The following is a 55,788-nucleotide window of genomic DNA, read 5'->3' on the forward strand; positions in this document are numbered from 1 at the left end:
CGCCGCCGACATCTCCGACTACATCGTCGGCTTCTACAACAGCCGGCGCCTGCACTCAACCCTGGGTTATCTGCCTCCCAATGTCTATGAACGACAAATGGCCGAACGTGCCCTTATCGAGGTGTCCGAAATTACTTGACCAGCACAAAGTCCCGGTTTCAAGCACAGGCCGCGGCGCTCACCCCCGCCCTCTCCCAGAGGGAGAGGGGGTAAAACCTTATAGAAGCCCGCTTCTGGACATCCAGCAGCACCGGTCCCGGTTACTTCACGTTTGTGGGGTTCAGCGACGGCAGCGCCGGTGAAGCCCCGCGCGCCACGTCGGCCGCGGTACGCCTGGTGCGCGGCGGGAAGTAGGAACTACTCTTTCGCGACCTGCAGCACCAGCTTGCCGAAGTTCTCGCCGTTGAACAGCTTGAGCAGCGTTTCCGGGAAGGTGTCCAGGCCCACGACGATGTCTTCCTTGCTTTTCATGGTGCCGGCTTTCAGGTAGCCCGCCATCTCGGCCACGGCGACGTGGTAGCGGTCGGCGTAGTCGAAGACCACGATGCCCTCCATGCGGGCGCGGTTCACCAGCAGCGACAGGTAGTTGGCCGGGCCCTTCACGGGCGTGGTGTTGTTGTATTGGCTGATGGCGCCGCAGATGATGATGCGGGCGCCGCGCGCCAGGCGTGCCAGCACCATGTCCAGGATCTCGCCGCCCACGTTGTCGAAGTAGATGTCTATGCCCTTGGGGCAGTGCTCCTTCAGGCCGGCGCGCACGTCGCTGTTCTTGTAGTCGATGCAGGCGTCAAAGCCCAGTTCCTTGACGACCCAGTCGCACTTGGCCTGGCCGCCGGCGATGCCGACCACGCGACAGCCCTTGAGCTTGGCGATCTGGCCCACCGTCTGGCCCACCGCGCCGGCCGCGCCGGAGACCACCACGGTTTCGCCCGCCTTGGGCAGGCCCACTTCCAGCAAGCCGAAGTAACCCGTCATGCCCGGCAGGCCCAGCACGTTGAGCCACGAGGTCAGGCCCTGGCGCGGGTCTATCTTGAACATGCCGCTGCGCTTGACCTGGTCGGCCGCGATCAGGCAGTACTCCTGCACGTCGAGCGCGGCGTTCACATAGTCGCCCACGGCAAAGGCGGGGTTTTGCGAGGCGATCACCTTGCCCACGCCGCCGGCGCGCATCACGGCGCCGATTTCCACCGGCGGGATATAGCTTTTGGCGTCGTTCATCCAGCCGCGCATGGCCGGGTCCAGCGACAGGTACAAAGTCTTGACGAGCACACCGCCCGGGCCGGGTTCGGCGACGGGTTCGGTGGTGAAGTTCCAGTTGTCGCGCGTGGGCAGGCCGACGGGTCGGCTGGCCAGGCGAATCTGGTGGTTGCTCAGGCTGGTGATGGCGCTCATGGTTGTCTCCGCTGGATCTGTTGAGAAAGTGTCGCGGCCATGGTAGCGGCGGGATCGCCCGGCGTCAGTCGCGCAGGCGATTGCCCTGCCACAGGGGTCGCTTGAAGCCACACGGGAGGTATTCAACCGAGCCAGGGCCGCGGAACCGGCTTTGCCGGGCCGCAGGCGCAGCGGCCCCCTCGGGGGGCAGGGAGCGACACGAAGTGCGCGACCGTGGGGGCCATGGTTTATGCTTTAGAGATGAAACTCCACAACTATTTCCGCTCTTCCTCCTCGTTTCGCGTACGCATCGCGATGGAGCTCAAGGGCCTCAGCTACGACTACATTCCCGTGCACATCGCCAAAGGCGAGCACAAACAGCCGCCTTACGCCGCGCTGGCCGCCGACACCCTGGTGCCGCTGCTGGAAGTCGACGGCGAAAAACTTTCGCAGTCCATGGCCATCATCGAATACCTCGATGAAAAACACCCCGCGCCGGCCCTGCTGCCGGCCGACGCCCTGGGCCGCGCCAAGGTGCGCGCGCTGGCCCAGTCCATCGCCTGCGAAATCCACCCCATCAACAACCTGCGCGTCCTCAAGTACCTGGTGAAAGAACTCAAGCTCGACGAAGCCGCCAAAAACGCCTGGTACGTGCACTGGTGCCGCGAAGGGCTGGAAGCCTTTGAGCGCCAGCTGGCCCAGCTGCCGCCGTCGACCTTTTGCTACGGCGACACGCCCACGCTGGCCGACTGCTGCCTGGTGCCGCAGATCTTCAACGCCAAGCGTTTCAATGTGAGCTTTGACGGCCTGCCGCGCACCATGGCCGCCTATGACGCCTGCATGAAGCTGCCGGCTTTCCAGAAAGCCCAACCTTCCGCCTGCCCCGATAACGAAGCTTGAAAATGTGGCCCCCACGCTCCCCACTTCGTGTGGTTCGCTGCCCCTTCTTGATATGTTCCGGGGCTCGTTTCCTAGGGGCGGCCCGTCGGAAAATTGGGCTACCGATTCGGTCGATATGGACGCACGCTGGCTGATTCCCGACTGGCCGGCGCCCGCCGGCGTGCGGGCGGTGTTCACCACCCGCGCCGGTGGCCTGTCTGCCGCGCCCTATGACAGCATGAACCTGGGCGACCATGTCGGTGACCTGCCGGCCAGGGTCGCGGCCAACCGTGCCTTGCTGCGCCAGGCACTGGGCCGCCGCGCGGTCTTTCTGCAGCAGGTGCACGGCCGCGAGGTGCTGGCTGTGGATGCGGGCACTGACGACGGCCTGCAAGCCGATGCCTGTGTGACCATGGAAACCGGCGTGGCCTGCACCATCATGGTCGCCGACTGCCTTCCCGTTCTGCTCGCCACTGAAGACGGCGCGATGGTCGCTGCGGCGCATGCGGGCTGGCGCGGACTGGCCGGCGGCAAAGACGGAAAGGGCGTTCTGGAGTCGGTGCATGCCGCGATGAACACGGATGCCCGCACCATCGCCTGGCTGGGCCCCTGCATAGGGCCTTCGTCGTTTGAGGTCGGCCCTGAAGTCAAAGCGGCATTTGAAGCTGTTCAGCCCGAAGCTGCCAGCCTGTTCGTGCCCACCGGCGCCGGCAAATACCTGGCCGACCTGCCGGGCCTGGCGCGGCTGCGCCTGAAGGCCTTGGGTGTGACGCAGGTGTATGGCAACGACGGCAGCGATGCCTGGTGCACCGTGCGCAATCCCTCGCGGTTTTTCTCGCACAGGCACGATGCCGGGCCTGCCGGCAACGGCTTCGGCACCACCGGCCGGATGGCGGCCTGCATCTGGCGCGAATAAGGCAAGCCGGCTGCGGCCTCAGCGGCCCGGCAAGACCTCAAACATGGTGCGCAGGGTATTCGTAAAGCGCGGCCGTATGCGGCTGCTCCACTCGGTGCCGCGCACGGCCAGCCAGGGCGGCGAGCCCAGCGTCTCTTCACTCACCAGGTCGTAGCAGGCCAGCGACAGCGGGCCGTGGTCATGGTTCAGGAAACGGCTGGCGCGTATGCAGCCGCTGACCTTGGCCAAGCCCGGCATGTGCTCGGTGTCGTACCAGTCGGCCACCTGGGGCATCCAGCCCGCTTCGGGATCCATCTCCACGACGTAGTGAAATACCGGCGCCGCATTCGCGGAGGCGCCGGCCGTGTCGAACACACGTTCCAGCCTGGATATCCTGAGATCCTTCAGGCCGGGCCAGCGTTTCTGCAGGTCGGACTCCAGCGTGGTGGCGACCGCTTTGTCGAGCTCGCTGCGCGCATCCAGGAATACATAGGCGTAAAAAATCCCCTGTTCCTTGTTGAAAGCCGCATGGGCCGGCAGGGCCGTGGCTTTCGCGGCGCAACGCAAGCGCTCCAGCAGGTCCGCAAAATCGACGGCGTGGCGAACCGTAGCGCCGGCCTGCACCAGCAGGGCATCGGTGGGGTGGCCTGCGTCGCTCACCTCAATGCCCCACCTGGAGCGCCACCAGGAAGCGCGACACCATGTTGTAGGAGGCCACGGTGGCCACCAGGTCGACGCGCTGCTGTTCGTTGAAGAAAGGCTTGAGCGGGTCGAAGACGCTGTCGGGCACTTCGATGTCGCGCGTCATCGCATCGGTCAGCGCGATGACGTGGCGCTCCAGCTCCGAAAACATGGTGGCTTGCGTGCCCGCTTGCGGGTCGCGCAGTGCCTCGATTTTTTCCGATGGCATGCCGGCCGCCAGCGCGTGCGGCACGTGCGCGTCAAATTCATAAGGCGCGCGGTTCAGCACCGCCACCCGGAGGATGACCATTTCACGCAGCAGCGCGGGCACCGAGCTGCGGTTGCGCACGGCGGTCAGCAACTGTTCCCAGCCCTGCGCCAGCGGCGGGCTGTTGAGCAGCACCTGGTAGAGCGGCGAGACGCGGCCGCGTTCGGCCATGATGCCGGCCTCGATGGCGGCCAGTTCCGGCCGGCTGCCGGGGGTGACGGGTGTGATGCGCATGGGTGCGTTTGCCTTTACTCGGGTTTGATCTTCTTGGCGCGAATGACCTTGCCCCACTTGGCCGTGTCATTTTTGAGCAGCAGGGCCAGCTCCGCCGGGCTGGAGGCCGCGGGCTCCGCGCCCGAGGCCAGCAGCTTGCTGCGCACGCCCTCGTTGGCCAGCGCGCGCCTGACCGCCTCGTTGAGCCGCGCGATGTCGGCGGCCGGCGTGGCCTTGCCGGCGAACAGCGCGTACCAGTTGTCGGAATCGACGCCGGCCATGCCCATTTCCTGGAAGGTTTTCACCTCGGGCAGCAGCGGGTGGCGGCGGTTCGAAGCGATGCCTATGGGCTTGAGCTTGCCGGCCTTGATGAAACCGACCAGGCCGGGGATGTCGCCGAAAAAGCCGTCCACGTGACCGGCGATGACATCGGTGATGGCCGGTGCCGCGCCCTTGTAGGGCACGTGCACCAGCGGCGCCTTGGTGGCATCGGCCAGCAGTTCCATCGCCAGGTGCGGCACGCTGCCGGTGCCTGACGAGGCCATGGTCGCGCCGTCCTTGCGCAGCCTGGCGTTGGCGATGAACTCGGCGCCGGTGTTGGCCGGGTTGCCGGCGCCCACCACCAGCAGCTCCACGTTGTTGGCCACCAGGGAGACCGGCGCCAGGTCGCGCACCGGGTCGTAAGGCAGCTTTTCATAGAGCGGCGGGTTGATGGCCACCGCGCCCACGCTGGTCAGCCAGAGTGTGCTGCCGTCGGGCGTGGCGCGCGCCACGTATTCGGCCGCGATCGCGCCGTTGGCGCCGGCCCGGTTTTCAATGATCACCTGTGAGCCCAGCTCCTTGCCGAGTTGCTCACCGATGGTACGGGCCACGAAGTCGACCGGCCCACCGGGCGGGAAGGCCACCACGAGGCGGGTGATTTTGGCCTGCGCGTAAGCGGACGGCGCCGCAAAGCCCACGGCCAGGACTGCGGTCGTCAGCAGCAGGGCGGCCCTGCGGGGGATGTTTTTGCTTGTCATGATGTTTTCCTTTGTCTCCATGAATCTCAACTTCTCAATTTTTTAAATTCAATCGCAACGCACCGACATGCCGCCGTCCACCACGATCTCGGTGCCGGTGATGAAGCGGGCTTCGTCGGACGCCAGGAACAGCGCGGCATTCGCGGTGTCGCGGCCGTCGCCCATAAAGGGCAGCGGAATGCGCGACTGGCGCTGCTGCAGCAAGGCCGTCACGTCGCCGCCCGTGCGCTGTTTGGCCAGGCGCACGTCGACCATGGGGGTGTAGAGCTGGCCGGGCACCACGGTGTTCACGCGTATGCCGGCCTTGGCGTATTGCACCGCGACCACGCGCGAGAACTGGATCACCCCTGCCTTGGTGGAGGCATAAGCGACTTGGGCCGAGCCCGTCCAGCGCAGGCCCGAGGTCGAGGAAATGTTGACGATGGCGCCCGCCGCCTGCGCTTCCATCAGCGGCAGCACGTGCTTGCAGGTGAGGAACACGCTCTTGAGGTTGTGGTCCAGCTGGGCATCCCAGGTTTCCTCGGCCATCTCCACCGGCCCGCCGGCGGCCGAGCCGCCCACGTTGTTGACCAGCACGTCGATGCGGCCGAAGCGGGCGATGCAGGCAGCGACCACGCCGGCGATAGAGGCCGACTGCGTCACGTCGCACTGCGCGGTGGCGATCTCGCCGCCGGCTTCCTCGACCAGGCGCACGGTTTCCTGCATGCGCTCGGTGTCGCGGTCCACCGCAAAGATGCGGGCGCCTTCCTGCGCAAAACGCACGGCGATGGCGCGGCCGTTGCCCCAGCCGGGACCTACCGATCCAGCGCCGGTGACAAAAGCCACCTTGCCGGCAAGGCGGCCGGCGACGGGCGTCTGGGTGTTCAAAGTGGTGGCGTTCATGCGGGGAATTGGTAAAGGTGTTGCGGGTTCCGCACCAGCAGCTTGTCCTGCAGTTCGGGCGTGGGGGCGATGGTGGGCAGCAGGTCCACCAGCGCGCCGTCGTCCGGCACGTGCGTGTGGTTGGGGTGCGGCCAGTCCGTGCCCCAGAGGCAGCGGTCCGGGAAGGATTCGACCAGGCGGCGCGCCAGCGCGGCGCCGTGGGCATAGGTATGCGGCGGGCTGGCATCGATGCGGTCCGCGCCGCTGACCTTGACGTAGAACAGCGGGTCTTCCATCAGCCTGCAGAGCGCCCGGAAATCGGCGTGGTCGGGACCCAGCCGCGCATCGACACGGCCCATGTGGTCTATCACCACCGGCACGGCCGAGGTCTTGAGCACCGACGCCAGATCGTGGATCAGGCTGCTGTCGAAATGCACCTGCAGGTGCATGCCCAGCGGCGCCAGGCGATGGGTGAGGGTGACGGCCTGCTGCACCGTGGCGCCCTGGCCCAGGTGCTTCATGAAGTTGAAGCGCACGCCGCGAAAACCTGCGGCCATCAGGCGCCGCAGTTCCGCGTCGGGCACGTCGTGCGGCGCCAGCGCGATGCCGAGGTAACGCCCGCGGCCCGCGGAGATCGCGTCTTCCACCGCCGAGTTGTCAAAACCGTGAACGGCCGACTGCACGATCACGCAGCGCGAAATGCCCAGCTTGCGGTGCAGGCTGAACAGCGTGGCCGCCGGCGCGTCGGCCGGCGTGAAGTTGCGCGTGGCCGCGAAGGGGAAGCGCGCGGCCGGCCCGAAAACGTGGACGTGGCTGTCGCAGGCGCCTGGCGGCGGGCGGAAGGCCGGCTGCGAGGGTTCGGGCAGGTAGGTGAGGACGGGTTCTGTGTTCATGGTGCTGCCCTGTATTCTGGTGCCGCATGGCCCTGGCCGGACTGTCTTATTGCGGATACCAGTTATCGGAAATAGCAATAGCTTCTAGAATGGCTTGAAGCACTTTTTTGGGAGTCTGCCATCGACCTGCGCCGTCTTGAATACTTCGTGGCCGTTGCCGAAGCCGGCAGTTTCAGCAAGGCCGCCGCCGCGCTGGTGATGTCGCAGCCCGCGCTGAGCCAGCAGATCGCCACGCTGGAGCAGGAAACCGGCCACCGCCTGTTGACGCGCACAGGCCGCGGCGCCGAGCCCACCGCGGCGGGAACGGCCCTGCTGGAGCACGCGCGCGGCATTTTTGAACTCGCCGAGCGCGCCCGCGCCGACATGCGGGAGCGGCAGCTGGTTCCCAGCGGGCGCATCACCCTGGGCCTGCCGCCCCGCGTGGCGCATGCCATGACGGCTGACCTGGTGGAGCGCTTCCGCGCCGAATTCCCGGATGCGGCCATCAGCGTGGAAGAGGGCCTGAGCATCCGCCTGCGCGAAGGCCTTGTCGCGGGGCGGCTGGACGTGGCCGTGCTTTTCGACCCGCCGGCTTCGCCGCTGCTGGACATCGAAACGGTGGCGCGCGAATCGCTGGTGCTGATGTCTTCCTCGCCCTTGCCCGCGCGCATACGGCTGGCCGACGTCGCGGCCTTGCCCCTGGTGCTGCCCAGCAAACCCAATTCCCTGCGGCAGTTGCTGGAGAGCGAGGTCAAACCCCGGGGCTACCGGCTCCAGGTGGTGGCCGAGGTCGAGTCGATCAAAACCGTGCTCTCGCTGGTGGCGCGCGGCGTGGCGGCTACGGTGCTGCCGGCCAGCGCGGTGCATGAATGGACGGATGCGGCGCCGCCCTTCATGGCGGCCATCCATGCGCCGCAGATCCGCAACCGTTTGTGCATTGCCGTGCCCAAGGCGCGGCCGGCCACGCGCGTGAGCCGCTTTTTAGTGCAGCTGACGCGGCAATTGTGTCTGCAGCATTACGGCGAGGCGGCCAGGCCGCGCCAGCCCTGAGTTTTGTCAGCCCTTGGGCGGCTCCTGCGCGGCGGGCTGGTGCACCGCTTCGGTTTTTTCGCCGGCTGCGTTGGCTTCGGCATCTGCAGTTTGCTGCACAAGTTCCTGCGCGGCGCGTTTCTTGAGGGCTTTGCTGCGCGCGGGCGCGCCCATCAGGTAAACCACCAATGCCACCGGCGCCAGTCCATAGAGTACAAAGGTAAACAGTGCACCCAGGAGCGTGCCGTTGCTGTTCGTAGCTTCGGCAACGCTCATCATGAGCACGACGTAAATCCAGGCGATGACAACCAAATACATAAATACTTGAAACTCTGCGTGCGGTCGGGAATTTTGAAAGCAAATCCTACGATACTGATGGTGTGCTTAAAAGAGTCACCGAGACTCAACATGATCGGGGAGACAGATGAATTCTGACGCAAACCGGGCCCAGGCGGCCCGTCAGATGCAAGAGACCTTTGCCGCGGGCCTGCAACAAGCCATGGGCGCGATGGCAGGCGGCGTCATGCCGCCGGGCTTTGGGCCTGCCAACGGTGCTAATGGCGCCAACGGCATTCAAGGCCAGCCCCTGCTGCAGTTCGACCCAGCCAGGCTGCAGCAACTGCAGCAGCGCTACATCGCGGACGCTTCCGCGCTGTGGAACCAGGGCCTGCAGGAGGGCGCCGATACCCTGGTCGCCTCCGACCGCCGGTTTTCCAGCGAAGCCTGGAAGGCCAACCCGGTTTCCAGATTCTCCGCGTCCACCTACCTGCTGAACGCCCGCACCCTGATGGAACTCGCCGACGCCGTGCAGGCCGACGCCAAGACGCGCGCGCGCGTGCGCTTTGCCGTCGAGCAGTGGATGGCGGCCACCGCGCCCAGCAATTTCCTGGCGCTCAATGCCGAAGCCCAGCAAAAAGCCATCCAGAGCCAGGGCGAAAGCATTGCCCAGGGCCTGACCAATTTGCTGCACGACCTCAAGCAGGGCCATGTGTCCATGACCGACGAAAGCGTGTTCGAGGTCGGCAAGAACGTCGCCACCACCGAAGGCGCGGTGGTGTTTGAAAACGAATTCTTCCAGCTGCTCGAATACAAGCCGCTTACGGCCAAGGTCTATGAAAAGCCCTTCCTGCTGATCCCGCCCTGCATCAACAAGTTCTACATCCTGGATCTGCAGCCCGAGAACTCGCTGATCCGCTATGCCGTCAGCCAGGGCCACCGCACTTTTGTGGTCAGCTGGCGCAACCCCGACGAGTCCATGGCCGGCAAGACCTGGGACGACTACATCGAAAACGCCGCGATCAAGGCCATCGAGGTCGTGCAGGAAATCACCGGCGCCAAAACGCTGAACGCCCTGGGCTTTTGCGTGGGCGGCACCATCCTGGGCACGGCGCTGTCGGTACTGGCCGCGCGCGGCAAGAAGCCGGTGGCCAGCGCCACCTTGCTGACCTCCTTCCTGGACTTCACCGACACCGGCATCCTGGACATCTTCATCGACGAAACCTCGGTCAAGTACCGCGAGGCCGAGATGGGGCAGGGCGGTTTGCTCAAGGGCCAGGACCTGGCCTCCACCTTCAGCTTCCTGCGGCCCAACGACCTGGTCTGGAACTACGTGGTGGGCAATTACCTCAAGGGCGAAACCCCGCCGCCCTTTGACCTGCTCTACTGGAACAGCGACTCCACCAACCTGCCCGGGCCTTTTTACGCCTGGTACCTGCGCAACACCTATTTCGAGAACAACCTCATCAAGCCCGGCAAGGCCGTGGTCTGCGGGCAGAAGGTCGACCTCAGCAAGGTCGACATCCCGGTCTACCTCTACGGCTCGCGCGAAGACCACATCGTACCGATAGGCGGCGCCTACGCCTCCACCCAGCACCTGCCGGGCCCCAAGCGCTTCGTGATGGGGGCTTCGGGCCACATCGCCGGCGTGATCAATCCGCCGTCCAAGAAAAAACGCAGCTACTGGACGCGCGACAAGCTGCCCCAGGGCAAGTTTCCGGCCACCCAGGCGGAATGGCTCAAGGGCGCGACCGAGTACCCCGGCAGCTGGTGGACCGACTGGTCGGACTGGCTCAAAGGCCATGCCGGCAAGCAGGTCGCCGCGCCCAAGGCTTACGGCAGCCGCAAGCACACGGTCATAGAGCCCGCCCCGGGCCGCTACGTCAAGGCCAGGGCCTGAGCGCCCGCCGCGCGCAGGCCGCAATCATTTTTAAAAACCACTCCACAAACTTCACAAGGGAACACATCATGGAAGACATCGTTATCGTTGCAGCCGGCCGCACCGCGGTGGGAAAATTCGGCGGCTCACTGGCCAAGATCCCCGCGACCGAATTCGGCGCGGCCGTCATCAAGGGCGTGCTGGAGCGTTCCGGCCTCAGTGCCGACCTGCTCGGTGAAGTCATCATGGGCCAGGTGCTCGCGGCCGGCGTAGGCCAGAACCCGGCGCGCCAGTCGGTCATCAAGGCCGGCTTCCCGAACGGCATCCCCGGGCTCACCATCAACGCGGTCTGCGGCTCCGGCCTGAAGTCCGTGATGCTGGCGGCGCAGGCCGTGGTCACGGGCGACAGCGAAATCGTGATCGCCGGCGGCCAGGAAAACATGAGCGCCGCGCCGCACGTGCTCAACGGCTCGCGCGACGGCCAGCGCATGGGCGACTGGAAGATGGTCGACTCCATGATCGTCGACGGCCTGTGGGACGTCTACAACCAGTACCACATGGGCATCACCGCCGAGAACGTGGCCAAGAAGTACGGCATAGCACGCGAAGCCCAGGACGCGCTGGCCCTGGCCAGCCAGACCAAGGCCGCGGCGGCGCAGGACGCCGGCAGGTTCAAGGATGAAATCATCCCCATCACCATTCCCCAGAAGAAGGGCGACCCGGTGGTGTTCGCCGCCGACGAGTTCATCAACCGCAAAACCAGCGCCGAAGGCCTGGCCGGCCTGCGCCCGGCCTTCGACAAGGCCGGCGGCGTGACGGCCGGCAATGCCTCCGGCTTGAACGACGGCGCCGCCGCCGTGATGGTGATGACGGCCAAGAAGGCCGCGGCGCTGGGCCTGAAGCCGCTGGCGCGCATTGCCAGCTATGCCACCACCGGCCTGGACCCGGCCTACATGGGCATGGGCCCGGTGCCCGCGTCGACCAAGGCGCTACAGCGCGCCGGCTGGAAAGCCCAGGACCTGGACCTGCTCGAAATCAACGAAGCCTTCGCGGCCCAGGCCTGCGCGGTCAACCAGGAAATGGGCTGGGACACCAGCAAGGTCAACGTCAACGGCGGCGCCATCGCCATCGGCCACCCGATTGGTGCGTCCGGTTGCCGCATCCTGGTGACGCTGCTGCACGAAATGGCGCGCCGCGACGCGAAGAAGGGCATTGCCAGCCTGTGCATAGGCGGCGGCATGGGGGTTGCCCTCACACTGGAACGCTGAGATTGAAGTAACAATGCTGTAACCGGCACAAATCATGCATATGAGGCTATAGGATTCATAGCACGGCCTGGTTTGGGCCAGTTCAAAGTCAAACGGCATTCGGAAAATTCACAAAACCAATCAAGGAGATCGCAATGGCAAAAAAAGTAGCGTACGTCACGGGCGGCATGGGCGGCATTGGAACCGCCATTTGCCAGCGCCTGGCGAAAGACGGCTTCCTCGTGGTGGCGGGCTGCGGCCCCACGCGCGACTACACCAAGTGGCTGGATGAGCAGAAGGCGCTGGGCTATACCTTTTATGCTTCGGTCGGCAACGTCGGCGACTGGGATTCCACCGTCGCGGCTTTCGACAAGGTCAAGGCCGAGCACGGCCCCGTGGCCGTGCTGGTCAACAATGCCGGCATCACGCGCGACGGCCAGTTCCGCAAGATGAGCAAGGCCGACTGGGACGCGGTGATTTCGACCAACCTCAACAGCATGTTCAACGTGACCAAGCAGGTCATCGAGGGCATGATCGAAGCAGGCTTCGGCCGCATCGTCAACATCTCGTCGGTCAACGGCCAGAAGGGCCAGTTCGGCCAGGTGAACTATTCCACCGCCAAGGCCGGCCTGCACGGCTTCACCATGGCGCTGGCGCAAGAGGTCGCGGCCAAGGGCGTCACGGTCAACACCGTGAGCCCCGGCTACATCGGCACCGACATGGTCAAGGCCATACGTCCCGACGTGCTGGAGAAAATCGTGGCGGGCGTTCCGGCCAAGCGCCTGGGCCAGCCCGAGGAAATCGCCTCCATCATTGCGTGGATTGCGTCCGACGAGGGCGGTTATGCCACGGGCGCCGACTTCTCGCTCAACGGCGGCCTGCACATGGGCTGAGCGCCGCTTGGGCCCTTGTTAAAAAACCCGCTTCGGCGGGTTTTTTTATGGCCTGTCCTGGAAAACCTCAGGGCAGGGCCTCGAAGGAAACGTAGCGCCCCTTCACGTCGAGCGCGGTGTCGGGCTTGTCGGGCGCCTCCGGCGCTTGCTGGAATCCCAGGGACAGAAAAATACCGTGCTCCGGCAGCCAGACATACTCCGACCGGCGTTCGGCGGACTGGCCCGTCGTCTCGCTGCGGCAACTGACCTTGGCATAGGAGCCGGTGAACCCGGCTCCTATTGCCGCACCGTCCACCTGCCCCGAGCGCTCACAGTGCCGGCGGCTCTGGTAGCGCGTGGTTTGCAAGGTCAGGCTCTTGCCGTCGGTATCGGAAATCCTGTCCATGGTCAGGTCCAGTTTCCATGCGGCGGAGTCGGGTGCCCCGCCTTCAGGCTTGCCGCTGAGGGATTCCACGGAGTCGTTGTACCAGCCGACCCGGCCCATCAGGTCGTGCACCAGCGGCGCGACTTCCCGGCTGCGCGTATGCACCGAAAACAGGTTGCGAAAGAGGACGTAGCGCTCCTGGTAGACCACGCTGTGGCCGCCCAGGTCATACCAGTCATCCTGGCGCATGACCAGGCCCTTGCCCATGGGTTGCAGGGTGACGCGGATCTCGACTTCCGTCAGTCCGGCCGGCGATGAATAGCTGCGCCGGGTGGCGTACTTGAATGCACGTGCGACGGGCTTGCCGAAGGAAGGGTCCAGCGCCGCCGCACTTGCGACCACCTGGGGCGAAAGATCCGATAGTTCCAGGGGCTGGTAGGGATGCAGGTAGGCGGCCACCGCCAGCACCAGGGCGATCAGCGTCACCGGCGCCCACCAGTAGCCGATCAGCCTGTTGCGGGTGACGGAAGGCATGGGGGTGAGCATGCCGCGATTGTAGGCAGGGCCTTGCGGCCGTGCCCCCTGGTTTTACCCTCGATGGCGCGGCAAACATCCTGCAAGGGCGTGGGGATTTGGCCGTGGGGTGCTCGCACAACTGTAGTAAATTCAAGCCACGTGTTCTACGGGGACAGCCCGCCTGCCGGGCTGCGTCGCAGGCCTTCCTTAACCACTTTCCAGAAGGAATCCCTCTCGCATGCCCCATAGCGTCTCACTGATCAGCACCATCGCCGCCGGCCTGGGCCTGGCCCTCATCTTTGGTTTTCTCGCGGTGCGGCTGCGTTTGCCCGCCTTGGTCGGTTACCTGCTGGCGGGCGTGGTCATCGGGCCGTTCACGCCCGGCTTTGTGGCCGACGCGGAAATCGCCAGCCAGCTCGCCGAAATCGGCGTGATGCTGCTGATGTTCGGCGTGGGCCTGCATTTTTCGCTCGACGACCTGCTGGCCGTGCGCAAGATCGCCGTGCCCGGCGCCGTCGTGCAGATGACGGTGGCGACCGCGCTGGGCATGGGCCTGGCGCACTGGTGGGGCTGGAACCTGGGCGGCGCGCTGGTCTTCGGCCTGTCGCTGTCGGTGGCCAGCACTGTGGTGCTGCTGCGCGCGCTGGAAAGCCGGGGCATCCTCGACTCGGTCAACGGGCGCATCGCGGTGGGCTGGCTGGTCGTCGAAGACCTGGCCATGGTGCTGGTGCTGGTGCTGTTGCCGCCGCTGGGCGGCTGGCTGTCGGGCAAGGTCGATGCCGACGTCAACGCGCTGTGGAAAACGCTGGGCATCACGCTGCTGCAGGTGGGCGGCTTTGTGGCGCTGATGCTGGTGGTGGGGCGCCGCTTTTTCCCCTGGGTGCTGTGGCAGGTGCAGCGCACCGGTTCGCGCGAGCTGTTCACGCTGTGCGTGGTGGCCGCGGCCGTCAGCATCGCCTTCGGCGCCACGGCGCTGTTCGGCGTGTCTTTCGCGCTGGGCGCTTTTTTCGCCGGCATGGTGATGCGGGAATCCGAGTTCAGCCACCGCGCGGCCGAAGAGTCGCTGCCGCTGCGCGACGCTTTCGCCGTGCTGTTCTTCGTGTCGGTGGGCATGCTGTTCGACCCTTGGGTGCTGCTGGAGCGGCCGCTGCAGGTACTGGCGGTGGTGGGCATCATCATCGTGGGCAAGACGCTGGCGGCCGGCGTGCTGGTGATGGCCTTCCGCTACCCGCTGAACACCGCGCTCACCGTCTCAGCCAGCCTGGCGCAGATCGGCGAGTTCTCTTTCATCCTGGTCGGCCTGGGGGCCTCGCTGGGCCTGCTGCCGCCCGAAGGCCAAAGCCTGGTGCTGGCCGGCGCGCTGATCTCCATCGCGCTCAATGAGCTGGTGTTCAAGGCGGTTGCGCCCCTGCACAAATGGATACTGGCCAAGTCGCCGCTGGCGCGCAAGCTGGAGGCGCGTGACGACCCGACGGCCGAGCTGCCGGCCACCACCGACGAAAAATATTTGTCCAACCACGTGGTGCTGGTGGGCTACGGGCGGGTGGGTCGGCGCATTGCCGAGGCGCTCAAGGCCAACCACATTCCCTTTGTGGTGGCCGAGCAGAACCGCGAGGCGGTGGAGCGGCTGCGCGACCAGGGCATGGCCGCCGTTTCAGGCGATGCGGTGGAGGCCGAAGTGCTGATCCAGGCGCACATCGCGCAGGCGCGCATGCTGGTGATCGCCACGCCCGATACGCTGGACGTGCGGCAGATGGTGGCCACGGCGCGCGCGCTGAACCCGGCGATTGAAACCGTGGTGCGCACCCACAACGAAGCGGAAGCGCGGCTGCTCGACAGCGAGAAGGCCGGCAAGGTCTTCCTGGGCGAGCACGAATTGGCGATGTCGATGACGCGGCACGTGCTGGAGCGCTCCGGCGTGGCGGCCGGCGCGTCAAGCTCGGCGCACTAGGCTTCTGATTTAGCCTTGGCCCGCAACACGGCCGAGCGCACCAGCGCCAGCCTGTCGTTGCCGAAATACATGTCCTCGCCCACAAAGAAGGTGGGCGAGCCGAAGGCGCCGCGGCGTATCGCCTCATCGGTGTTGGCCTTGAGCTGTTCCTTCACGTCGGGCCTGGCGATGCCCGCCAGGAACGCTTCGGCGTCTATGCCGACCTCCCGGCAAATCGCGGCCAGCACCTCGTCCTGCGAGATGTCTTCCTCGCGCGTGAAGTAGGCCGCGAAGGTGGCCTCGATGAAGGCAAGGTACTGCGGCCTGGCTGCGGCATCCTGGGCGATCCACAGGCAGCCGCGCATGGCCTTGACGCTGTTGACCGGGAACACCCTGGGCGGAAACGCGATCTTCAGGCCCGCTTCACGCGCGTTGTCGCGCACGTCCTTGAGCATGTAGCGGTTCTTCGGCGTGTCCATGTCTTCGCGCGCCGCGTAAATGCCTTTGTTGACGCTGTTGAAGATGCCGCCCACCAGCACGGGCTTCCAGTCTATGGTCTCCTGCAGTTCGGCCGCCAGCGGCTGGATGTTGCGAAAGGCGATATAGGTCCAGGGGCTGGAGCAGTCGAAGAAAAATTCAATCATGGTCTGTCACTTTGTTTTGAAATCGGGAAATTGATCAGGGAAGTTTGTGCGCGCCGTCCCGCACGCTTTGCGCCGTCTGCCCGAACAGCGCCTTGCGCGCCTCTTCGGTCAGGGCCGGCGCGCGCAGTTCCTTGCCCAGGTCCAGCCCGCGCTTGACGGCCGGCCGCTCGAACAGGGCGTCGTACCAGCGCTGCACATGCGGAAATTTCTCCAGGTCGACCTGCTGCGCCTTGTGCGTGCGCACCCAGGGAAAGATGGCCATGTCGGCGATGGAGTAATCGGCGCCGGCCACGTGCGCGCCCGTGCGTGTCAGCTGCGCATCGAGCACGCCGTAAAGCCGGTCCACCTCCTTGCCGTAGCGTTCGACGGCATAGGGAATCTTCTCCGGTGCATACAACAGGAAATGGCCGTTCTGCCCGGCCATGGGGCCCAGCCCACCCATCTGCCACATCAGCCATTGCATCGCCTGGTAGCGTTCGCGCAATCCAGTGGGCAGGAAGCGGCCGGTTTTTTCGGCCAGGTAGAGCAGGATGGCGCCGCTTTCAAACACCGCCACCGGCGCGCCGCCGCCGGCGGGCGCGTGGTCGACGATGGCGGGCATGCGGTTGTTGGGACTGATGGCAAGGAACTCCGGCGTGAACTGCTCGCCCTTGCCGATGTTGACCGGAACCAGCCGGTAGGGCAGCCCGCATTCCTCGAGCATGATGGAAATCTTCCATCCGTTGGGGGTGGGCCAGTAGTGCAGGTCGATCATGGGAATCCTCGGGTCTTGAATGCTTGAAACTTAGATGAATGGCGCCAGTGCCGGATGGTCGGCGGCGACCCGTCGGGCTTCACTGCCGCCCGGCTCCATCATCCGGAAGTCCGGGAAATCAAAACCCGGCCCCACCATGCAGGCGACCAGCGTGTAGCCCGCGGCATCGTTTGCTTGCGGCCTGGCCGCCTGCCAGAGGCCGGCCGCCACGACGTGCTGGGGCGTGGTTGCCGCGCTGACGCGGCCGAGCGGCGCGTGGTGCAACCGGCCGTCGGTGGCGTCCCAGGTCCAGAGGTCCAGCGGCGCGCCTTCCAGGTGCACCCACACTTCGTCGGACAGCACGCGGTGCCAGCGGGAATGCTGCGCGGCTTCGAGCAAGAAGTAGATGGAGGTCAGGGCGCTGCGCGCGGGCCTGCCGTCCTGCGGCATGACCTGGCCTGGGGAGCGGAATACCTCGCGGTACCAGCCGCCTTCGGGGTGGGGCTGGAGTTGCAGCTGTTCAATCAGCTGCCGGGTACGGGCTGTGGAGATGGGCGCGGGGTGGCTGGGCATGAGGCGCAGTGTGCCTCAAAGCCGCAAGGGCTTTCAATCGCTGCGGATTGCCCTTTGACCCCCGCGGGACAGGCGCGGCTTCTGGGCGCTATTCCAGGTCTTCGATGGCCAGGCTGTGGTACTTCTGCGCGTAGGAAAACGGCACCCTGCGCACCACCGTCATGATGCGCTCCGTGGCATCCTTGTTGGGCACGGGAATCATCAGCGCATGATGGCCTTCGCGGGCGAGGTCCACGTATTTGTGGACGGTGGCGCCTTCGGTGCCGACGCGCGGCAGGTTCACGTCCGAATGGCCGTCCGCGCGGCCGATGTCCGCCAGAATCTCCTCCGGCGTCAGCAGCATGACGCCGTCGCTGCCCACTTCCAGCTCCTCGGCCACCTGTTTGGCGTCATCGGCGTCGGGGAACATGATGAAGGCGTAGCCGGTGGGGTAAAACGTACCGCCCATACTGATCATTTTTTTCGTCAGTTCAAATTGCTTCATGGCGAGTCCTTTCAGGATTGCGTTGTTTCAACGAATCATTAAGGCGCGGAAATTGTCAATTTCCGGTCAGCATTTGCATCCTCCGCCTGTCAGACGCGAACGTCAAGGCCCCACGGTCGCTCACTGCGTGTAGCTCCCTGCCCCCGAGGGGCCGCTGCGCCTGCGGTCTGGCAAAGCCAGTCCCGCGGCCCCTGTTGGTGAAGACAAACCCCCAGCGCCCTCCGTGTGACTCTGTGGGGCCAGCCGCTAGTTCAGTTCTTCTAGTTTGATGGTGGGCTCGGCCATCACACGCACCGTGCTTTGCAGCCCTTGCACGATCTGGTTGGCGAAAAAGCTGCTCTGGGTGTCGGGCTCCAGCGCCGCGATCACGAGGTTGGCCATGGGCTGGTTGAGCGGTACGTAGTAGCTGCCGCGCGGCACGTCGACGACGCCGCGCGCCAGGCTGACCTGCACCTTGATGATGGCGTTGCCGTCGGCGATCGCGCCGCGCACGTCCTGGCGCTCGCCCGAGGTGCTGGCGGTTTCGCGGTAGCTGTCGCCCAGCATGGAGCCTTGTTCAGCCACGCGCAGCACCTGCACGCCGTGCAGGCGCAACCGGTCGACGGCCGTGGTGGAAGCCGCTGACAGCCAGTAGCCGCAGGGGCGGGCGCGCGCCTTCAGGGTGCGCAGGGCGAGCGCGGAATCCCAGTCCACGCTGATGGTCTTGTCCGCGCCGGTGGCCGGGTCCAGCATCACCAGGTCGTACTGGGCGCCGGTGGGGCCGGCTTCGATGACGGCTTGCTCCTTGCAGGCCTGGGCGCCGACTTCCTTGTCGAGGTAGGGGCGCAGCTGGTGCAGTTCGTTGGCGCGCTGGGCGGTGCTGGCCAGCACACTGGTGATGGCGGTCACCTGGGTGTGCACGCGCCGCTGGATGTGCAGCCGGCCTATGCCGACACCGCGCGTTTCAATCAGCAGGCTGACGGCGTTTTTCAGGCCGTTCACGTTGCGGCCGGTGTCGGGCTGCGTGCCGCCCATGGAGACTTTTTTGTCGGCCAGGTCGCTGGAGGTGGTGTAGTACCACTCGCTGCTGAGGTTCTGCCCCTTGAGCGCGGCCAGCAGCGGGCGGCGGTACCACTCTTCGGCGGCCTTGGTCAAAAACTCGGGCAGGTTGGCGGTGGTGGCGTACTGGAACAGCGCGTCGAACTTCTGCACCGTGCCGAATTTCTGCAGGTAGCGGCCCACCACCGTGTATTCATGGGCGTCGACCACCACCGTCGGGTTGTAGTCGCGCGCCAGCCGGGCCAGGGCCTGCGCTTCGGGGGTGTTGAGCAGCAGGTGGTCGCGGTTCATGTCCAGCCCACCGGTGGTGGCGCGCTGGTTGCTGGCGGCGCCGTCGGGGTTGCCGCGCGGAACGATCACCACGTTGATGCGTTCGAGCACCGGCTGCAGCAGGCCCTGCGCAAGTTCTCGCGCGATCACCAGCAACGCTTCGCTGCCGGCCGGCTCGTCACCATGCTGCTGGCCGACCAGCAGCACGGTGGGCTTGCCCGCCGATTGCAGCACGGCCGCATCAGTGCCGCCGGCGCGCGTCAGCACCAGCGCCTCCAGCGTTTCGCCGCGCTGCGAACGGCCGAAGGACAACACGCTGGCCCGCACGCCCGGCGTGCGCGAAGCGGCCGAGGCCTGGTCGCGCAGCCAGGCCTGGATCTCGGCCTGGGTGGTGAAGCTGGTGCGGCCCGCTTGCAGGCCCGGGGTGTTGTAAATCACTGAAGGCGCGGGGAAGCGGGCGGCGACGGCGGCGCTGTACGGGGCATCGGCCTGGGCCGCGGGCGAGGATGGCAATGTGGCCGGGGCCACGGGTCTGACCTCCACAGTGGCCGGTGGAATCGCGGGAGAGGCGGGAGCGGGCGCCGGTGCAACGGTGGCAGGCCGGGCCGACGGCGGCGTCCACGGCGGTAGCGGGACCGAGGTGCCACAGGCGGCCAGCAACACCAGCGGCGCCAGCAAAGCGAGCGGCCGCGCACGGTGAATGTGATGGGTGGGCGGGGCGATGGGCTGTGTCGTTGGGGTTCGCGGCATGGTGGTCGTCATGGGTTTCTGCGCCTCTAGCATGGCCTGGTGCTATGGATGGATTGCCCATGTTACCCGCCTTGCCAGCCTGCATGCAGGCCAGTTTGAGCCGGTTTGCGCCGATGCCACAGTGGCGCGCGCCGCTTCGCGCATTCCTACATGCGGCCCCCGGCACGTCCCACACCGAGGCCATCGGGGCGAACCTAAATTGAACCAGCGGCCGGTCTGCAGCGGCCGCTTTGATTCACAAAGCCCCCAAACCCACGACCAACCCATTAGAGGAACCTATGAGCAAAGCACCCGCCAAAAAACACGACGCCGTCGACTTGCTCGATGCCGACCATATTGCGGTCAAAAAGCTTTTCACCGCCTACAAAAAACTGTGTGACAACAACGCACCCGCCGAGGAAAAGCGTGAAATCGCCGAGAAAATCTGCCAGGAACTGACGGTGCACGCGCAGATTGAAGAAGAAATCTTCTACCCCCAGGTTCGCGAGGCCATCAACGACGACCCCCTGCTGGATGAAGCCGAGGTGGAGCACGGCACGGCCAAAGACCTGATCGCGCAGATTTCCGGCATGGACCCCGAAGACGACCTGTATGACGCCCGCGTGACGGTGCTGGGCGAATACATCGACCATCACGTCAAGGAAGAGCGCGAGGAAATGTTCCCCAAGGCTCGTAAGTCCGAGCTGGACCTGGTGGCCATGGCGGACGAACTCAGCGAGCGAAAACTGGAACTGATGGAAGAGTTCAAGACCGAGGAGGTCTGAGGCCTCAAGCCCGGCGGCGCACGGGGCAAGACCCCTGATGCCGCCGGTGGCGCCCTTTCTGGGAAAATGGGGCATGTCTGTCCCGTTTTCCCCCGTAATCCCGTCCGGCCATCCCTGGCGCCTCAGCGTCGCCCCCATGATGGACTGGACCGACAGACACTGCCGCCACTTTCACCGCCTGCTGTCGCGTCATGCCTTGCTGTACACCGAGATGGTGACGACAGGGGCTTTGATCCACGGCGACGTGGAACGCCACCTTCGCTTTAATGTTGAAGAGCACCCCGTGGCCCTGCAACTGGGCGGCAGTGAGCCGGCCGACCTGGCGCGTTGCGCGCAACTCGGTGAGCAATGGGGCTACGACGAAATCAACCTCAACTGCGGCTGCCCCAGCGAGCGCGTGCAGCGCGGGGCCTTCGGTGCCTGCCTGATGGCCGAGCCGCAACTGGTGGCCGACTGTGTCAAGGCCATGGTCGACGTGGTGGACGTGCCGGTCACGGTCAAGCACCGCATCGGCATCGACAAGGGCGAGAGTTATGAGTTTGTGCGCGACTTCATTGGCACGGTCAGCGAGGCCGGCTGCAAGGTGTTTATCGTGCACGCCCGCAATGCCTGGCTAAAAGGCCTTTCCCCCAAGGAAAACCGCGAAGTGCCGCCGCTGCGCTATGAGCTTGTGCATCGCCTCAAGAAGGAATTCCCGCAGCTGGTGATCTGCATCAACGGCGGCATCAACACGCAGGAAGAAGTGGCCGGGCACCTGGCGGCGCTCGACGGCGTGATGATTGGCCGCGAGGCCTATCACAACCCCTGGTGGCTGGCTTCGTGGGACAGCGCCTTCTTCGGCGCCGAGCCATCCGTGCTGACCCGTGAAGCGGTGGAGGCGCAGATGTGCGACTACATGGTGCGCGAAGCGGCCGAGCACGGCACGCCCAAGAGCGCCATCGCGCGCCACATGCTGGGCCTGCGCAACGGCCTGCCCGGCGCGCGGCGCTGGCGCCAGGTCTGGAGCGACCACCGCCTGCGCGACATGGCGCCGCATGCCGTGATGGCGCTGGCGCATGAAATGCCGGCCTCTTCGCCGGCGCCTGCCGCCACCGCAGTGCACGGCGTAATGGCCGATGCCTGATTCCGCGCAGAAACAGGCACGCCATGCGCTGGCTTTGCTCTGGCTGGTGCCGGCGCTCTGGACGGTCAACTACATCGTGGCGCGCAAGGCGCCGGGCGTCATCGGCCCGTATCTGCTGGCCTTCGGGCGCTGGGGCCTCGCGGCCCTGTTCCTGCTGGTGCTGACCCGCTCCGAGCTGTGGCGCCAGCGCGCGGACATCGCCAAGGTGTGGTGGCAATATTTGGTACTGGGCACCCTGGGCATGGTGATTTGCGGCGCCTGGGTGTACCAGGGCGCGCGCTCCACCGGCGCGATGAACATCGCCTTGATTTACGCGGCGTCGCCGGTGCTGATAGGGCTGGGTGCGGTGATCTGGCTCGGGGAGCGCTTCGGCCCGCGCCAGGGCCTGGGTGTGGCGCTGGCGATTGCCGGCGTGGTGCACGTGGTGGTCAAGGGCCAGTGGACCGCGCTGGCCGGCGTGCAGTTTTCGGCGGGTGATTTATGGATAGTAGCCGCCACCGTGTCCTGGGCGGCCTATGCCTTGCTGCAAAAGCAGTGGCCCAGCCCGCTGGGCGCCACGGCGCGCCTGGCCGCAATTTGTGTGGGCGGCACGCTGGTGCTGATCCCCTTGACGGCCTGGGAAATGTCGCAGCCCGATGCCTTGCCGCTGAGCGGCTACGGCTTGCTGCTGATCGTGGTGGCCGCGATTGTGCCGGGGCTGGGTGCTTACTGGATTTACGGCTGGGCGCAAAAAATCCTCGGGGCCAGCCGCGTCGCGGTGTCGCTTTACCTGGGACCGCTCTATGCGGGGCTGGCTGCCTGGGGTGTGTTGGGCGAGCCGCTGGGCTGGCACCATGCGGCCGGCGCCTTGCTGATTTTGCCCGGCGTCTTCCTGGTGACGGGCAGGGCGCCCGTCGTCGTCAGGCCGCCGCTTCCAGCCCGTTCCTGAAATGCTCGCGCATGCGCTGCGCCGCGGCGTCGGCGTCGCGCGCGGCCAGCGCCTGCATGATGGCGCGGTGCTCGGCCAATGACTCTTCGATGCGGCCGCTTTTGAGCAGCGAGTTGTGGCGGTTCAGCTTCATCACCTTGCGCAGGTCGGCCACCATCTGGTCGCGCCAGCGGTTGTTGGCGATTTCCAGCAGGCGCATGTGGAAGGCTTCATTGATCTCGAAGAAGCGTTCACGGTTGCCGGCGGCTTTTTCAAGTTCGTCATGCAGGCCCTGCAGTTCCTTGAGCTGTGACGGCGTCGCCTGCGCGGCCACCACGCCCGCCGCATCGCTCTCCAGCAGCGCGAGCAGGTGGTACACGTCGGCAAGGTCGCGTTCAGACACTTCCGTCACATAGGCGCCGCGCCGCACCTTCATCGTGACCAGGCCTTCGGTGGCCAGCACTTTCAGGGCCTCGCGCAGCGGCGTGCGGCTGATCCCATATTCCTCGGCCAGCTTGAGCTCGTCTATCCAGCTGCCCGGCGCCAGCTCGCGGCTGAAAATGCGCTGGCGCAAAAGCTCGGCGACTTCTTCATAAAGCGCTCGGGGAGTCAGGGACACTGCAGCCATGGACATAGGGGTGTTTTGGAATGGGCAAACGTCAAAGAGCGCTGCTTCCTGTCAGCGCTGAAGGGCATCTTACTCGAAACTGAATTTTGTATCAATAATTATAAATGATGTAAACTTGGCCGGATCATGAATTCCATCTGCCAGGGTGCCGGCGCGTATCGCCAGCCCGGGCGGATCCTGTTACGGTAAACATCCCATGTCCAAGCGTCCTCCCGAACCGGAATTTCCCGCCGCCAGCCTTGAGGCCTGGGCCAAAGCCGCCGCCAAATCAGCGCCAGGCGGCGATGTGGATGCATTGAACTGGCACACGCCGGACGGCATCAGCGTGAAGCCGCTCTATACCGCCGAAGACACCAAAGACCTGGCCTATACCAACACGCTGCCGGGTTTTGAGCCCTTTATCCGCGGCCCGCAGGCCACCATGTACGCGGTGCGCCCCTGGACCATCCGCCAGTACGCCGGGTTTTCCACGGCCGAAGAGTCCAATGCCTTCTACCGCAAGGCGCTGGCCGCCGGCGGCCAGGGCGTGTCGGTGGCGTTTGACCTGGCCACGCACCGCGGCTACGACAGCGACCATCCGCGCGTGACCGGCGACGTGGGCAAGGCCGGTGTGGCGATTGATTCGGTCGAGGACATGAAGATCCTGTTCGACCAGATCCCGCTGGACAAGGTCAGCGTCTCCATGACCATGAACGGCGCGGTGCTGCCGGTGCTGGCGGGTTATGTGGTGGCGGCGGAAGAGCAGGGCGTCGCCCAGGACAAATTGAGCGGAACCATACAGAACGACATCCTCAAGGAGTTCATGGTCCGCAACACCTACATCTTCCCGCCCCAGCCCAGCATACGCATCATCGGCGACATCATTGAATACACGGCGCAGAACATGCCCAGGTTCAATTCGATCTCGATCTCCGGGTACCACATGCAGGAAGCCGGCGCCAACCAGGCGCTGGAACTGGCCTTCACGCTGGCCGACGGGAAAGAGTATGTGAAGACCGCGCTGGGCAAGGGCCTGGACGTGGACGAGTTCGCCGGGCGCCTGAGCTTCTTCTGGGCCATAGGCATGAACTTCTACCTCGAAGTCGCCAAGATGCGCGCCGCCCGTTTGCTGTGGTGCCGCATCATGAAGGGCTTCAACGCCAAGAGCCCCAAGAGCCTGATGCTGCGCACGCACTGCCAGACCAGCGGCTGGAGCCTGACCGAGCAGGACCCCTACAACAACGTGGTGCGCACCACCATCGAGGCCATGGCCGCGGTCTTCGGCGGCACGCAAAGCCTGCACACCAATTCGTTCGACGAGGCGATTGCCCTGCCCACCGAGTTCAGCGCGCGCATCGCCCGCAACACCCAGCTCATCATCCAGGAAGAAACCCACATCCCCCATGTGATTGATCCCTGGGCCGGCAGCTACATGATGGAAAAACTCACCCAGGACATGGCCGACGCCGCCTGGGCCATCATTGAAGAAGTCGAAGCCATGGGCGGCATGACCAAAGCCGTGGACAGCGGCTGGGCCAAGCTCAAGATCGAGGCCGCCGCCGCCGAAAAGCAGGCGCGCATCGACAGCGGCAAGGACGTCATCGTCGGCGTCAACAAGTACAAGCTCAAGACCGAAGACGCGATTGAATCGCGCGACATCGACAACGTGGCCGTGCGCGAAGGGCAGATCACACGCCTGAAAGCCATCAAGGCCAGCCGCGACAACGCGGCGGTGCAGGCCGCACTGGATGCCTTGACGGCCGCCGCTGAAAATAACAACGGCAACCTGCTGGACCTCAGCATCAAGGCCGTGCGCCTGCGCGCCACGGTGGGTGAGGTCAGCGATGCCCTCGAGAAAGTCTACGGGCGCCACCGCGCCGATACACAAAAGGTGACCGGTGTGTACGCTGCCGCTTATGACTCCGCCGAAGGCTGGGAAACGCTCAAGGCTGAAATCAACGCCTTCGCCGAAGAGCAGGGCCGCCGCCCGCGCGTGATGATTTCCAAGCTGGGCCAGGACGGCCACGACCGCGGCGCCAAGGTGGTGGCCACGGCTTTTGCCGACCTGGGCTTTGACGTGGACATGGGGCCGCTGTTCCAGACGCCCGAGGAATGCGCGCGCCAAGCGATTGAAAACGACGTGCATGCCGTGGGCGTGTCCACGCTGGCGGCAGGCCACAAGACGCTGGTGCCGGCCATCATCGCCGAGCTCAAGAAACAGGGTGCCGACGACATCATCGTGTTTGTCGGCGGCGTGATTCCGCGGCAGGACTACGAGATGCTGTACGAAGCCGGCGTCAAGGGCATTTACGGCCCGGGCACGCCGATTCCGGCCAGCGCCAAGGATGTGCTGGAACAGATTCGGGCTGCGTTGAAGTGATCTCTGTTTCGATTCACCCCAGGCTCAATACCGTTCGGGCTGAGCTTGTCGAAGCCCTTATCTCCCTACGCGCGTGAAACCGTTCTTCGTCTATTTGCTTAAGTGCTCGGATGGCTCCTATTACTGCGGCCATACGGATGACATGGCGGTTCGCATGTTTCAACACCATGCCGGTGAAATTGGCTATACGTCCACACGCAAACCTGTTGAACTGGTCTGGCAAGGCGAGTTTGAAACACGCGAGGGGGCTATTGCTTTTGAGCAGCAGATCAAGGGTTGGTCGCGTGCGAAGAAGGAGGCTTTGATTGTCGGAAACTGGGATCGAATTCAGGAACTTGCCAAGTCCAAAACGAAACCCGTTCGCCCTGAGCTTGTCGAAGGGCCTGGAGGCAATGCAGGGCTTCAACCCTTCGACCCTTCAATCCTTAGACAAGCTCAGGACAGGCCGAGCACAGGACACGCCAAGCCCAGAGTGGGCCAATCTCGGTTTGAATTGGATGGGATGGAAGCAAGCCCTTCGACAAGCTCAGGGCGAACGGTTAAAAATTCCGAGCCCGTTTTGGCGGGAGATGTCCTGGCCCAGGAAAATCCGGTCATCCAGCGCCGCGCCATCGCCAAAGCCATCACCCTGCTCGAATCCACCCGCGCCGACCATCGCGCCCAGGGCGACGAGTTGCTGACGGCGCTGTTGCCCCACACAGGGAAGGCCATGCGCCTGGGCATCAGTGGCGTACCCGGCGTCGGCAAGTCCACCTTTATCGAGGTGCTGGGCCTGCACCTGATCGCACAAGGCCATCGCGTCGCGGTGCTCACCATCGATCCCTCGTCGTCCGTCTCCGGCGGCTCCATCCTGGGCGACAAGACCCGCATGGAAAAACTCTCGGTGCATGAGCGCGCCTACATACGGCCCAGCCCCTCCAGCGGCAACCTGGGCGGCGTGGCCGAAAAAACGCGCGAGGCCATGCTGGTCTGCGAAGCCGCCGGCTACGACGTGGTCATCGTCGAAACCGTGGGCGTGGGCCAGAGCGAAACCGCCGTCGCCAACATGACCGACATGTTCGTGCTGATGCAACTGCCCAATGCCGGCGATGACCTGCAGGCCATCAAGAAGGGCGTGATGGAACTGGCCGACCTCGTCATCATCAACAAGGCCGACATCGACGCCGATGCAGCCATGCGGGCCGAGGCGCAGATCACCTCCGCCATGCGCCTGTTCGGCCTGGTCAACAACGCGATGGACAGCACGCAGGCCGCCACCTACGACAAGAACTGGCACCCGCAGGTCATCCAGCTCAGCGCCTTGCACAACAAGGGCGTGGATGCGTTCTGGAAGGCCGTGACGCAATTCAAAACCCTGCAGACCGCCAACGGCCGGCTGGCCGCGCGGCGCCAGCAGCAATCGCTTTCGTGGATGTGGGAACGCATAGACGCCGGCCTCAAGCAGGCTTTCCGCCGCGACCCTGCCGTGAGCGCCTTGCTACCTGCACTGGTGGCCCAGGTGGCCGACGGCCGCATGCCGGCCTCTACCGCCGCGAGGAGTCTGCTGGCGGCCCAATCAGGGCGGCCGCAGGGCGCCCCGCAATGAATACCGAATCACCAAAACACACAGAGCACAAAGAAGAGAAAGCAAGCCATGCAAGAAATCCTTGAACAACTCGAAAAGAAACGCGCGGCGGCCCGCCTGGGCGGCGGGCAAAAACGCATAGACGCGCAGCACGGCAAAGGCAAGCTGACGGCGCGCGAGCGGCTGGAACTGCTGCTGGACGAAGGCACGTTTGAAGAATGGGACATGTTTGTCGAGCACCGCTGCACCGACTTCGGCATGGAGAACAGCAAGGTCCCGGGCGACGGCGTGGTCACCGGCTACGGCATGATCAACGGCCGCCTGGTGTTTGTCTTCAGCCAGGATTTCACGGTCTTCGGCGGCGCCTTGAGCGAAGCCCATGCCGAGAAAATCTGCAAGGTGATGGACCAAGCCATGAAGGTGGGCGCGCCCGTCATCGGCCTCAACGACTCGGGCGGCGCCCGCATCCAGGAGGGCGTGGCGTCATTGGGCGGCTATGCCGACGTGTTCCAGCGCAACGTGATGGCTTCGGGCGTGGTGCCGCAGATCAGCATGGTCATGGGTCCCTGCGCCGGCGGCGCGGTGTATTCGCCGGCCATGACCGACTTCATCTTCATGGTCAAGGACTCGAGCTATATGTTCGTCACCGGCCCCGAGGTGGTGAAGACCGTGACACACGAGGAAGTGACGGCCGAGGAACTGGGCGGCGCCACCACGCATACCACGCGCAGCGGCGTGGCCGACCTGGCGTTCGAGAACGACGTCGAGGCACTGCTGATGCTGCGCCGCCTGTACAACTACCTGCCGCTGAACAACCGCGAGAAAGCGCCCATACGCCCCAGCGCCGACCCGGCCGGCCGCATGGACCTGAGCCTGGACACGCTGGTGCCCGAGAACCCGAACAAGCCCTACGACATGAAGGAACTCATCGTCAAGACGGTGGACGACGGCGACTTCTTCGAGATCCAGCCCGAGTACGCGAAAAACATCATCATCGGCTTTGCCCGCATGGAAGGGCAGACTGTCGGCATCGTCGCCAACCAGCCTTTGGTGCTGGCCGGTTGCCTGGACATCAAGAGCTCCATCAAGGCCGCGCGCTTCGTGCGCTTTTGCGATGCCTTCAACATCCCCGTCATCACCTTTGTCGACGTGCCCGGCTTCATGCCCGGCACCAGCCAGGAATACGGCGGCATCATCAAGCACGGCGCCAAGCTGCTGTACGCGTACGCCGAATGCACGGTGCCGAAAATCACGGTGATCACGCGCAAGGCCTACGGCGGCGCTTACGACGTGATGAGCTCCAAGCACTTGCGCGGCGACGTCAACTTCGCCTGGCCCAACGCCGAGATCGCCGTGATGGGCGCCAAGGGCGCGGTGGAAATCATCTTCCGCGAAGACAAGGGCGACCCGGCCAAGCTGGCCGCGAAGGAAGCCGAATACAAGGCCCGCTTCGCCAACCCTTTTGTGGCCGGCGCGCGCGGTTTTATCGACGACGTGATCCTGCCGCATGAAACGCGCAGGCGGATTTGCCGTTCGCTGGTGATGCTGCGCGACAAGAAGATTGAGAACCCGTGGCGCAAGCACGGAAACATTCCCCTTTAAGCCATGACCGGAATTTCCGCTGTTGACACTTCGGGTCCGATACACATCAGGCTCCGTTCGAGGTCTATCCGTTGGCTCTTGTTCGCGATTGGCCTTCTGTTGTTGCTTGACTGCCTTTACCTCGTGACGGTCAAGGTGACGCATCTCGGCGTGATCGTGCCTGCCATCGTCGGTGTCGTGTTGATCGGCTTGTCATTGTTCCTGGGGCGCTGGAGTGCCTGGCTACGCGAACGCCCCTGGAGGTTGTTCGTCTGGCGCCTGCTGCTCACTGGGTTCTTCCTGTGGCTGGCCTCTCTGCTGGTCTTTTTTGTGGCCTTGCAGCGGCTGCAGCCCTCAGCCGAAGGCAGTTTCGAGCCGAGGGCCATCGTTGTTCTTGGCTCCAGCACGCCGGACGGAAAGGCCTCCCCGACTCTGGCGGAGCGCCTCAAGCTGGCCTACGATCTCGCCTTGCAACATCCCCGCGCGCTGGTCGTGGTCAGCGGCGGAACGGACTTCAAACAGAAGGTTCCGGAAGCGCGTGTGATGGCCGACTATCTGGTCGGCCTTGGGCTGGACGCTACACGCATCAGCCTGGAAGACCAAAGCACAAGTACGTATGAAAACTTGGTGTTTTCGGCGCGTCTGCTGGGGGCCGCGGGTGTAAAACCGGATGTGCCCATGATGCTGGTGACCAGCGACTTTCACACGGTGCGCGCCGGCCGGATTGCCGCGAAAGCGGGCTGGTCTCATGTGCGCACGGCCGGCGCCCTCACGCCGCTGTATATGCGCTACAACGCATGGACGCGGGAGTATTTCGCCTGTCTTTCAGGATGGTTGCTGCAGGAATACTGAGCTGCCACGCATCAAAAAAGAAAATCGACTGGAAACATCATGTTCAAGAAAATACTGATCGCAAATCGAGGTGAAATCGCCTGCCGCGTGATCAAAACTGCCCGCAAGATGGGCATTCAAACCGTCGCCGTGTATTCCGACGCCGACAAGGACGCGCGCCACGTCGAACTCGCTGACGAGGCCGTCAACATCGGCCCGGCGCCCAGCCGTGACAGTTACCTGCAAGCCGACAAGATCATTGCCGCCTGCAAGCAGACGGGTGCGCAGGCGGTGCACCCGGGCTACGGTTTCCTGAGCGAGAACGCGGGCTTCGCCAAGCGGGTGGAGGAAGAGGGCATCATCTTCATCGGCCCCAAGCATTATTCGATTGCCGCCATGGGCGACAAAATCGAATCGAAAAAACTGGCCGGCGCGGCGGGCGTGAACTGCATCCCCGGCGTGAACGATGCGATTGAGACTGCCGAGAAGGCCGTGGAGATCGCCAGGGGCATTGGCTACCCGGTGATGATCAAGGCCAGCGCGGGCGGCGGCGGCAAGGGCCTTCGTGTGGCCTTCAATGACAAGGAAGCCTTTGAAGGCTTTACCTCCTGCCGCAACGAGGCGCGCAACAGCTTTGGCGACGACCGCGTTTTTATCGAGAAGTTTGTCGAGGAGCCGCGGCATATCGAGATCCAGCTGATCGGCGACAGCCAGGGCAACGTGATTTACCTGAACGAGCGTGAATGCTCGATCCAGCGGCGCCACCAGAAGGTGATCGAGGAGGCTCCGTCACCTTTCATAAGCGATGCGACGCGCAAGGCCATGGGCGAGCAGGCGGTGGCACTGGCCAAGGCCGTGAAATACCAGAGCGCCGGCACGGTGGAGTTTGTGGTCGGCAAGGACCAGAGTTTTTATTTCCTCGAAATGAACACGCGGCTGCAGGTGGAACATCCGGTGACGGAATGCATCACCGGGCTGGACCTGGTGGAGCTGATGATCCGTGTTGCGGCGGGCGAGAAGCTGCCGATCGCGCAGAAGGACGTGCAGCGCAACGGCTGGGCCATCGAGTGCCGCATCAACGCCGAGGACCCGTTTCGCAGCTTCCTGCCGTCGACGGGCCGGCTGGTGCGATTCCAGCCGCCCAAGGAGACCATGTTCGCGGCCGACACCTCGCAGCTGTATGGCGTGCGTGTGGACACCGGGGTGCAGGACGGCGGCGAGATCCCGATGTTTTACGACTCGATGATCGCCAAGCTCATCGTGCACGGCAAGGACCGCAAGGAGGCGATCGCGAAAATGCGCGAGGCGCTCAACGGCTTTGTGATCCGCGGCATCTCCAGCAACATTCCTTTCCAGGCGGCCTTGCTGGCGCACCCGAAGTTTGTGGCGGGCGACTTCAACACCGGCTTTATCGCCGAGAACTACGGCAAAGGCTTTCACGCCGAAGACGTGCCGCATGAAGATCCGTCCTTCCTGCTGGCGCTGGCCGCTTACGTCAACCGCCGCATGCTGGGCCGCGCGGCCGGCATCAGCGGCCAGTTGCCGGGCCATGGCGTGACGGTGGGCGAAGAGTTTGTCGTGATCGGCCTTGGTGCGGCGGGGGCCAACACGCCGCACCCCGTGACCGTGCGCAACTACCAGGCGCAAACCGGTTCCGGCACGGTGGAGGTGGACGCAAAGAGTTATGAAATCTGCAGCAACTGGCACCTGGGCGGCGCGCGCATACGCGGCACGGCCAACGGCCAGCCGTTTATGGCCCAGGTGGAGCGCGGCGTGGGCAGCAACCCCCTGGCCATCCGCATTGCCCACAACGGCACGCGGCTGGACGCGCTGGTGCTGACGCCGCGTGCGGCGCAGCTGCATGCGCTGATGCCGTACAAGGCGCCGCCCGACATGAGCCGCTATGTGCTGTCGCCCATGCCCGGCCTGCTGGTGGACGTGGCGGTGCAGGTGGGCCAGAAGGTGCAGGCCGGTGAACGTGTGGCCGTGATTGAAGCCATGAAGATGGAGAACGTGTTGTTCGCGATTGCCGACGGTGTGGTCGGCAAGGTGCTGGCAGCCAAGGGCGAATCGCTGAGCGTCGACCAACCGATTGTGGAATTTGTCTGAGGGCAGGCAAAGGAGTTCGCCATGGATCGTCAGGAATTTGAAGCCGGCTTGCAGCGTGATGGGTTTGCCGCTGCGGTGCAGGTGGAACGCGCCGTGGGTTACAGCCTCGGCGAGCACCAGCATCCCTTCGATGCGCGCGCCTTCATCCTTGCCGGTGAGATCACGCTGACTGTGGGCGGTGTCGCAACGACTTACGGGCCCGGCGATATTTTTCGCCTCGCAGCGGGCACCGTGCACCTTGAAAGCGCCGGCCCTGCCGGCGTGGTTTATCTTTCCGGCCGCAGGGAGGCGGCTTCCTCATGACGCGTCCATTCAAGGTATTGGGTATCCAGCAGATCGCCATAGGCGCCACCAGCAAGGACCGCCTGCGCACGCTGTGGGTGGACATGCTGGGGCTGGAGGTCACCGGCAACTTCGTCAGCGAACGCGAGAACGTGGACGAGGACATCTGCGCCATCGGCAGCGGCCCGTTCAAGGTCGAGGTGGACTTGATGCAGCCGCTGGACGTGGACAAAAAACCCGCGGTGCACACCACGCCGCTCAACCACGTGGGGCTGTGGATAGACGACCTGCCCAAAGCCGTGGAATGGCTGACGGCCAGGGGCGTGCGCTTTGCGCCAGGCGGCATCCGCAAGGGTGCCGCGGGGTTTGACATCTGCTTTCTGCATCCCAAGGCCAGCGACGAGTTTCCCGTCTCGGGCGAGGGCGTGTTGATCGAAATGGTGCAGGCGCCGCCTGAAGTCATCAAGGCGTTTGCGGCCCTGGGGTAAACGCGCAGAAGCGGGGCTTGGCTCCCCTTGATGAGGGGCCGCTTCAGCCCCCTCATCCGCCAATTGGCTGCGGCGCAATTCTTCACAATGGTTTCAAGAGAAGCGCGCCTTGCGTTTCCATTTGAAGAAGACCATTTGATGAATCCCGGCAAGCTGTTGAATCCTGGCGTCCGGCTGCTCAGTCGCCTGCAGTTGGGGGGGAAGCTCGCATGGCTTGCGGCCCTGGCGGCGCTGCCGCCTGTGCTGGTCGTGCTGCAACTCGCCCTGTCCGCCAAACCTGCCGAGGGGCTCGCCGTGCTGGCGACGGCCTGCGGCGTGATCCTCGCGCTGCTGGTTTATTTCCTGCTGGCTCTTCGCTGGGTTCTGGCCGACGGCATGGCCCAGCTGGCCATTGCCACGGGCAAGATGGTGGCCGGTGATTTGCGCCAGGGGCCGGCAGGCGGCGGTGCGGACGAACTGGGCCGCCTGCTGGCGTCCACGTCGGCACTCAGCCATACGCTGTCAGGCATGGTGGCCAATGTGCGCAGCAATGCCGCATTTGTGGCGCACTCGGGCCAAAGCATGGCAAAAGGCAACCGCGAACTCTCAGACCGTACCGAGCAACAGGCCGCCAACCTGGAGCAGACCGCCGCCAGCGTCGAGCAGCTGTCGTCCACCGTTCAGGACAATGCCGGCAGGGCCGGCCAGGCAAACGTGCAGGCCGCCCAGGTGCGGGACCTGGCGGAGACCGGCGCCGCAGCCATGACGGAGGCCATCGCTTCGGTGGAAGCCATTCACGGCGGCGCCAAACGCATGGGCGAGATTGTCGGCGTGATCGACAGCCTCGCATTCCAGACCAACATCCTCGCGCTCAATGCCGCGGTGGAAGCCGCCCGCGCGGGAGAGTCGGGCCGCGGCTTCGCGGTGGTGGCGGCCGAGGTGCGATCTCTCGCCAAGCGTTCGGCCGAATCGGCCAAGGAAATCCGCCAGCTGATCGCGGAGTCTTCGCGCCAGGTGGAGGCCAGCGTGCAGACCATACGCACAGCGGGAAGCAGCATCACGAGCATCGTGTCCGGCATCCGCGACGTGGCGACGAACATGGCGCAGATTTCGAAGTCCAGCACGGAACAGAGTGCCGGCCTGGCTGAAATCACGACGGCCATCCGGCAGCTCGACAAAATCACCCAGCACAACGCGCAGATGGTGGAGCGTGCCGTGGCGCAAGCCACCCAGCTCGAGGGGCGGGCAAGCACGCTGGTGCAGTCGGTGGCGGGTTTCAGGCTGCAGCAGGGATCGGCGGAAGAGGCCTGCGCCATGGTGGGCCGGGCCGTTGCGCACGGCCGCAACAAGCCCAGGGACGCGTTCCTGCGCGACCTCACCAACCCCGCCAAAAACTTTCATGACCGCGATATGTATGTCTTTGCGCTGGACAGCCGGGGCACCTATCTGGCGTTCGGCGGCAATCCGGCCAAGCTGGGGACGCGGGTGCAGGATATCCCCGGTATTGATGGCCAGGGGCTGCTGGACGCCATTGTGGCGCAGGCCGCTGAAGAGCCGGGTTGGGTCGAATACGACATCACCAACCCGGCGACGGGAAAAGTCCAGACCAAGATGTCGTTTGTGCAGCAGGCCGGCGATATCTTCCTGGGCTGCGGCGTTTACAAAAACATCGTGTCAGCCTGACGCTGCGGGGCCGCGCTTGGCGCGCGCGCGTTCGAGTGCGGCTTCAATCATGGCGCGCTTGCGTTCGGCCGCGCTTTCGCCGGCCTGCGCGTTCACTTGCTGGGGCGCGGCGGCAAGGGCCGGCTGGCCTTCAGCCTGATGTGGCTGTGCGCTGCCGGCCGCTTGAGGGCTTGTGCCGTTTTCCCGGGGGTAGCGCAGCGCGTGGAATTCATAGCGGGTGCGCGCCGTGTCGGCATCCTGTTGCGACCACGCATCCCAGCCGGTCTTTTCACCGGTGACGTTCTCCAGGCTGATGCAGTCGACCGGGCACACGGGTATGCACAGCTCGCAGCCCGTGCACCAGGGCTCGATCACGGTGTGCATCATCTTGTTGCTGCCCATGATGGCGTCGGTCGGGCAGGCTTTGAGGCACAGCGTGCAGCCTATGCACCAGTTTTCGTCGATGACGGCCACGGCGCGCGGGCCTTCGGTGCCGTTGGCGGGGTTCAGCGGCAGGGCAGGCAGGCCGGTGATGGCCGCAAGGCGCCTCACGCCTTCAGCGCCGCCTGGCGGGCACTGGTTGATCGCGGCTTCGCCCGAGGCCATGGCCTGGGCATAAGCCGCGCAATCGGGGTAGCCGCAGCGCGTGCACTGGGTTTGGGGCAGGGCGGCGTTGAGCCGCGCGGCCAGGCTGGTATGGGAGGAGGACGTCACCCGCCTATTGTCCTACCGCTGGCCGTATCGCCGAGGCACGGCCCCACGCCTTATTTGGCGCGTGCTGCTTTCTTGGCGGCTGGCGTTTTGCGGGCCGGCCTGGCAACGGCTTTTGTCGTTTTGGCCGCGGCGCGGGCCTCGGGCTTTGCGGGGCCGGCCTTGCTCTGCTCAAGGATGAAGGCCTTGACGGACGGGTAGACGATGTCGCGCCAGCGGCGGCCGCTGAAGATGCCGTAGTGGCCCGCGCCCTTGGCTTCCAGGTGCTTTTTACGGCTGGCGGGCACGCCGCTGCACATGGCCAGGGCCGCCTCGGTCTGGCCTGAACCTGAAATGTCGTCGAGTTCGCCTTCGACAGTCATGACGGCCGTGGTCTTGATGTCTCCGGGCCGCACGCGTTCCAGTTCGCCGTCCAGGCTCTTGACGTCCCAGGTGCCGTTGACCAGCTTGAACTCCTGGAAAACCGTCTTGATGGTGTCGAGGTAGTAATCGGCGTCCATGTCGAGCACGGCGTTGTACTCGTCGTAGAACTTGCGGTGCGCCTCGGCGCTGGCGTCGTCGCCTTTGATCAGATCCTTGAAGTAGTCGTAGTGGCTGGTGGCATGGCGGTCCGGGTTCATGGCCACGAAGCCGGTGTGCTGCAGGAAACCGGGGTAGACGCGGCGGCCGGCGCCCGGGAAGTTGCTGGGCACGCGGTAGATCACATTGTTCTCAAACCACTCGTAGCTCTTGTTCATGGCCAGGTTGTTGACGGCCGTGGGCGATTTGCGCGCATCGATGGGGCCGCCCATCATGATCATGGACAGCGGGGTGGTTTCGCCGCGCGAGGCCATCAGCGAGATCGCGCCGAACACCGGCACGGTGGGCTGGCAGACGCTGATGACATGGCAGTTGCCGTAGATGCCCTGGAGGTGGCGGATGAATTCCTGCACGTAGTTGACGTAGTCGTCCAGGTGGAAGGCGCCATCGGACAGCGGCACCGTGCGCGCGTTCTTCCAGTCGGTGATGTAGACCTTGTGGTCCTTGAGCATGGTCTTGACGGTGTCGCGCAGCAAGGTGGCGTAGTGGCCCGACAGCGGCGCCACGATCAGCACGGCCGGCTGGCCCTTGAGTTTGGCCAGGGTCGCGGTATCGTCGGAAAAGCGCTTGAAGCGGCGCAGTTCGCAAAACGGCTTGTCGATTTCGACACGCTCGTGGATGGCGATGCTGGTGCCGTCGACGTCCACCGTCTGGATGTCAAAGGCCGGTTTTTCGTAGTCCTTGCCCAGCCGGTAAATCAGGCTGTAGCCGGCCGCGACGCGCTGGGCGAAGGGGTTCTGGCCGAGTGGCGACAGGGGGTTGCCGTAGAGCTTGGCGGCCGCCTGGGCGAAGTCGACAAAGGGCTCCATCAAGGTGCGCTGGGTTTCATAGACTTGGTACAGCATCGGGGATCAACCTTGGTTATGTCGTTATGAGGCGTATATCGTGATATGTTGCAGTGCAATATAACAGGCGGATGGCTGCACCGATTTGAGGATAACCACCAATTTTGGGCGCTTTTCACGGGATTGGTGCCAAATCGCACGAACCCGGCGGGGCTTGTTTGCCGATAAACCGCCGCCACCTGCGGAATTGAACGAACACTTACCATTCTGCCCATAGTCGGCCGTTTTTGCCGGCCCCTGGCAATGCAGCCCCCGAACAGGAAACAAGATGCTTCCCACGATTGATGCCTCCGCACTGGACCAACTGGCTTCCCTGAAGAAATCCGACAGGATGCCGGTGCTTTTTGTGGGACACGGCAGTCCCATGAACGCCATAGGCGACAACGAATACCGGCGCAGCTGGCAGGCGCTGGGCGCCGAATTTGGCTCGAAATATCCCAGGCCGCAACTGATCCTGTGCATTTCCGCCCATTGGCTGACCGAAGGCTGGTGGCTGACCGCCATGGACAAGCCCAAAACCATCCACGACTTCGGCGGATTTCCGCAGGAGCTGTTCGACCAGCAATATCCCGCGCCCGGCGACCCGGCCGCCGCGCGGGCCATCAGCCAATTGGTGCGGCAACGGGCCTCGGCGCCTTTGGGGCTGGATGAAAGTGAGTGGGGCCTTGACCACGGTACCTGGTCGGTGCTCAAGCCCATGTTCCCCGATGCGGACATCCCGGTGATCCAGCTCAGCATGGACTACGGGCGCGTGCCCGAGGACCACTATGCGCTGGCCAGGCAGCTCAAGGCGCTGCGCGACCGCGGCGTGCTGATCGTGGCCAGCGGCAACATCGTGCACAACCTGCGCCAGATGCAGCGCGGCGCGTCGGGCAGCCAGGCCTACGACTGGGCGCTGGAATTCGACCAGATCACGGGCGGCTACCTGCAGCAGGGCAACCTCGATGCGCTGCAGAACTTTCAGAAACTGGGCCAGGTCGCCAAAATGGCGCACCCGACCTACGAGCACTACCTGCCCTTGCTGTATGCGGCCGGCGCCGCCGATGCGAAGGAGCCCATGCGCTTTTTCAACACCAGCTTCCAGGCCGGGTCGATCTCGATGCGCTCGGCGGTGTGGGGCTAGCCCGTCGTAGAACTCAGGCTGACTCAGGGCTGGATTTGCAGCCAGCTCCAGCGTTCCTGATAGGCCTTGGCCTTGTTCTTGAACAAGAGCAGGTGATTGCACATCGGGTTCGGGCTGAGCCTGCCCCGGTACAGGTCTCCCAGGCCGTTAGGTGCGTAGAGTTCCGGGCCTGAGTCGGCCGCTTTCAGACCCACGCAGGTGCAAAGGACCAGGAAACGGTCAATGCCTTCGCGCGAGCTGTTCAGGGCGGGGTAGGGGAACCCGAAGAAGTCTTCGTACCAGGTATGGACCCTGGCTTGGTTCTTCGCTTCAACTGTGATGCCTTGGCCGGCAAAGCAGGACTGAAGCCGTGCGTTGACCTCTGTTTCGGCCGCCTCCGAGAGATCGGTGGGGTCGAAGTAGAACAGGTCGTAGTCTTTGATATGCGCATCGGGCGGCTGGCCTGAGCGCACATTCCAGACGGTCTGGAAAAGGCATCCCGCGACTAGCCACGCATCCGGCAGGCCCAGGGTGGGCAACTGCCGCAGGATGCGCTGGTTGTGGCTGTTTTGCAGCGCGTCCCGGATGAAATCATCCGGGCTCACCACGTCAGAAGGCCTCAGGGGATCAGACGACCTTGGCAATCGACGCGCAGACGTAGTCGATGTTTTTGCTGTTCAGCGCGGCCACGCACATGCGGCCGGTGTCGGTGCCGTAGACGCCGAACTCATTGCGCAGGCGCACCATCTGGTCCTTGCTGAGGCCTGAATAGCTGAACATGCCGATCTGGGCGGTGATGAAGCTCATGTCCTGCTTGACGCCGGCGGCCTTCAGGCCGTCCACGAGCTTCTGGCGCATGGCCTTGATGCGCACACGCATTTCGCCCAGTTCCTGCTCCCATTGGGCACGCAGCGCCGGCGTATTGAGCACCATTGCGACCACCATGCCGCCGTGGATCTGCGGGTTGCTGTAATTGGTGCGAATGACCAGCTTGAGCTGCGACAGCACGCGGTCGGCTTCTTCCTTGGACTCGCAGAGCACCGACAGGGCGCCCACGCGTTCGCCATAGAGGCTGAAGCTCTTGGAGAACGAGGTCGAGACGAAGAAGTTCAAGCCGGCAGCCACAAATTTGCCGATGACGGCGCCGTCTTCCGCAATGCCGTGGCCGAAGCCCTGATAAGCCATGTCGAGGAAGGGCGTCAGCTTGCGCGCCTTGACGGCGGCGATGACCTGGTCCCACTGGGCTGCGGTGATGTCGTAACCGGTCGGGTTGTGGCAGCAGGCGTGCAGAACGACGATGGTGCCTTCGGCAGCCGCATTCAGGGCGGCGAGCATGCCGTCGAAGTTGACGCCGCGCTTGGCCGCATCGTAGTAAGGGTAGCTTTCAACGACGAAACCGGCCTGGCTGAAAAGCGCGCGGTGGTTTTCCCAGCTTGGGTCGGAAATCAGCACCTTGGCATTGGGGCTGAGCTTTTTGAGGAAGTCGGCGCCCACCTTGAGGCCGCCCGTGCCGCCTATGCCCTGCACGGTGGCGACGCGGCCGCTCTTGACGGGCTCGCTGTCGGCGCCGAAGACGAGGGCCTTGACGGCCGCGTCGTAGGCGGCGATGCCGTCGATGGGCAGGTAGCCGCGGGCCTTGGGGTCGGCCATCATCTGCTTTTCAGCCGCCTGCACGCACTGCAGCAGGGGGAGTTTGCCGTTGTCGTCGTAGTACACGCCAACGCCCAGGTTGACCTTGGCGGGATTGGGGTCGGCATTGAACTGCTCGTTGAGGCCCAGGATGGGGTCACGCGGGGCCATTTCGACAGCGGTAAACAAAGACATGAAATATCCTCAGAAAAAGTGAAAAAAGGCGAAAGCGACGGTTTGGGGATTTAGGTCACAAGCTGACCGGGAAAAAGACTAAAAGAGGGCTACAAGAAATATCAAAAGGCGATTGCGGGGCAATACAAGGCGAATAGGGGATTGCAATTCCCATTTTCGGCCGAATGTCGTATTCTGTTTGGTTGCCCTGAATTTTAACGGGGCTTGATCGAGGTTTTATGCCAGAAGCAGTAGAAGTCATAACCGAGGTGGTGGATTCGGCCCCCACCGAGGGCCAGTTCGTCCGTTTTCCCGGTTCGCCGTTCGAGCTGTTCCAGCCCTATCCGCCGGCGGGCGACCAGCCGCAGGCCATCGACAAGCTGGTGGAAGGCGTCAACGACGGCGAGGTGTTTCAGACCCTGCTGGGCGTGACCGGCTCGGGCAAGACCTTCACCATGGCCAACGTGATCGCCCGCCTGGGCCGTCCGGCCATCGTGTTTGCGCCCAACAAGACGCTGGCGGCGCAGCTGTACAGCGAATTCCGTGAGTTTTTCCCGAAGAACGCGGTGGAGTATTTCGTCAGCTACTACGACTACTACCAGCCCGAGGCCTATGTGCCGCAGCGCGACCTGTTCATCGAAAAGGACTCGGCCATCAACGAGCACATCGAGCAGATGCGGCTGTCGGCCACCAAGAGCGTGCTGGAGCGGCGCGACACCATCATCGTCGGCACGGTCAGCGCGATTTACGGCATAGGCGCGCCCGAGGATTACACGCAGATGCGCTTCATCGCGCGCATAGGCGACAAGATGGGCCAGCGCGACGTGATCGCGCGGCTGATCCGCATGCAGTACACGCGCAACGAGCAGGACTTCGCGCGCGGCACTTTCCGCGTGCGCGGCGATGTGATCGACGTCTTCCCCGCCGAACATTCCGAGCTGGCCATACGCATCGAACTGTTCGACGACGAGATCGAGTCGCTGCAGCTGTTCGACCCGCTCACGGGCCGCATCCGCCAGAAAATCCCGCGCTTTGTGGTCTACCCCAAGAGCCACTACGTCACGCCCCGCGACAAGGTCATGGCGGCCGTGGAGACCATCAAGCTGGAGCTGTCCGAACGCGTGGCCCAGTTCGTCGCCGACGGCAAGCTGGTGGAAGCCCAGCGTATCGAGCAACGCACCCGCTTCGACCTGGAAATGCTCAGCGAAATCGGCCACTGCAAAGGGATTGAAAACTACACCCGCCACCTGAGCGGTTCGCCGCCCGGCTCGCCGCCGTCAACGCTGTGCGATTACCTGCCCAAGGACGCGGTGATGTTCCTGGACGAGAGCCACGTCATGATCGGCCAGCTCAACGCCATGTACAACGGCGACCGCGCGCGCAAGACCACGCTGGTGGAATACGGCTTTCGCCTGCCCAGCGCGCTGGACAACCGGCCGCTGAAATTCGAGGAATTCGAGGCGAAGATGCGGCAGGCGATTTTTGTCTCAGCCACGCCCGCGGCCTATGAAAAAGAGCACTCCGGCCAGGTGGTCGAGCAGGTCGTCAGGCCCACCGGCCTGGTGGATCCGCAGGTGGAAGTGCGGCCGGCCACGCACCAGGTCGACGACGTGTTGCAGGAAATCCGTATCCGGGTCGAGAAAAACGAGCGGGTGCTGATCACCACGCTGACCAAGCGCATGGCCGAGCAGCTGACCGACTACCTCAGCGACAACGGCGTCAAGGTGCGCTACCTGCACAGCGACGTGGACACCGTCGAGCGCGTGGAAATCCTGCGTGACCTGCGGCTGGGCGCTTTTGACGTGCTGGTGGGCATCAACCTGCTGCGTGAGGGCCTGGATATTCCCGAGGTGTCGCTGGTCGCCATCCTGGACGCCGACAAGGAAGGCTTCTTGCGCGCCGAACGCAGCCTGATCCAGACCATTGGCCGGGCAGCCCGCAACCTGAACGGCCGGGCCATCCTGTATGCCGACCGGATCACCGACTCCATGAAGAAGGCCATGGACGAAACCGAGCGGCGGCGCAACAAGCAGATCGCCTTCAATCTTGAAAACGGCATCACGCCGCGCAGCGTGGTCAAGCGCATCCGCGACCTGATAGACGGCGTCTACAGCGAGAAATCCGGCAAGGAAGCCGAAAAGCTCGAGATGCAGAAGGCGCTGGTGGAAGACATGAGCGAAAAGGACGTCGCCCGCGAGATCAAACGCCTGGAAAAGCAGATGATCGAGCACGCCAAGAACCTGGAGTTCGAAAAAGCCGCCCGGGTACGCGACCAGTTGCACAGCCTCAAACAGCAGGCTTTCGGCGCGCCGGGCATCGACAACGTCGTGGCGCTGCCCGTTGCGGGCCAAGCCCGGGCCTAGCGCTGGCTCAATCCGGTCGGTCATCCGCTGCACCCTTATGGTGCGGCAAATGACCGGCACTACGGGTTAGTCCTTAGCTTTTGGGCGCCGCCAGCGGGAAAAACCCTGCTTGTGTTATACTTGACGAAAACAGTCAAGAACAATACCAGAACAACAAAAAGCCCCCGCGATACCGGTTGACTGACCTGGGCGGCTGGAGGAAGAGTTCCCTGCAAGCCACAAGCTTTCAGGGTGAAAACGACAGTCAAGCCATTTAAAGGAGCTTGTTATGCGCCTCACAACCAAAGGCCGCTTTGCGGTCACCGCGATGATTGATTTGGGACTGCGCCAGAACAACGGCCCGGTCACCTTGGCTGCGATCAGCCAGCGTCAGCAGATTTCCCTTTCCTACCTCGAACAGCTGTTCGGCAAGCTGCGCCGCCACGAACTGGTGGAATCCACGCGTGGCCCCGGCGGCGGTTACACCTTGGGCCGCAAGGCTTCCGAAATCACCGTGGCGGACATCATCGTTTCAGTCGACGAGCCGATCGACGCCACCCAGTGCGGCGGCAAGGAAAACTGCCTGGGTGAGGGCGGCCGCTGCATGACGCACGAGCTGTGGGCGTCGCTGAACAGCCGCATGGTGGAGTTCCTGGATTCCGTGACCCTGCAAAAACTGGTGGAAGACCAGCTCGCCAAGGGCGTGGTGATCGAGAACACCCCGCAGGTCAAAAAAGCCATCTTCACGGCACCGGCGGTCAAGCCGATTCGCGTGAATGCGCCGAACTCGGTCTTCGCACTGGGCAATGCATTTTCCAAATCCTGATGGAGCAAAGCCGGGCATTCGCCCGGCTTTATCCCTTTGTGACCCGACTGCATTGACTTCATTGATCGCGCTGCCAGCCAGCCTGTGAATTTAAAGAGCTAGCCACATGGACACCCCACATTTCCCGATTTACATGGACTACAGCGCCACGAATCCCTGCGACCCGCGGGTGGTGGACGCCATGATTCCCTGGTTGCGCGAACACTTCGGCAACCCTGCTTCGCGCAGCCACGCCTGGGGCTGGGAGGCTGAAGCCGCCGTCGAAAAGGCCCGCGAGCAGATCGCCGACCTGATTGGCGCCGACCCGCGCGAGATCGTCTGGACCAGCGGTGCGACCGAGTCCAACAACCTTGCACTCAAAGGCGCAGCGCATTTCTACAAGACCAAGGGCAAGCACATCATCACGGTCAAGACCGAGCACAAAGCCGTGCTGGACACTTGCCGCGAACTGGAGCGCCAGGGTTTTGAGGTGACCTACATGGACGTGCAGGCCGACGGCCTGCTGGACCTGGAAGCCCTGAAGGCCGCCATCCGCCCCGACACCATTCTGGTCAGCGTCATGTTCGTCAACAACGAAATCGGCGTGATCCAGGACATTCCGGCCATCGGCGCCCTGTGCCGTGAAAAAGGCATCATCTTCCATGTGGATGCCGCGCAGGCCACCGGCCGTGTCGACATTGACCTTGCCACCTTGCCGGTCGACCTGATGAGCTTGACCTCGCACAAGACCTACGGCCCCAAAGGCATTGGCGCCCTGTACGTGCGCCGCAAGCCGCGCGTGCGCCTGGAAGCGCAAATGCACGGCGGCGGCCATGAGCGCGGCATGCGTTCGGGCACCTTGCCGACGCACCAGTGCGTGGGCATGGGCGAGGCCTACCGCATCGCCAAGGCCGAGATGCACGAAGAGAACAAGCGCATCCGCGCCCTGCACGAGCGCATGCTCAACGGGCTCAAGGATGTGGAAGAGGTGTTCCTCAACGGCCACGCCGACAAGCGCGTGCCGCACAACCTGAACATGAGCTTCAACTTCGTCGAAGGCGAGTCGCTGATCATGGGCATCAAGGGCCTGGCGGTTTCCAGCGGTTCGGCCTGCACCTCGGCCAGCCTGGAGCCCAGCTACGTGCTGCGCGCCCTGGGCCGCAGCGACGAATTGGCGCACAGCAGCCTTCGCATGACGATTGGCCGCTGGAGCACCGAAGAAGAAATTGACTACGCGGTCGCCACCATCAAGGAAAACGTGGCCAAACTGCGCGAACTGTCTCCACTGTGGGAGATGTTCAAGGATGGTGTTGATTTGTCCACCATCCAGTGGGCTGCCCACTAAGCAGCGCGTCGAACAGTTAAAGAGGTAAACAAAATGGCATACAGCGAAAAAGTGGTGGACCACTACGAAAACCCCCGCAACGTCGGCTCCTTTGAAAAGGGCGACGAATCGGTCGGCACCGGCATGGTCGGCGCGCCGGCCTGCGGCGACGTGATGAAGCTGCAGATCAAGGTCAACCCGCTGACGGGCGTGATCGAAGACGCGCGCTTCAAGACCTACGGCTGCGGCTCCGCAATCGCCTCCAGTTCGCTCGTGACCGAGTGGGTCAAAGGCAAGACGCTGGATGAAGCGGCCAGCATCAAGAACAGCGCGATCGCCGAAGAACTGGCTTTGCCGCCCGTCAAGATTCACTGCTCCATCCTGGCCGAAGACGCCATCAAGGCCGCCGTGAACGACTACAAGCAAAAGCACGCGCACTGATAGACGCATTCCCGTCACCTGTTTCAATTTCGAATGATTTAAATGTCCGTAACCCTCACTGATGCAGCCGCCCGGCACGTGACCCGCTACATGAGCAAGCGCGGCAAGGGCGTGGGCGTGCGACTGGGTGTCAAGACCACCGGCTGCTCCGGCCTGGCTTACAAGCTGGAATACGCGGACGAGATCGCGCCGGAAGACGTCGTGTTTGAAGACAACGGCGTCAAGGTGCTGGTCGACCCGAAAAGCATGGCCTACATCGACGGCACCAAGCTGGATTTTGTCCGTGAAGGGCTGAACGAAGGCTTCAAGTTCATCAACCCCAATGAGCGTGATCGTTGCGGTTGCGGCGAAAGTTTCCGGGTTTGACGGGCGAGCGGTCCATTGCGTGCTGCACCCTTACCGAAGCCGCCTCCACTGACAGTGCTGGCGGCTTTTTCTCGGCATGAATCTTCAATCCAACGACTTCGAACTCTTCGGCGTGCCCCAGCGTTTCGCGCAGGACCGCGCGGCGCTTGACGCGCGCTGGAAGGATCTTCAGCGCGAGGCGCACCCGGACAAGTTCGCAGCCCAGGGCGCGGCGGCCCAGCGGGTGGCCATGCAGTGGTCGGTGCGTATCAACGAAGCCTACCAGCGGCTGAAAGACCCGCTCAGGCGCGCCAGCTATCTGTGCGAGTTGAACGGCGCGCCCATCAACGCCGAAAACAACACGGCCATGCCGCACGATTTTCTGGTGCAGCAGATGCAGTGGCGCGAGGCGCTCGACGAAGCCGAAACCGCCGAAGACTTTGAAGAGATAGCCTCGCAAGCCGGCTTGAGCGGGCGCGAGAAGCTGTCAAAGATAGAACAACTGCTGGACGTGGACAGGGACTTTCCCGCCGCCGCCCGGCAGGTCAGAAGCCTTATGTTTATTGAGCGCTTTGCCAGCGAGGTCGATGCGCGCATCGACCTGCTGGGACAATGAAGCATTACAGAAAAAGTACGACAAGCACGCATGGCACTCCTGCAAATTTCCGAACCCGGCCAGACGCCCGACCCGCACCAGCGACGCATCGCAGTGGGCATTGACCTGGGCACCACGCACTCGCTGGTCGCCAGCGTGCGCAACGGCGTCTCCGAATGCCTGCCGGACGAGCAGGGGAGGGTGTTGCTGCCCAGCGTGGTGCGCTACCTCGAGGAAGGCAAGCGGCAGATCGGCTACGAGGCCCAGGCCGCGCAGGTCGAAGACCCGCGCAACACCATTTCCTCCGTCAAGCGTCTCATGGGCCGCGGCATTGACGACATCGGCGGCCGCACCCAACTGCCTTATCAGCTCAACGACAAGCCGGGCATGGTCACGCTGCAGACTGTTGCCGGCGAGAAGAGCCCGGTTGAGATCAGCGCCGAAATCCTAGCGACACTGCGCTACCGCGCCGAAGACACGTTCAGCGATGACATCTACGGCGCTGTGATCACCGTGCCGGCCTATTTCGACGATGCCCAGCGCCAGGCGACGAAGGACGCCGCGCAACTGGCCGGCCTCAATGTGCTGCGCCTGCTCAATGAACCCACCGCAGCAGCGATTGCCTACGGCCTGGACAACGCCAGCGAGGGCGTCTATGCCGTCTATGACCTGGGCGGTGGTACTTTCGATATTTCCATCCTGCGTTTGACCCAAGGCGTCTTCGAAGTCGTGGCCACCGGCGGTGATTCCGCGCTGGGCGGCGACGACTATGACCGTGCGCTGGTCGATTGGGTGCTGGCCAAGGCCGGGCTCGCGGCGGATACGCTGACGCCGTCCGACAAGGCGGCCCTGCAACGCGCCGCGCGCACGTGCAAGGAGGCCCTGTCGGCCGCCGATCCCGTGCCTTTTTCGGTGCAACTGGCCAAGGCCCTCGTCAACTTCGAGATGAAGGCGGAAGACTTTGAAACCGCGACAGCCCACCTGACCCAGCGCACGCTGGCCGCCGTTCGCAAGGCGCTGCGTGATGCCAAACTTGCCAAGGAAGACATCCAGGGCGCGGTGCTGGTGGGCGGTTCCACCCGCATGCCGCAGGTGCGCAAGGCGGTCGCCAGCTTTTTCGGCCGCGAGCCGCTGGTCAACCTCAACCCCGACGAAGTGGTGGCGCTGGGCGCGGCCATTTCCGCCAACCAGCTGGCCGGCAACAACACGGGTGAAGACCTGTTGCTGCTGGACGTGATCCCGCTGTCATTGGGCATTGAAACCATGGGCGGGCTGGTCGAGCGCATTGTGCCGCGCAACCAGACCATTCCCACGGCCATGGCGCAGGACTTCACCACTTACCAGGACGGCCAGACCGCCCTGGCCCTGCACGTGGTGCAGGGCGAGCGCGACCTGGTGGCCGACTGCCGCAGCCTGGCCCGTTTCGAGCTGCGCGGCATCCCCCCTATGGTGGCCGGCGCCGCGCGCATCCGCGTGACTTTCACGGTCGATGCCGACGGCCTGCTGAGCGTCAACGCCAAAGAGCAGGTCAGCGGAGTCGAGGCGCGCATCGACGTGAAGCCCTCCTATGGTTTGTCGGACGAGGACATCGCGCGCATGCTGCAGGACAGCTTCTCGACCGCCCAGCAGGACATGAATGCCCGCGCCCTGGCCGAAGCCCAGGTAGACGCGGATCGCATGATCCTGGCCACACAAAGTGCGTTGGCGGCGGATGCCGATTTGCTGAGCCCGAATGAGCGTGCGCAGATCGACAGCCTCATCGTCGGCTTGGCCGACACGCGTGCGAACGGCGATGCTGCCGCGATTGAGGCGGCTACCCAGGCACTGGCCAAGGGCACGGAAGGCTTCGCCGCCCAGCGCATGAACCGGGGCATCAAGCAAGCCCTCGCCGGAAAAAATATCGAGGCGGTCTGAAGCGACCGACAACCATGCCCATCATCAAAATACTGCCTCATCCCGAATACTGCCCGCAGGGCGCTGAAATCAGCGCGCCGGCCGGCACCTCGATCTGCGAAGCCCTGCTCGACAACAAGATCAACATCGAGCACGCCTGCGACCTCAGCTGCGCCTGCACGACCTGCCACGTCATCGTGCGCGAAGGCTTCAAGTCGCTGAACGAACTCGACGAGAGCGAAGAAGACCTGCTGGACCGCGCCTGGGGCCTGGAGCCCAACTCGCGCCTGAGCTGCCAGGCCTTCCTGGCCCAGTCCGACGTGACGGTGGAAATACCCAAGTACTCGATCAACCACGCGAAAGAAAACCACTGAGTTTTCGGGCGAAAACGGATGTGGTCAGCCGTGTCCGGAGGCGATAATCCACCCATGCGCCAAATTGTCCTGGACACTGAAACCACCGGTCTATCCGCTGAAAACGGCGACCGCATCATCGAAATCGGTTGCGTCGAGCTGGTGGCCCGCAAGCTCACCGGCAACAACCGCCACTTCTACCTGAACCCCGAGCGTGACAGCCACGAAGACGCGCTCAAGGTCCACGGCATCAGCAACGAGTTCCTGAAGGACAAGCCCAAGTTCTCGGCCGTGGCCGAGGAACTGCTGGAGTACCTGCAGGACGCCGAGATCATCATCCACAACGCGCCCTTTGACGTGAGCTTCCTCAACAAGGAGCTCGAACTCATAGGCCGGCCGCCCATCAAGCATTGCGTGGCCAAGGTCACCGACAGCCTGATGATGGCCAAGGAGCTGTTCCCGGGCAAACGCAACTCGCTGGACGCCCTGTGCGACCGGCTCGAGGTCGACAATTCGGGCCGAACCCTGCACGGCGCCTTGCTGGACGCCGAATTGCTGGCAGACGTCTACATCAACCTCACGCGCGGGCAGAATGCGCTGGTCATGGATGTGGGCGACTCCAGCCGGGAAGGTGACATCGCGGTGCCGCAAATCGACCTGAGCACCTTTGAGCTGCCCTTGCTGGCGGCCAACGACCAGGAAGCCGCCGAACACGAAAAATTGCTGGCCGACATCGACAAGTCCAGCAAGGGTAAAACAGTCTGGCGGGCCCTCGCCGCCTGATCTGAAGCGCAATTCCGCGCATGGGCCAAAAAATCGCCCCAAAACACCATATAATCATAGGCTGACCGATAGGGCGGTTAGCTCAGGGGTAGAGCACTGCATTCACACTGCAGGGGTCGCAAGTTCGAAACTTGCACCGCCCACCAGAATTTGACGAACAAAAAGGCCAAGTCTTGCGACTTGGCCTTTTTTCATTTCGGCGCCGTTCAGCGCCCCTTGATGTCGTTTTGCAGGTTTAAAGCACTTCACTCGCGAAGTCGGCCAGGCGCGAGCGCTCGCCGCGTGCCAGGGTGATGTGCCCGCCATGCGGCCAGCCCTTGAAGCGGTCGACCGCAAAGGTCATGCCGGACGAACCCTCGGTCAGGTAAGGTGTGTCGATCTGCGCCAGGTTACCCATGCAGATGATCTTGGTGCCCGGGCCGGCCCGCGTGATCAGCGTTTTCATCTGTTTGGGCGTCAGGTTTTGCGCTTCGTCGATGATGACGTACTTGTTCAGGAAGGTGCGGCCGCGCATGAAGTTCATGCTCTTGACCTTGATGCGCGAGCGGATCAGTTCGTTGGTGGCGGCGCGGCCCCACTCGCCCGAGCCGTTGTCGGTTTTGCCCAGCACTTCGAGGTTGTCGTCCAGCGCGCCCATCCAGGGGCCCATTTTTTCCTCTTCGGTGCCCGGCAGGAAGCCGATGTCCTCACCGACGCTCACGGTGGCGCGCGTCATGATGATTTCGGTGTAGCGGCGGTCGTCCAGCACCTGGGTCAGGCCCGAGGCCAGTGCCATCAGCGTCTTGCCGGTGCCGGCCGTGCCGGCCAGCGTGACGAAGTCCACTTCAGGGTCCATCAGCAGGTTCATCGCGAAGTTCTGCTCGCGGTTGCGCGTGGTGACGCCCCAGACGGCGTTTTTAAGGTGGTTGTAGTCCTTCAGGGTCTTCAGGACGGCGGTTTTGGCCCGGATTTCCGTCACGCGGGCATACAGCGGCGGTTCGCCGGGCGCCTCGAAAAACACGAACTGGTTGATCAGCAGGCTGCCCACGATGGGGCCCGTGATGCGGTAGAAGGTGTGGCTGCCTTGCTGCCAGCTTTCGATGGTCTTGCTCTGGCGCGTCCAGAAGTCCGCCGGCAGGGCCAGCGAGCCGGAATACAGCAGGTCGCCGTCTTCCAGGGTTTTGTCGTTCTGGTAGTCGTCGGTGGCCAGGCCCAAAGCGCGCGCCTTGACGCGCATGTTGATGTCCTTGGAGACCAGGACCACCTCGCGCGGCGCGTATTCCTTGCGCAGGGCCTCGACCACACCCAGGATCTGGTTGTCGGCCTTGCCCTGGGGCAGGCTCATGGGCAGCGTGTAATCCAGCGGTTTGGTCTGGAAAAACAGGCAGCCGCCGGCCTCGGGGTGTCCTGTGGTGTCGAGCTTCAGGCCTTTGGCGATATCGGCGCCTTGCGTGCCTGCGAGCGCGTCCAGCGTCCGGCTGGTCTGGCGGGCGTTGCGCGCGACTTCGGTCATGCCCTTTTTGTGGCCGTCGAGCTCCTCAAGAACAATCATCGGCAGGAAGATATCGTGTTCCTCAAAGCGGAACAGGCACATCGGGTCGTGCATCAGCACGTTGGTGTCGAGCACGAACAGCTTGGCGGGACCGGTGTGCTTCGCCTTTTTAGGTTTGGCCACCGGCTGGGGCAGGGCGATGCTCTCCTTTTTATAGCCAGTGCCGGTCGTTCTTTCGGGTTTCGGGGCTTCTTTCCCCTTGAAGGCCGCGGGATGGCTGCCCTCACCGGCCACGCGGCTGTCAAAGAGGTCCATTACCGGGGGCTTCTGCGCGGATTCAACGCTTTCCGTTTTTCGTGCAACTTTCGAAGGCGAGCGGGCGGGCGCGTCGAGCGCATCAGGGGAGAGCAGGGCGGCACGTTTGGTCGGGGCGGGGGGCAGGGGCATGGTGCTTAAAACTCTCTAAAAAAGAAGGGTCCAGAAGCGAAAAAGCCGCCTTGAAACCAGGGCGGCTTTTTCTTTTGGCGCAGTTGCGAGGGTCAACAGCATGAGTTCATTATGCACAACTCAAGTGACAGGGCAATCCTTTGTTGCTAACTGGCCTCAATAAGGTTTCAGGCGGCCTTTTTGAGGGCTTTGACGGCCTTGAGCACGTCGTCCACATGGCCGGGCACTTTCAGGCCGCGCCATTCTTCTTTGAGCTGGCCGTCGGCGCCCACCAGGAAGGTGCTGCGCTCTATGCCTTTGACCTTTTTGCCGTACATGATCTTGTTTTTGACCACGCCGAACATGTGGCACATTTTTTCTTCGGTGTCCGCAATCAGCTCGAACGGCAGTTCAAGCTTGGACTTGAATTCGTCGTGCGACTTCATGTTGTCGCGGGAGACGCCGAACACGGTGGCGCCGGCCTTGACGAAGTCCTTGTAGCGGTCGCGGAACTGCATGGCTTCCGTGGTGCAGCCTGGCGTGTTGTCCTTGGGGTAGAAGTACAACACCACGACCTTGCCGAGGTGGGATGTGTTGGAAACCTTGATGCCGCCGGTGGCGATCGCTTCAAATTCGGGGAGTGGTTTATTGACGACGACTGCCATACTGAGTAGACCCTGACGAAAGTAGTTGTAATTAGCCGCGCCTTTTGGCGACCTGCCCGGGAAGTCATCCTGGGTGTGGTGCCTAGTGCAACCCTAGATTTTACCCTGAAAGAGAGGGCATTTCAGCCCTCTGTTCCTTCTGTTTCAATCAGCAGGGCGGCAATCACCTGCCGGCCTTCTCCCGCGAGGATGTTGTAGGTGCGGCATGCCGCGAGCGTGTCCATGGTCTCAACGCCGATGCGGCGCTCCATCAGGGCGCGCATAAACGCCGGGGGTACGAAGCGCAGGCGGGTGCCGCTGCCGAAGATCACGAGCTCGGGCCGGGTTTCGGCCAGCAGGGCGAAATGCTCCGGCGTGAGTTCGTCAAAGCGCTTGCAGTTCCAGTCGAATTTCTCGCCGCGCGAGCCGATCACCACGCTGTGTTCGATCTTTTCGGCGACGCCGTCGCGCCCCAGGCCCACCCAGCCGGGGCCGTAGCCGAGGATGGACTGGACGTCGAGGCGGTCTGGCTGAAGTTTCATACGGATGATTCCGGGCGTTGTGAAGGCGTGGCGCGCGATGCGCGGGGCTTTGTGCGCCGCGTGTTTGCCGGCGAAAAACCTCTTTTATGTGGTCAAATTATAGATTCCGCCCGAATTTCCCGCCGCAATGCTGCTGCTTCTCCCCCGTTGACAGCAGGGTGAGTGGTGGGGTCCTTGCCCCAAATTTTCCTGAAGTTTCATGAAACCGATCACCAAATCCGCCAAGCTTGCCAACGTGCTTTACGACATCCGCGGCCCGATCATGGACGCCGCCAAGCAGATGGAAGAAGAGGGCCAGAAGCTCATCAAGCTCAATATCGGCAACCTGGCGGTGTTCGGTTTTGACGCGCCCGAAGAAGTCCAGCAGGACATGATCCGCAACCTGCCCGCGTCGGCCGGCTATTCGGACAGCAAGGGTATTTTTGCGGCGCGCAAGGCCGTGATGCACGAAACCCAGAAGCAGGGCATCAAAGGCGTCACGCTGGACGACATCTACCTCGGCAACGGCGCGAGCGAGCTGATTTCCATGGCCACCAACGCCCTGCTCGACGACGGCGACGAATTGCTGCTGCCGGCGCCCGATTACCCGCTGTGGACCGCTTCCACCAGCCTGTCAGGCGGCACGCCCGTGCACTATCTGTGCGACGAGAGCAACGGCTGGATGCCCAACCTCGACGACATCCGCGCCCGCATCACGCCCAGAACCAAGGCCATCGCGGTCATCAACCCCAACAACCCCACGGGCGCGCTGTATTCCGACGAACTGCTCAAGGGCATTGTTGCCATCGCGCGCGAACACGGCCTGGTCATCCTCGCGGACGAGGTCTATGACAAGGTGCTCTACGACGGCGTGAAACACACGGCCATTGCCAGCCTGTCCACCGACGTGCTGACGCTGACCTTCAACTCCCTCTCCAAGAGCTACCGTTCCTGCGGCTACCGCGCCGGCTGGCTGGTGGTGTCCGGTCCCAAGAAGCAGGCGCAGGACTACATTGAAGGCCTGAACATGCTGGCCAACATGAAGCTGTGCTCCAACGTGCCGGGCCAGTGGGCCATCCAGACCGCACTGGGCGGCTACCAGAGCATCAACGACCTGACCTGCGAAGGCGGGCGCCTGCGCCGCCAGCGCGACTTGGCTTATGAATTGATCACCGCCATCCCCGGCGTGACCTGCGTCAAGCCCAGTGCCGCGCTCTACATGTTCCCGCGCCTGGATCCCAAGGTCTACCCGATCAAGGACGATCGCCAGTTCTTCCTGGAACTCCTCAAGGAGACCAAGGTCATGCTGGTGCAGGGCACGGGCTTTAACTGGGCCGAACCGGACCACTTCCGTATCGTCTTCCTGCCGCACGAGGAAGACCTGCGCGAGGCCATAGGCCGCATTGCGAAGTTCCTCGAGAACTACCGCAACAACCGAATTTGATCCTGCATTCGGCCTCTTCCCTTTGTCGCGCCCCTTTTGGGCGCGGGTATCAAGATCAACGTAAAGCAAGACCTCAGCGACTATGAAACCGACGAATTTGAGCCCTATCCGGGTAGGCCTTCTGGGCATTGGCACCGTGGGCAGCGGCACTTACAACGTACTGCAGCGCAACCAGGAAGAAATCCGCCGCCGCGCCGGCCGCGGCATTGAGATCACCATGGTCGCCGACCTCGACGTGGTGCGCGCAAAGGCCGCTGTCGGCCCGGGCGTGCAGGTTGTGGACGACGCGCGCAAGGTCGTGGCCAGCCCCGACGTCGACATCGTGATCGAACTGATAGGCGGCTACGGCATCGCCAAACAGCTGGTGCTGGAAGCCATTGAAGCCGGCAAGCACGTGGTCACCGCCAACAAGGCGCTGCTGGCCGTGCACGGCACCGAGATTTTCGCGGCGGCCCACCGCAAGGGTGTGATGGTCGCGTTTGAAGCGGCCGTGGCCGGCGGCATTCCCATCATCAAGGCGCTGCGCGAAGGCCTTACCGCCAACAGCATCCAGTGGATCGCCGGCATCATCAACGGCACGACCAACTTCATCCTGTCCGAGATGCGTGACAAGGGCCTGGACTTCGACGTCGTGCTGAAAGAAGCGCAGCGCCTGGGCTACGCCGAAGCCGACCCCACCTTCGATATCGAAGGCGTGGACGCCGGCCACAAGGTCACGCTGATGTCGGCCATCGCCTTCGGCATCCCGGTGCAGTTCGACAAGGCTTACGTCGAAGGCATCACCGGCCTGGCCGCGCAGGACATCCGCTATGCCGAGCAACTGGGCTACCGCATCAAGCTGCTGGGCATCACCAAGCGCGCCGCCAACGGCATTGAACTGCGCGTGCATCCCAGCCTGGTGCCGGCCAAACGGCTGATCGCCAATGTCGAAGGCGCGATGAACGCCGTGGTGGTGCAGGGCGACGCCGTCGGCACCACGCTGTACTACGGCAAGGGTGCGGGCAGCGAGCCCACCGCCAGCGCCGTGATCGCCGACCTGGTCGACATCGCCCGCCTGCACACGGCCGACCCGGAACACCGCGTGCCGCACCTGGCCTTCCAGCCCGATGCGATGAGCGACCTGCCTGTCGTGCCCATGTCTGAAGTTGTCACCAGCTACTACCTCCGCCTGAAAGTCGCCGACGAAGCCGGTGTGCTGGCCAAGGTCACCGGCATCCTGGCCGGCGCGGGCATCAGCATTGACGCCGTGCTGCAGCGCGAAGCCGATGAAGTGGGCGGCGAGGGCTCCACCCACACCGACCTGATCATCCTCACGCACGAATGCGTGGAAGCGAAGATGAACGGCGCCCTGGCGCAAATGCAGGCACTGCCCACCGTGCTGGCGCCCATCACGCGCATCCGCAAGGAAGAGCTGGCATGAAGAGGTCTTGGCTGTCCGGTTTGCTTTTCGCTCTTGTGAGCGCAAGCTGTACCGCTCAACAGCCTGCGCAGGAAGACAGCTGTTACGGCAATCCCTTCGGAAAAGGCGCCGTCGACGCCATGAGGGTGACCTACGAAGGAAAAATCTCTCCGAAGGTCATTGTCGATTCGGCTGCCGTCACCGGCCCTTTCAGATCACCGCCTCTTGAGATAGCGACGATCCAGCGAGGGGCTTCCACGGAGTTCATTGGCGGGCATATCAATGATGGTCTGGCCAGTTGGACCGGCCTGGACCTGGACAGCCGCGAGATTGTCAGTGTCACGCGAACAGTCTGGGACAAAAGGGCGGCGATGAGCCGGCCTTTCGAGTTTCCCGCAGCTGGCAAATATCCGCCTGAAACGGTGGTTCGCAAGTGGACGTCCGAGGACGGAAACCGCAAGGAACTTGAAATCGTGCAGCGCTCCCCTCTGCGAGCAGAAGAGATTCAGGCCTTTGTCTGTCTGGCGAACATTGAGTGGGCACAGCCGCGCCGTCCGCCCCGAATGCGGCCCACCGATACGCTTTCGAGCCGCTTCACGCTGATCTCCATGGGACCGAAAGTCACTGCATCCCCTGCAGTCAAGGACATAGACCAGGATGGGGTGACTGGATTTATCCTGGATTCACTGCTGGCAAGTCGCCAGAGCATTTGGAAAAACTGAGCTGTCATGCAATACATCTCCACACGCGGGCACGCTGACCGCAAACGCTTTTGTGAAATCCTGCTGGAAGGCCTCGCGCCCGACGGGGGGCTGTACTTACCCGAGCAGTATCCGCAGGTGGATGCCGCCACGCTGCGGAAGTGGCGCGGCCTGTCCTACGCCGAACTGGCGTTCGAGGTCCTTTCGCTCTATGTCGACGACATCCCCGCCGCCGACCTCAAAGGCATCTGCAACAAGACCTACACCGAAGCGGTGTTCGGCACGAAAACCATCGTCCCGCTGAAAAAGCTCGAAGACGGCCTCTACCTCGAAGCCCTGTCCAACGGCCCCACGCTGGCCTTCAAGGACATGGCCATGCAACTGCTGGGCAACCTTTTCGAATATGAACTGGCGCGCCGCGGCGAAGAACTCAACATCCTGGGCGCCACCAGCGGCGACACCGGCAGTGCGGCCGAATACGCCATGCGCGGCAAAAAGGGCGTGCGCGTCTTCATGACCTCGCCGAACGGCCGCATGAGTCCTTTCCAGCAGGCGCAGATGTTCAGCCTGCAGGATGAAAACATCCACAACATCGCGGTCGAAGGTGTGTTCGACGATTGCCAGGACATCGTCAAGGCCGTGTCCAACGACCTGGCCTTCAAGCGCCAGTACAAAATCGGCACCGTCAACTCCATCAACTGGGCGCGCCTGATGGCCCAGGTGGTGTACTACTTCGCCGGCTACTTCCAGGCCACGAAAAGCGACACCGAAAAGGTCGACTTCACCGTGCCCTCGGGCAACTTCGGCAACGTCTGCGCCGGCCACGTGGCCCGCATGATGGGCCTGCCGATCGGCAAGCTGGTGGTGGCCACCAACGAAAACGACGTGCTCGACGAGTTCTTCCGCACCGGCGTTTATCGCGTGCGCGGCAGCGCCGACACGCATGAAACCTCCAGCCCGTCCATGGACATCTCCAAGGCCTCGAACTTCGAGCGCTTTGTGTTTGACATGCTGGGCCGCGACGGCGCCAAAACCAAGGCCTTGTTCCATGACCAGCTCGGCAGCCAGGGCCGCTTTGACCTGAGCGCGGAAGCCGCCTTCAAGTCGGCCGCGCAGCGCTACGGCTTTGTGAGCGGCAAGAGCACCCATGCGGACCGCCTCGCCACGATCCGCGACACCCACAAACGCTTCGGCACCACCATAGACACCCACACCGCCGACGGCGTGAAGGTGGCGCGTGAGCATCTCCAGGCCGGCGTGCCCATGATCGTGCTGGAAACCGCGCTGCCGATCAAGTTC

Annotated in this window: 54 protein-coding genes, 1 tRNA gene and 1 pseudogene (1 of these 56 only partly in view); 35 read left to right on the forward strand and 21 right to left on the reverse strand. The window is 63.8% G+C overall.

Annotated features, from left to right (window positions below; all coding sequences use genetic code 11):
• Nucleotides 1-139 (forward strand): IS3 family transposase (locus ACLV74_RS11115; protein WP_411878256.1); only part of this gene is annotated, 139 nt, incomplete at its 5' end.
• 218 nt (nt 140-357) lie between these two features.
• Here the strand turns inward: ACLV74_RS11115 and ACLV74_RS11120 are convergent.
• Complete coding sequence (locus ACLV74_RS11120; protein WP_411879463.1) at nt 358-1,392, reverse strand: NADP-dependent oxidoreductase; 1,035 nt, start codon at nt 1,390-1,392, stop codon at nt 358-360.
• Nucleotides 1,393-1,632: 240 nt separating this feature from the next.
• On the opposite strand from ACLV74_RS11120, the gene maiA reads away from it, so the two are divergent.
• Entirely contained in the window at nt 1,633-2,271 is a 639-nt protein-coding gene (gene maiA / locus ACLV74_RS11125) for a maleylacetoacetate isomerase (RefSeq protein WP_411879464.1), read from the forward strand.
• Between the two features lie 115 nt (nt 2,272-2,386).
• Nucleotides 2,387-3,166, forward strand: a complete 780-nt coding sequence (gene pgeF / locus ACLV74_RS11130) for a peptidoglycan editing factor PgeF (protein WP_411879465.1) — start codon at nt 2,387-2,389, stop codon at nt 3,164-3,166.
• An 18-nt stretch (nt 3,167-3,184) separates the two neighbouring features.
• On the opposite strand, the gene ACLV74_RS11135 is transcribed toward pgeF, so the two are convergent.
• The 5 genes from ACLV74_RS11135 to ACLV74_RS11155 are packed head-to-tail and all read right to left on the reverse strand — an operon-like array spanning nt 3,185 to nt 7,080.
• Nucleotides 3,185-3,805 carry a hypothetical protein gene (locus ACLV74_RS11135; RefSeq protein WP_411879466.1) on the reverse strand — a complete coding sequence of 207 codons (621 nt, stop codon included), beginning with the start codon at nt 3,803-3,805 and terminating at the stop codon, nt 3,185-3,187.
• Nucleotide 3,806: 1 nt separating this feature from the next.
• Nucleotides 3,807-4,328: a carboxymuconolactone decarboxylase family protein gene (locus ACLV74_RS11140; protein ID WP_411879467.1), complete on the reverse strand. Its 522-nt coding sequence runs from the start codon at nt 4,326-4,328 to the stop codon at nt 3,807-3,809.
• A gap of 14 nt (nt 4,329-4,342) precedes the next feature.
• On the reverse strand, nt 4,343-5,326 hold the full coding sequence (locus tag ACLV74_RS11145) for a Bug family tripartite tricarboxylate transporter substrate binding protein (RefSeq protein ID WP_411879468.1): 984 nt from the start codon (nt 5,324-5,326) through the stop codon (nt 4,343-4,345).
• A gap of 48 nt (nt 5,327-5,374) precedes the next feature.
• Nucleotides 5,375-6,208: an SDR family NAD(P)-dependent oxidoreductase gene (locus tag ACLV74_RS11150; protein ID WP_411879469.1), complete on the reverse strand. Its 834-nt coding sequence runs from the start codon at nt 6,206-6,208 to the stop codon at nt 5,375-5,377.
• Nucleotides 6,205-7,080 (reverse strand): amidohydrolase family protein, encoded by an 876-nt coding sequence (locus ACLV74_RS11155; RefSeq protein WP_411879470.1) that lies wholly within the window; start codon nt 7,078-7,080, stop codon nt 6,205-6,207. The genes ACLV74_RS11150 and ACLV74_RS11155 overlap by 4 nt, the downstream gene beginning before the upstream one ends.
• 126 nt (nt 7,081-7,206) lie before the next feature.
• Here ACLV74_RS11155 and ACLV74_RS11160 point away from each other — a divergent pair, with 126 nt between their 5' ends.
• Complete coding sequence (locus tag ACLV74_RS11160; RefSeq protein WP_411879558.1) at nt 7,207-8,109, forward strand: LysR substrate-binding domain-containing protein; 903 nt, start codon at nt 7,207-7,209, stop codon at nt 8,107-8,109.
• A 6-nt stretch (nt 8,110-8,115) separates the two neighbouring features.
• On the opposite strand, the gene ACLV74_RS11165 is transcribed toward ACLV74_RS11160, so the two are convergent.
• Nucleotides 8,116-8,406: a hypothetical protein gene (locus tag ACLV74_RS11165; protein ID WP_411879471.1), complete on the reverse strand. Its 291-nt coding sequence runs from the start codon at nt 8,404-8,406 to the stop codon at nt 8,116-8,118.
• Nucleotides 8,407-8,512: 106 nt separating this feature from the next.
• Between ACLV74_RS11165 and phaC the strand changes: the two genes are divergently transcribed.
• The 3 genes from phaC (at nt 8,513) to phbB (ending at nt 12,383) form a co-directional block, all read left to right on the forward strand.
• Nucleotides 8,513-10,264 (forward strand): class I poly(R)-hydroxyalkanoic acid synthase, encoded by a 1,752-nt coding sequence (gene phaC, locus ACLV74_RS11170; RefSeq protein ID WP_411879472.1) that lies wholly within the window; start codon nt 8,513-8,515, stop codon nt 10,262-10,264.
• A 68-nt stretch (nt 10,265-10,332) separates the two neighbouring features.
• On the forward strand, nt 10,333-11,511 hold the full coding sequence (locus ACLV74_RS11175) for an acetyl-CoA C-acetyltransferase (RefSeq protein ID WP_411879473.1): 1,179 nt from the start codon (nt 10,333-10,335) through the stop codon (nt 11,509-11,511).
• A gap of 134 nt (nt 11,512-11,645) precedes the next feature.
• Nucleotides 11,646-12,383: an acetoacetyl-CoA reductase gene (gene phbB, locus ACLV74_RS11180; RefSeq protein ID WP_411879474.1), complete on the forward strand. Its 738-nt coding sequence runs from the start codon at nt 11,646-11,648 to the stop codon at nt 12,381-12,383.
• 67 nt (nt 12,384-12,450) lie between these two features.
• On the opposite strand, the gene ACLV74_RS11185 is transcribed toward phbB, so the two are convergent.
• The gene (locus ACLV74_RS11185) at nt 12,451-13,293 is read right to left on the reverse strand and encodes a hypothetical protein (RefSeq protein WP_411879475.1); all 843 of its coding nucleotides are present in this window, start codon (nt 13,291-13,293) and stop codon (nt 12,451-12,453) included.
• Nucleotides 13,294-13,501: 208 nt separating this feature from the next.
• On the opposite strand from ACLV74_RS11185, the gene ybaL reads away from it, so the two are divergent.
• A complete protein-coding gene (gene ybaL / locus ACLV74_RS11190; protein WP_411879476.1) occupies nt 13,502-15,214 on the forward strand; it encodes a YbaL family putative K(+) efflux transporter in 1,713 nt (570 codons plus the stop codon).
• On the opposite strand, the gene ACLV74_RS11195 is transcribed toward ybaL, so the two are convergent.
• From ACLV74_RS11195 to ACLV74_RS11215, 5 genes are all read right to left on the reverse strand, one after another.
• The gene (locus tag ACLV74_RS11195) at nt 15,211-15,837 is read right to left on the reverse strand and encodes a 2-hydroxychromene-2-carboxylate isomerase (RefSeq protein WP_411879477.1); all 627 of its coding nucleotides are present in this window, start codon (nt 15,835-15,837) and stop codon (nt 15,211-15,213) included. The two genes, ybaL and ACLV74_RS11195, sit on opposite strands and share 4 nt — an antisense overlap.
• A gap of 34 nt (nt 15,838-15,871) precedes the next feature.
• Nucleotides 15,872-16,591 carry a glutathione binding-like protein gene (locus ACLV74_RS11200; protein WP_411879478.1) on the reverse strand — a complete coding sequence of 240 codons (720 nt, stop codon included), beginning with the start codon at nt 16,589-16,591 and terminating at the stop codon, nt 15,872-15,874.
• A gap of 30 nt (nt 16,592-16,621) precedes the next feature.
• On the reverse strand, nt 16,622-17,143 hold the full coding sequence (locus ACLV74_RS11205) for a cupin domain-containing protein (protein WP_411879479.1): 522 nt from the start codon (nt 17,141-17,143) through the stop codon (nt 16,622-16,624).
• 88 nt (nt 17,144-17,231) lie between these two features.
• The gene (locus ACLV74_RS11210; RefSeq protein WP_411879480.1) at nt 17,232-17,627 is read right to left on the reverse strand and encodes an RNA-binding protein; all 396 of its coding nucleotides are present in this window, start codon (nt 17,625-17,627) and stop codon (nt 17,232-17,234) included.
• 246 nt (nt 17,628-17,873) lie between these two features.
• Nucleotides 17,874-19,685 carry a M14 family metallopeptidase gene (locus ACLV74_RS11215; protein ID WP_411879481.1) on the reverse strand — a complete coding sequence of 604 codons (1,812 nt, stop codon included), beginning with the start codon at nt 19,683-19,685 and terminating at the stop codon, nt 17,874-17,876.
• Between the two features lie 278 nt (nt 19,686-19,963).
• Here ACLV74_RS11215 and ACLV74_RS11220 point away from each other — a divergent pair, with 278 nt between their 5' ends.
• The 3 genes from ACLV74_RS11220 to ACLV74_RS11230 all read left to right on the forward strand — a co-directional run bounded on the left by ACLV74_RS11220 (nt 19,964) and on the right by ACLV74_RS11230 (nt 22,500).
• Nucleotides 19,964-20,449, forward strand: a complete 486-nt coding sequence (locus ACLV74_RS11220) for a hemerythrin domain-containing protein (protein WP_411879482.1) — start codon at nt 19,964-19,966, stop codon at nt 20,447-20,449.
• Between the two features lie 73 nt (nt 20,450-20,522).
• A complete protein-coding gene (dusA, locus tag ACLV74_RS11225) occupies nt 20,523-21,572 on the forward strand; it encodes a tRNA dihydrouridine(20/20a) synthase DusA (protein ID WP_411879483.1) in 1,050 nt (349 codons plus the stop codon).
• The gene (locus ACLV74_RS11230) at nt 21,565-22,500 is read left to right on the forward strand and encodes a DMT family transporter (RefSeq protein WP_411879484.1); all 936 of its coding nucleotides are present in this window, start codon (nt 21,565-21,567) and stop codon (nt 22,498-22,500) included. The genes dusA and ACLV74_RS11230 overlap by 8 nt, the downstream gene beginning before the upstream one ends.
• On the opposite strand, the gene ACLV74_RS11235 is transcribed toward ACLV74_RS11230, so the two are convergent.
• Nucleotides 22,472-23,107 (reverse strand): GntR family transcriptional regulator, encoded by a 636-nt coding sequence (locus tag ACLV74_RS11235; RefSeq protein ID WP_411879559.1) that lies wholly within the window; start codon nt 23,105-23,107, stop codon nt 22,472-22,474. The two genes, ACLV74_RS11230 and ACLV74_RS11235, sit on opposite strands and share 29 nt — an antisense overlap.
• A 196-nt stretch (nt 23,108-23,303) precedes the next feature.
• On the opposite strand from ACLV74_RS11235, the gene scpA reads away from it, so the two are divergent.
• From scpA to ACLV74_RS11280, 9 genes and pseudogenes are all read left to right on the forward strand, one after another.
• Entirely contained in the window at nt 23,304-25,466 is a 2,163-nt protein-coding gene (gene scpA / locus ACLV74_RS11240; protein ID WP_411879485.1) for a methylmalonyl-CoA mutase, read from the forward strand.
• Between the two features lie 73 nt (nt 25,467-25,539).
• Nucleotides 25,540-25,749: pseudogene (locus ACLV74_RS11245) on the forward strand (GIY-YIG nuclease family protein); the annotation flags it as partial.
• Nucleotides 25,750-26,025: 276 nt separating this feature from the next.
• Complete coding sequence (meaB, locus tag ACLV74_RS11250; RefSeq protein ID WP_411879560.1) at nt 26,026-27,051, forward strand: methylmalonyl Co-A mutase-associated GTPase MeaB; 1,026 nt, start codon at nt 26,026-26,028, stop codon at nt 27,049-27,051.
• 48 nt (nt 27,052-27,099) lie between these two features.
• The gene (locus ACLV74_RS11255; RefSeq protein WP_411879486.1) at nt 27,100-28,632 is read left to right on the forward strand and encodes an acyl-CoA carboxylase subunit beta; all 1,533 of its coding nucleotides are present in this window, start codon (nt 27,100-27,102) and stop codon (nt 28,630-28,632) included.
• A 3-nt stretch (nt 28,633-28,635) separates the two neighbouring features.
• Nucleotides 28,636-29,463, forward strand: a complete 828-nt coding sequence (locus ACLV74_RS11260; RefSeq protein WP_411879487.1) for a YdcF family protein — start codon at nt 28,636-28,638, stop codon at nt 29,461-29,463.
• Nucleotides 29,464-29,502: 39 nt separating this feature from the next.
• On the forward strand, nt 29,503-31,551 hold the full coding sequence (locus ACLV74_RS11265) for an acetyl-CoA carboxylase biotin carboxylase subunit (protein WP_411879488.1): 2,049 nt from the start codon (nt 29,503-29,505) through the stop codon (nt 31,549-31,551).
• Between the two features lie 21 nt (nt 31,552-31,572).
• A complete protein-coding gene (locus ACLV74_RS11270) occupies nt 31,573-31,854 on the forward strand; it encodes a cupin domain-containing protein (protein WP_411879489.1) in 282 nt (93 codons plus the stop codon).
• Nucleotides 31,851-32,321, forward strand: a complete 471-nt coding sequence (locus ACLV74_RS11275; RefSeq protein WP_411879490.1) for a VOC family protein — start codon at nt 31,851-31,853, stop codon at nt 32,319-32,321. The genes ACLV74_RS11270 and ACLV74_RS11275 overlap by 4 nt, the downstream gene beginning before the upstream one ends.
• A gap of 138 nt (nt 32,322-32,459) precedes the next feature.
• Nucleotides 32,460-33,983, forward strand: a complete 1,524-nt coding sequence (locus tag ACLV74_RS11280; protein WP_411879491.1) for a methyl-accepting chemotaxis protein — start codon at nt 32,460-32,462, stop codon at nt 33,981-33,983.
• Here ACLV74_RS11280 and rsxB read toward each other — a convergent pair.
• Nucleotides 33,975-34,676 (reverse strand): electron transport complex subunit RsxB, encoded by a 702-nt coding sequence (gene rsxB / locus ACLV74_RS11285; RefSeq protein ID WP_411879492.1) that lies wholly within the window; start codon nt 34,674-34,676, stop codon nt 33,975-33,977. The two genes, ACLV74_RS11280 and rsxB, sit on opposite strands and share 9 nt — an antisense overlap.
• Nucleotides 34,677-34,726: 50 nt before the next feature.
• A complete protein-coding gene (locus ACLV74_RS11290) occupies nt 34,727-36,097 on the reverse strand; it encodes a polyhydroxyalkanoate depolymerase (RefSeq protein WP_411879493.1) in 1,371 nt (456 codons plus the stop codon).
• A 268-nt stretch (nt 36,098-36,365) separates the two neighbouring features.
• Here ACLV74_RS11290 and ygiD point away from each other — a divergent pair, with 268 nt between their 5' ends.
• The gene (gene ygiD, locus ACLV74_RS11295) at nt 36,366-37,220 is read left to right on the forward strand and encodes a 4,5-DOPA dioxygenase extradiol (RefSeq protein WP_411879494.1); all 855 of its coding nucleotides are present in this window, start codon (nt 36,366-36,368) and stop codon (nt 37,218-37,220) included.
• Between the two features lie 23 nt (nt 37,221-37,243).
• Here the strand turns inward: ygiD and ACLV74_RS11300 are convergent, their stop codons facing one another.
• Together ACLV74_RS11300 and ACLV74_RS11305 are read right to left on the reverse strand one after the other, a co-directional pair.
• Nucleotides 37,244-37,807 (reverse strand): nucleotidyltransferase family protein, encoded by a 564-nt coding sequence (locus ACLV74_RS11300; RefSeq protein WP_411879495.1) that lies wholly within the window; start codon nt 37,805-37,807, stop codon nt 37,244-37,246.
• Nucleotides 37,808-37,826: 19 nt separating this feature from the next.
• A complete protein-coding gene (locus tag ACLV74_RS11305; RefSeq protein ID WP_411879496.1) occupies nt 37,827-39,023 on the reverse strand; it encodes an amino acid aminotransferase in 1,197 nt (398 codons plus the stop codon).
• Between the two features lie 218 nt (nt 39,024-39,241).
• Between ACLV74_RS11305 and uvrB the strand changes: the two genes are divergently transcribed.
• The 10 genes from uvrB (at nt 39,242) to ACLV74_RS11355 (ending at nt 48,029) form a co-directional block, all read left to right on the forward strand.
• Nucleotides 39,242-41,365: an excinuclease ABC subunit UvrB gene (gene uvrB, locus ACLV74_RS11310; protein ID WP_411879497.1), complete on the forward strand. Its 2,124-nt coding sequence runs from the start codon at nt 39,242-39,244 to the stop codon at nt 41,363-41,365.
• Nucleotides 41,366-41,633: 268 nt separating this feature from the next.
• Nucleotides 41,634-42,170, forward strand: a complete 537-nt coding sequence (gene iscR, locus ACLV74_RS11315) for a Fe-S cluster assembly transcriptional regulator IscR (RefSeq protein WP_092128187.1) — start codon at nt 41,634-41,636, stop codon at nt 42,168-42,170.
• Nucleotides 42,171-42,276: 106 nt separating this feature from the next.
• Nucleotides 42,277-43,494, forward strand: coding sequence for an IscS subfamily cysteine desulfurase (locus ACLV74_RS11320; protein ID WP_092128185.1), 1,218 nt, complete (start codon nt 42,277-42,279; stop codon nt 43,492-43,494).
• Nucleotides 43,495-43,527: 33 nt separating this feature from the next.
• Nucleotides 43,528-43,914 (forward strand): Fe-S cluster assembly scaffold IscU, encoded by a 387-nt coding sequence (gene iscU / locus ACLV74_RS11325; RefSeq protein WP_411879498.1) that lies wholly within the window; start codon nt 43,528-43,530, stop codon nt 43,912-43,914.
• Between the two features lie 42 nt (nt 43,915-43,956).
• Complete coding sequence (gene iscA / locus ACLV74_RS11330) at nt 43,957-44,280, forward strand: iron-sulfur cluster assembly protein IscA (RefSeq protein ID WP_296911511.1); 324 nt, start codon at nt 43,957-43,959, stop codon at nt 44,278-44,280.
• A 76-nt stretch (nt 44,281-44,356) separates the two neighbouring features.
• Nucleotides 44,357-44,875 carry a Fe-S protein assembly co-chaperone HscB gene (gene hscB, locus ACLV74_RS11335; protein WP_411879499.1) on the forward strand — a complete coding sequence of 173 codons (519 nt, stop codon included), beginning with the start codon at nt 44,357-44,359 and terminating at the stop codon, nt 44,873-44,875.
• Between the two features lie 30 nt (nt 44,876-44,905).
• Nucleotides 44,906-46,768, forward strand: a complete 1,863-nt coding sequence (gene hscA, locus ACLV74_RS11340) for a Fe-S protein assembly chaperone HscA (protein ID WP_411879500.1) — start codon at nt 44,906-44,908, stop codon at nt 46,766-46,768.
• A 14-nt stretch (nt 46,769-46,782) separates the two neighbouring features.
• Nucleotides 46,783-47,121, forward strand: coding sequence for an ISC system 2Fe-2S type ferredoxin (fdx, locus tag ACLV74_RS11345; protein ID WP_122956868.1), 339 nt, complete (start codon nt 46,783-46,785; stop codon nt 47,119-47,121).
• A gap of 54 nt (nt 47,122-47,175) precedes the next feature.
• A complete protein-coding gene (gene dnaQ, locus ACLV74_RS11350; protein WP_411879501.1) occupies nt 47,176-47,883 on the forward strand; it encodes a DNA polymerase III subunit epsilon in 708 nt (235 codons plus the stop codon).
• A gap of 71 nt (nt 47,884-47,954) precedes the next feature.
• Nucleotides 47,955-48,029 (forward strand) — tRNA-Val (locus ACLV74_RS11355).
• An 89-nt stretch (nt 48,030-48,118) separates the two neighbouring features.
• On the opposite strand, the gene ACLV74_RS11360 is transcribed toward ACLV74_RS11355, so the two are convergent.
• The 3 genes from ACLV74_RS11360 to ACLV74_RS11370 form a co-directional block, all read right to left on the reverse strand.
• A complete protein-coding gene (locus ACLV74_RS11360; RefSeq protein WP_411879502.1) occupies nt 48,119-49,801 on the reverse strand; it encodes a PhoH family protein in 1,683 nt (560 codons plus the stop codon).
• A 167-nt stretch (nt 49,802-49,968) separates the two neighbouring features.
• On the reverse strand, nt 49,969-50,445 hold the full coding sequence (locus ACLV74_RS11365) for a peroxiredoxin (protein WP_092128171.1): 477 nt from the start codon (nt 50,443-50,445) through the stop codon (nt 49,969-49,971).
• A 122-nt stretch (nt 50,446-50,567) separates the two neighbouring features.
• Nucleotides 50,568-50,966: an Mth938-like domain-containing protein gene (locus tag ACLV74_RS11370; RefSeq protein WP_411879503.1), complete on the reverse strand. Its 399-nt coding sequence runs from the start codon at nt 50,964-50,966 to the stop codon at nt 50,568-50,570.
• Nucleotides 50,967-51,165: 199 nt separating this feature from the next.
• Here ACLV74_RS11370 and ACLV74_RS11375 point away from each other — a divergent pair, with 199 nt between their 5' ends.
• From ACLV74_RS11375 to thrC, 4 genes are all read left to right on the forward strand, one after another.
• Nucleotides 51,166-52,389, forward strand: coding sequence for a pyridoxal phosphate-dependent aminotransferase (locus tag ACLV74_RS11375; protein WP_411879504.1), 1,224 nt, complete (start codon nt 51,166-51,168; stop codon nt 52,387-52,389).
• 97 nt (nt 52,390-52,486) lie between these two features.
• Nucleotides 52,487-53,809 carry a homoserine dehydrogenase gene (locus ACLV74_RS11380; RefSeq protein ID WP_411879561.1) on the forward strand — a complete coding sequence of 441 codons (1,323 nt, stop codon included), beginning with the start codon at nt 52,487-52,489 and terminating at the stop codon, nt 53,807-53,809.
• Nucleotides 53,806-54,510, forward strand: a complete 705-nt coding sequence (locus ACLV74_RS11385) for a hypothetical protein (protein ID WP_411879505.1) — start codon at nt 53,806-53,808, stop codon at nt 54,508-54,510. The genes ACLV74_RS11380 and ACLV74_RS11385 overlap by 4 nt, the downstream gene beginning before the upstream one ends.
• 6 nt (nt 54,511-54,516) lie before the next feature.
• Nucleotides 54,517-55,788: the 5' portion of a threonine synthase gene (gene thrC / locus ACLV74_RS11390; protein WP_411879506.1), read on the forward strand. Its footprint extends 144 nt past the window's final position; 1,272 of the gene's 1,416 nt are visible here — the first part of the coding sequence; its start codon is at nt 54,517-54,519; its stop codon lies off the right edge, out of view.

The sequence above is a fragment of the Polaromonas sp. YR568 genome, from assembly GCF_943369415.1.
Taxonomy (GTDB): domain Bacteria; phylum Pseudomonadota; class Gammaproteobacteria; order Burkholderiales; family Burkholderiaceae_C; genus Polaromonas.

Bases quoted from the DNA above. Each gene is read 5' to 3' on its own strand.
- ygiD (WP_411879494.1), top strand. From the start codon at position 36,366: ATGCTTCCCACGATTGATGCCTCCGCACTGGACCAACTGGCTTCCCTG.
- pgeF (WP_411879465.1), top strand. From the start codon at position 2,387: ATGGACGCACGCTGGCTGATTCCCGACTGGCCGGCGCCCGCCGGCGTG.
- dnaQ (WP_411879501.1), top strand. From the start codon at position 47,176: ATGCGCCAAATTGTCCTGGACACTGAAACCACCGGTCTATCCGCTGAA.
- ACLV74_RS11215 (WP_411879481.1), bottom strand. From the start codon at position 19,685: ATGCCGCGAACCCCAACGACACAGCCCATCGCCCCGCCCACCCATCAC.
- ACLV74_RS11320 (WP_092128185.1), top strand. From the start codon at position 42,277: ATGGACACCCCACATTTCCCGATTTACATGGACTACAGCGCCACGAAT.
- ACLV74_RS11165 (WP_411879471.1), bottom strand. From the start codon at position 8,406: ATGTATTTGGTTGTCATCGCCTGGATTTACGTCGTGCTCATGATGAGC.
- ACLV74_RS11150 (WP_411879469.1), bottom strand. From the start codon at position 6,208: ATGAACGCCACCACTTTGAACACCCAGACGCCCGTCGCCGGCCGCCTT.
- ACLV74_RS11370 (WP_411879503.1), bottom strand. From the start codon at position 50,966: ATGAAACTTCAGCCAGACCGCCTCGACGTCCAGTCCATCCTCGGCTAC.
- ACLV74_RS11255 (WP_411879486.1), top strand. From the start codon at position 27,100: ATGCAAGAAATCCTTGAACAACTCGAAAAGAAACGCGCGGCGGCCCGC.
- dusA (WP_411879483.1), top strand. From the start codon at position 20,523: ATGTCTGTCCCGTTTTCCCCCGTAATCCCGTCCGGCCATCCCTGGCGC.
- ACLV74_RS11235 (WP_411879559.1), bottom strand. From the start codon at position 23,107: ATGGCTGCAGTGTCCCTGACTCCCCGAGCGCTTTATGAAGAAGTCGCC.
- ACLV74_RS11385 (WP_411879505.1), top strand. From the start codon at position 53,806: ATGAAGAGGTCTTGGCTGTCCGGTTTGCTTTTCGCTCTTGTGAGCGCA.
- iscR (WP_092128187.1), top strand. From the start codon at position 41,634: ATGCGCCTCACAACCAAAGGCCGCTTTGCGGTCACCGCGATGATTGAT.
- ACLV74_RS11375 (WP_411879504.1), top strand. From the start codon at position 51,166: ATGAAACCGATCACCAAATCCGCCAAGCTTGCCAACGTGCTTTACGAC.
- ACLV74_RS11270 (WP_411879489.1), top strand. From the start codon at position 31,573: ATGGATCGTCAGGAATTTGAAGCCGGCTTGCAGCGTGATGGGTTTGCC.
- maiA (WP_411879464.1), top strand. From the start codon at position 1,633: ATGAAACTCCACAACTATTTCCGCTCTTCCTCCTCGTTTCGCGTACGC.
- ACLV74_RS11305 (WP_411879496.1), bottom strand. From the start codon at position 39,023: ATGTCTTTGTTTACCGCTGTCGAAATGGCCCCGCGTGACCCCATCCTG.
- ACLV74_RS11365 (WP_092128171.1), bottom strand. From the start codon at position 50,445: ATGGCAGTCGTCGTCAATAAACCACTCCCCGAATTTGAAGCGATCGCC.
- ybaL (WP_411879476.1), top strand. From the start codon at position 13,502: ATGCCCCATAGCGTCTCACTGATCAGCACCATCGCCGCCGGCCTGGGC.
- ACLV74_RS11175 (WP_411879473.1), top strand. From the start codon at position 10,333: ATGGAAGACATCGTTATCGTTGCAGCCGGCCGCACCGCGGTGGGAAAA.
- ACLV74_RS11155 (WP_411879470.1), bottom strand. From the start codon at position 7,080: ATGAACACAGAACCCGTCCTCACCTACCTGCCCGAACCCTCGCAGCCG.
- ACLV74_RS11230 (WP_411879484.1), top strand. From the start codon at position 21,565: ATGCCTGATTCCGCGCAGAAACAGGCACGCCATGCGCTGGCTTTGCTC.
- ACLV74_RS11145 (WP_411879468.1), bottom strand. From the start codon at position 5,326: ATGACAAGCAAAAACATCCCCCGCAGGGCCGCCCTGCTGCTGACGACC.
- iscA (WP_296911511.1), top strand. From the start codon at position 43,957: ATGTCCGTAACCCTCACTGATGCAGCCGCCCGGCACGTGACCCGCTAC.
- ACLV74_RS11265 (WP_411879488.1), top strand. From the start codon at position 29,503: ATGTTCAAGAAAATACTGATCGCAAATCGAGGTGAAATCGCCTGCCGC.
- ACLV74_RS11360 (WP_411879502.1), bottom strand. From the start codon at position 49,801: ATGCCCCTGCCCCCCGCCCCGACCAAACGTGCCGCCCTGCTCTCCCCT.
- ACLV74_RS11275 (WP_411879490.1), top strand. From the start codon at position 31,851: ATGACGCGTCCATTCAAGGTATTGGGTATCCAGCAGATCGCCATAGGC.
- uvrB (WP_411879497.1), top strand. From the start codon at position 39,242: ATGCCAGAAGCAGTAGAAGTCATAACCGAGGTGGTGGATTCGGCCCCC.
- phaC (WP_411879472.1), top strand. From the start codon at position 8,513: ATGAATTCTGACGCAAACCGGGCCCAGGCGGCCCGTCAGATGCAAGAG.
- ACLV74_RS11140 (WP_411879467.1), bottom strand. From the start codon at position 4,328: ATGCGCATCACACCCGTCACCCCCGGCAGCCGGCCGGAACTGGCCGCC.
- ACLV74_RS11210 (WP_411879480.1), bottom strand. From the start codon at position 17,627: ATGAAGCAATTTGAACTGACGAAAAAAATGATCAGTATGGGCGGTACG.
- ACLV74_RS11200 (WP_411879478.1), bottom strand. From the start codon at position 16,591: ATGATCGACCTGCACTACTGGCCCACCCCCAACGGATGGAAGATTTCC.
- ACLV74_RS11120 (WP_411879463.1), bottom strand. From the start codon at position 1,392: ATGAGCGCCATCACCAGCCTGAGCAACCACCAGATTCGCCTGGCCAGC.
- ACLV74_RS11260 (WP_411879487.1), top strand. From the start codon at position 28,636: ATGACCGGAATTTCCGCTGTTGACACTTCGGGTCCGATACACATCAGG.
- ACLV74_RS11220 (WP_411879482.1), top strand. From the start codon at position 19,964: ATGAGCAAAGCACCCGCCAAAAAACACGACGCCGTCGACTTGCTCGAT.
- ACLV74_RS11290 (WP_411879493.1), bottom strand. From the start codon at position 36,097: ATGCTGTACCAAGTCTATGAAACCCAGCGCACCTTGATGGAGCCCTTT.
- ACLV74_RS11280 (WP_411879491.1), top strand. From the start codon at position 32,460: ATGAATCCCGGCAAGCTGTTGAATCCTGGCGTCCGGCTGCTCAGTCGC.
- hscB (WP_411879499.1), top strand. From the start codon at position 44,357: ATGAATCTTCAATCCAACGACTTCGAACTCTTCGGCGTGCCCCAGCGT.
- hscA (WP_411879500.1), top strand. From the start codon at position 44,906: ATGGCACTCCTGCAAATTTCCGAACCCGGCCAGACGCCCGACCCGCAC.
- fdx (WP_122956868.1), top strand. From the start codon at position 46,783: ATGCCCATCATCAAAATACTGCCTCATCCCGAATACTGCCCGCAGGGC.
- scpA (WP_411879485.1), top strand. From the start codon at position 23,304: ATGTCCAAGCGTCCTCCCGAACCGGAATTTCCCGCCGCCAGCCTTGAG.
- ACLV74_RS11195 (WP_411879477.1), bottom strand. From the start codon at position 15,837: ATGATTGAATTTTTCTTCGACTGCTCCAGCCCCTGGACCTATATCGCC.
- ACLV74_RS11185 (WP_411879475.1), bottom strand. From the start codon at position 13,293: ATGCTCACCCCCATGCCTTCCGTCACCCGCAACAGGCTGATCGGCTAC.
- iscU (WP_411879498.1), top strand. From the start codon at position 43,528: ATGGCATACAGCGAAAAAGTGGTGGACCACTACGAAAACCCCCGCAAC.
- phbB (WP_411879474.1), top strand. From the start codon at position 11,646: ATGGCAAAAAAAGTAGCGTACGTCACGGGCGGCATGGGCGGCATTGGA.
- ACLV74_RS11205 (WP_411879479.1), bottom strand. From the start codon at position 17,143: ATGCCCAGCCACCCCGCGCCCATCTCCACAGCCCGTACCCGGCAGCTG.